Raw genomic sequence first — 56,337 nt, forward strand, 5'->3', positions numbered from 1 at the left:
CTGGTACTCACCAACGTGCTCTGCAAGGAAGAGGGTCTCAACCCGACCGGCTCCTTCAAAGCGCGCGGCCTTTCCGCGGCGATCAGCAAGGCCAGGGAGCTCGGGGTCAAGACGATCTCGATGCCGTCCGCCGGCAACGCGGCGTCCGCGGCCGCGGCCTACTGCGCCCGGGCCCACCTCGAGCTCTATCTCGTGATGCCGGTGGACGTCCCGCACACCAACAAGGCCGAGTGTGTGACGTACGGGGCGCACACCTACCTGATTCACGGGCTCATCACGGACGCCGGCGCGGCGCTGCGGAAGGCCGGGGCAAGCCGCGGCTGGTTCGATATGTCGACGCTCCGCGAGCCGTATCGCGCCGAGGGCAAGAAGACGCTCGGCTATGAATTGGCGGAGCAGCTCGATTGGACGCTGCCCGACGTGATCATCTACCCGACGGGCGGCGGGACCGGGATTGTGGGGATGTGGAAGGCGTTCGCGGAGATGGAGGCGCTCGGCTGGATCGGCTCCAAGCGGCCGCGGATGGTCGTCGTGCAGGCGGCCGGCTGCGCGCCCATGGTGCGGGCCTATCGGGAAGGCAAAGAGCAGGCGGAGCCGTGGCGCGACGCGCAGACGATCGCCGCGGGCCTGCGCGTGCCGCAGGCGATCGGCGACTACCTGATCCTGCGCGCCGTGCGCGAGAGCGGCGGAACCGCCTACAGCGTGACCGACGAATCGATTCTCGGCGATATGCAGGAGCTCGCCCGCGAGGACGGCCTGTTTGCGTGCCCGGAAGGCGCGGCCACCTACGGCGCGCTCAAGGCGATGGTGCGCGACGGACTTGTCCGCAAAGACGAACGGGTCGTGCTCTTCAATACCGGCGCGGGGCTCAAGTACGTCGACCTGATCCGGCCCGAGCTGCCGGAGTTCAAGCCCGCCGAGCCGCCGGCCGCGCTCAGCGCGTAGCGGATGTCTCAGCCGCGATTCCGCCGGAAAACGCGCCGGGCGTCGTCCGCGCGGGAGCGCGCCGCGGGATGGCGGGGACTGGCGCGCGCCGCCGAGTCGCTTGTCGTGCTGCGGGGCGTGCTCGACGATGCGGCGGGTCAGGCCTGGCGGGCCCTGGTCGCGGCGCTGGTCCGGGAGACTCCCGATGCGGAGCGGGCCGCGGCCGCGTACGCCCGGCTGTTCACGCTGCTGGCCGCGGAGACGGAGCTCGGCGCGGCGGCGCTCGTCGGCGACGCATGGCAGACGCATCTCGTCGGGCGGCTTCTCGACGACGACAACCCGTTCAGTCACAAGGCGGAACGCGCGCCGTGGAGCGCGCTCGGCCCCGCGCTGGTGGCGCAGGTGCGGACCGACCTCGCCGCGCTGGCGATCTGTCACCGCGACGGCGGGGCCGCGCTCTTCGAGGCCACATCACGTCTGACGGGACGGCCGGCGGTCGCGTGGGACGGCTTCCGGCCGCTCGACGGGGCCGCGGCGAATCCGGCGCGCCTCAGAATGATGCGCCGGCTGCACGCGGCGCGGGAGTGGCCGCCGCTCGCGCGCGAACTGGCCGCGTACTTCGCCTCGGAGGGCGTGGGGTTGTTCGGCCGGTACCGGGCGTTTCGCTGGGTGCGCGACGGCGGGGCGGGCCGCCTCGAAGGGGTGACCTCACCGGATCCCGTGCGGCTGGCCGATCTTGTCGATTACGAGTTGGAGCGCGAACCGGTCCTCGAGAACACGCGGCAGTTCGTCGCGGGCGGCCCCGCCAACAACGTGCTGCTGTACGGCGACCGGGGTACCGGCAAGTCCTCGACGATCAAGGCGCTGGCCAACGAATACGCGGGATCCGGCCTGCGGCTCGTCGAGGTGGCCAAGGATCACCTCGGCGACTATCCGCGCATCCTCGCGCTGCTGCGCGGCCGCCGCGAGCGGTTCATCCTGTTCGTCGACGATCTGTCGTTCGACGAGCACGAAACGCAGTACAAGGCGCTGAAGGCCGTCCTCGAAGGCGGCCTCGAGGCGCGGCCCGACAACGTCGTCTTGTACGCGACCAGCAACCGCCGGCGCCTCGTCGTGGAGCGGTTCTCCGACCGCCAGACGGACACGCTCGAAGACGAGGTGAATCCGCAGGAGGCCGCGGAGGAAAAACTATCGCTCGCGGACCGCTTCGGCATCCACGCGCCGTTCCTCGTCCCGGATCAGGACCGATACTTGAAAGTCGTGGACGGCTTGGCGGCGCAGTTCGGCCTGGAGGTGCCGCGCGAGGATCTCCACCGGCGCGCGCTCACGTGGGCCCAATGGCACAACGGGCGCTCGTGCCGGGCGGCCCGCCAGTTCGTCGACGCGCTGCGCGGGGAAGCCGTCGTGCGGGGCGCTAGCGAAGCAGGGTCAAGAGAACCGCGACCGGGAGCGGGCTCGCGAGCGTCGTCACGATCACGGCGCCGCTGACGAGCGCCGGCGCGGCCCCGAACTCCGACGCCCAGATCGCGGCCGTCACCGCGGTCGGCAGGCTCGACTGCAGGATGCTGGTCTGCCGCGCGACACCCTCGAGCCCCACCCACGGCGCGGTCACCCACGCCAGGACCGGCGCGGCGCCGAGGCGGATGACCGTCGCCACGGTGATCGCCGGCCACTCGCCGTGGGGACGGACCTGCGCCAGCTGCACGCCGATCAGCAGCAGCATCACCGCGACCGCCCCGTTTGCGAGCAGTTCGGCCGCCTTGGCGACGGGCGCCGGCGGAACGATCCCGAGGACGTCGAGCGCGAGACCGACGGCCACCGCGTAGGTCACCGGCAGCCGCGCGAGCGTCCGGAGCGCGCGCCGCGCGCCGGAATCGGCCTGCGCGGCGAGGTAGGCGGCGAGCATGTTCACGATCACGGCCTGCACGGCGAAAAACGCGAGCGCCGCGGCGAGCCCCCTGGTACCCCAGGCGAACAGCGCGAGGGGCAGGCCCGCGTTGCCGGCGTTGCTGAACAGCGTCGCGAGCATGAGGCCGGTGCGCCGCGTGCGGTCCCAGCCGCACGCCGCCGCCACCGCCGCGGTGATTGCCCCGATCAGCACCAGCTGCAGGATGAGGTAGATGGTCATCCGCGCCAGCACGCTGTGATCGCCGATCCCGGTCGTGACGGCGTAGAAGGAGATCGCCGGCACGAGCACCGCGACGGACACGGCCGTGAGCGGCTGCGCCTCGACGACGCGGGCGCGGCCGAGCGCGTATCCCGCGGCGCCGATCAGCAGCACCGGCCCGATCACGTTGCTGAAGACCGTGAGGAGACCGGTCAGCTCCGGACCACCTGAACGAGCTCGATGAGCGTGGCGCCGTCCCGCGGATCCAGGAATACGCCGAACGCCCCGCCCGGATCGCGGCGCGGGCGGTCTTCGAGCGTGCGCAATCCCGCCGCGGCGAGCTCCGCGACGGCGCCGTTGATGTCGGCGACCTCGAAGGCGACGTGATGAGGGCCTTCCCCGCGGTCGCGCAGCGCCGCGGCCCAGATCGTTCCATCCGTGAGCGGCTGGATGAGGTGCAGGAGGGTATCGCCGGCGCCGAGCAGCGCCACCGTGGCCTCGCCGCGGTAGTCCTCGACGCCGAGCACGTCGAGGCCGAGACCCGCGCGGTACGTCTCCGCGGCCGCCTGGGCGTCGCGGACGATGATGCCGACGTGATGAATACGCAGCGCTTCCGGCACGCCTGCCGCTTCGTGTCCGTGCCGCGGCATCTCCTGCCCCTGCAGGGAGGCCCGCCGCGGGCTGTCGAAATGCTTTGCTCCTCGACGTTCACGCGCGGAGGATCCCATGGCAGAGTACGCGATCGTCGATTCGGAGAAGATCGATTCGGACGTCACCTACGAGCCGCCGCTCGTCATCGCATTCGGTGTGGACAAGCACAGCGTGGGCTCCCGCACGATCACGATGGGGCGGACGCGCATTCCGCCGGGCGGCCGCAACCAGGCACACTACCACACCTGCGAGGCATCGTTCTTCATCCGCAAAGGGCGCCTGCGCATCTTCATGGGCGAGCACCGCAAGGAGTACGTCGTCACGGAAAACCAGTTCGTCTACATTCCGGCCGGGGTCATCCACGGGCTGCAGAACCTGAGCGACACGGAAACGGCCGAGCTGATCTTCACGTACGGCAACTGCCCGAGCAAGGACGACGCCGGCACGTTTTTCGTGGAAAAGCCCTGGACCGCCGCGTCGCCGAACAGCGCGCGGTAGCGCCGGGAACGGGGGACAAGGATGCCGTTTCACAAGTGGGACACGCTGCCCGACGAGGTCATCTCGCCGCATTACTCCACCGCCACCGGCGGCACCGTCACCGGTTCGATCATCGAGGTCGGGCGGTACCGGATGGCCGGCGGAACCGGCGCCGAGCCGCACAAACATCCGAACGAGCAGATCATCTATCTCCTCCGGGGGAAGCTGCGGGCCCGCGTCGGCGATGAGGAACGGACCGTCGAGGCGGGCGAAGTCATCCACGTGCCGCCGAACGTGGTGCACGAGGTCCGCGCGCTCGAAGACAGCGTGTTTCTGAGCAGCAAAAACCTCGTGGACGGCAAGGGCAGCAGCGGCTGGTCGGCCGCTGCGCGCGTGGACGAGCCACGCGCAACCATGTCATCCAAGCGCGTGGACGAGCCGCGCCCGTAGATGAGCGACTCCACGGAACAGCCCTGGCGCATCGACCGGACCGGCGGCATGGTGATCGAATGGGACGCCGGCATTCGGATGGATGACGGCATTGTGCTGCGCGCCGACATCTTTCGCCCGGACGGCGAGGGGCGCCATCCGATCCTGCTCACCTACGGGCCGTATGCCAAAGGGCTGCCCTTCCAGCAGGGCTATCCCGACCAGTGGAACCGGATGGCGGAGCAGCATCCCGACGTGTCGCGCGGCTCGTCATGCCGCTACCAGAGCTGGGAGACGCCCGACCCCGAGAAGTGGGTGCCGGACGGGTATGTCTGCGTGCGGGTCGATTCGCGCGGCGCGGGCCGCTCCCCGGGCTTCCTCGATCCATTCTGCCCGCGCGAGACGCGCGACCTCTACGAGTGCATCGAATGGGCGGGCGCCAGGCCCTGGAGCAACGGCCGGGTCGGGCTCGCCGGTATTTCGTATTACGCGATCAACCAGTGGCACGTCGCCGCGCTGCAGCCGCCCCACCTCGCCGCGATCTGTCCGTGGGAGGGCGCGGCGGATTGGTACCGCGACATGACCCGCCACGGCGGCATCGTCTGCGATTTCTGGGGCAACTGGATGAAGAAGCAGGTCGTCACCGTACAGCACGGTGTGGGCGATCGCGGCCCGGTCAACCCCAACACCGGACAGCCGGTCGCCGGTCCCGAGACGCTGTCCGACGAGACGCTTGCGGCGAACCGCGCCGACCTTCGCGGCGCGGTGCTGGCGCGGCCGCTCGACGGGCCGTATTATCGGGAGCGCTCTCCCGACTGGTCGCGGGTGCGGGTGCCGCTCCTCTCCGCCGCCAACTGGGGCGGCCAGGGGCTGCACCCGCGCGGCAACTTCGAAGGTTTCATGCGCGCCGCGTCCACGGAGAAATGGCTCGAAGTCCACGGCCTCGAACACTGGACGCACTTCTATACCGACTACGGGCGGACGCTGCAGCGGCGCTTCTTCGACCATTACCTCAAGGGCGTCTCGAACGGCTGGGAAGACCAGCCGCGCGTGCTGCTGCAAATTCGCCACCCGGACCGGTTTGAGGAACGGGCGGAAGACGCGTGGCCGCTCCCGCGCACGCAGTGGAGGCGGTGGTACTTGGACGCCGGCCGACCCTGGGCCCACGGCGTGAGCCAAAGCGCTCCGGGCAACCATGAAATTAACGCCGGCACCCTGTCGACGGAGCCCGTCTCGGCCGCGGCGAACGCCGTCTACGAAGCCGCCGGCTCGGGCGCCACCTTTACCACGCCGCCGCTCGCGGACGCGACCGAATTCACCGGCCCCGCGGCGGCGAAGATTTTTCTCTCGTCGAGCACGAGCGATACCGACGTGTTTGCCGTCCTGAGGGCGTTCGATCCCGCGGGCCGCGAGATCGACTTCCAGGGGGCGCTCGATCCGCACACGCCGATCGCGAACGGATGGCTGCGCGCCTCGCACCGCCGGCTCGATCCGGGCCTGTCGACGCCGTGGCGTCCATATCACACGCACGACCATGCCGAGCCGCTGCTCCCCGGCCGGGTCTACGAGCTCGACATCGAGCTCTGGCCGACGTCGATCGTAGTGCCGGCGGGCGGCCGCCTCTCGATCACGATCCTCGGCCGCGACTTCGAACGGCCGGGACCGGCCCAGGAAATCCGATCCTTCGTGACGCCGTTCCGTGGCTCGGGGCCGTTCGTCCACGCCGATCCCGACGACCGGCCGGCGTCGGTGTTCGGCGGCCGGAACACGCTGCACACCGGAGGGGCCCACGGGTCGTTCGTGCTGCTGCCGGTGATCCCGCGCTGATCGCGCCGTCGGCGTGAGGGCGGGCGGCAACTTCGGGGGGTGGGCGATGCGGAGACGCACGTTGCTCGCGTCGGCAATGGGGGCGCTCGGGGCCGGCGCCGTCGAACGCGCTGGGCCGGGACGGTGGGGAGCAGGGGTGGGGCCCGGGTCGGTGGCGCTCGCGCAGGGCACCGGGACGCCGCAGGGCCGATGGGTCGCCCTGGCGCCGTTTCCGGAGCCGACGCCGGAGCTGGCCGGCGGGGCCCTCAACGGCAAGCTGTACGCGATCCAGGGGCAGCGGCCGGGGTTCGTTCCGGCCGGACTCGTCTACGAGTACGATCCGGCCGGCAACGCGTGGGCCAAGAAGAAGCCGATGCCGCGCGCGCTGCACCACGGCGCGATGGTGGCCTTCAACGGCCGGATATTCATTTTCGGCGGGTTTGTGCTGCCGCAGGCCGGGCCGCCCGGATGGGTGGCGGTCAACGATGTGTGGGAATACGATCCGGGCTCGGACGCGTGGCGGGCCCGCGCGCCGATGCCGACCGCGCGCGGCGGGGCCGGCGCCACGCTGGCCAACGGGCGCATTTACGTCGTCGGCGGCGCGGGCGCGCTGCCGAACTCCCGCGACCAGGCGATCCGTCCCGGCAGCCCGCAGCGCTCGCTCGCCGTGGTGGAGGAGTACGATCCGGTAGCCAACCGCTGGCGGGCCCGCGCGCCGATGCCGATCGCCCGCAACCATCTCGCGGTCGAAAGCGTCGGCGGCAGAGTCTACGCCATCGGGGGGCGGCTGGGCGGCGCGTTTATCATCGCGATGCCGGGCAACGTCGATCTTACCCTCGAGTACGATCCCTTGACGGACGTCTGGCTGACCCGGGCCGCCATGCCGACGGCGCGCAGCGGCCTCAACTCCGCCGCCCTCGGCGGGCGCATCTACGTTGCCGGCGGCGAGCTGCAGACGTATCAGTACCTCGCCGCGTACCGGGCGTTCGAGGCCTACGATCCGGCGGCCAACGTCTGGTACCAGTTGCCCTCGCTCTTGATTCCGCGGCACGAGGCCGCGATGGCGGCGGTCGGCAACCAGATCCACATCCTGGGCGGGGACGTGCAGTCCGCGATCGTGCCGCTGCCGGCGGGGCTCAACTTCACGACGGCCGGGCACGAGGCGTTCGAGGTGAGCGCGTAATCGGCCGGGGACCTTGCCGGACGGTGTAGGCGCGGGCGTCGACGTCGGGGTCGACGTCGGGGGCACGTTCACCGACGTGGTCGCGCGGCCGGCCTCCGGCGGGCCGCTGCGCTTCTGCAAGGTGCCGAGCACCGGCGACCCGTCGCGCGCGCTCGGCGAAGGCCTGCGCCGCGTCTGCGCGGAGGGCGAGCGCGTCTCGCGCCTCACCTACGGCACGACCGCGGTCACCAACGCGGTGCTCGAGGGGCGAGGGGCGCGCATCGCGCTCGTGACGACCGAGGGGTTCCGCGACGTCCTCGAGATCGGCCGGCAGCAGCGCGACCATCTTTACCGGCTCGACGTCCCCGGACGGACGCCCCCCGCGGTGCCGCGCGCGCTGCGCTTCGAGGTGGCGGAACGGCTGGATCACCGCGGGCAGGAGCTCGTGCCGCTCGACGAGGCCGGTGTGCTGCGTCTCGCCGGTACCTTGCGGGAGGCGAGCGTGGAGGCCGTCGCGGTCAGCTTTCTCCACGCCTACGCGAACCCGGCGCACGAACGGCGGGCGGGGGCGCTCCTCTCCGGGGTCCTTCCGCACGTGTGTCTCTCCTCCGACGTCAATCCCGAGTTCCGCGAGTACGAGCGCACGCACACGACGTGCGTGAACGCGCAGTTGATTCCGCTGGCGGACCGGTTCCTGGCTGACCTCGAATCCGGTCTCGCCTTGCGCGGGCTGCGCGGCGCGCTGCGCCTGATGCAGTCGAGCGGCGGGATGGCCGCGCCGGGCCAGACGCGCCGCGTTCCGCTCGCGCTGCTGCTCTCCGGTCCGGCGGGCGGAGTGGCGGCGGCCCGCGCCGTCGCCGGCACGGCCGGCATCGGCGACGCGGTCGCGCTCGACATGGGCGGCACCTCGACCGACGTCTGCCTGATTCACGGCGGCCAGGTGGAGACGCTCACCGAGCGCCGTGTGCTGGGCCAGCCCGTGCGCCTCCGGTCGCTCGCGGTGGAAAGCATCGGCGCGGGCGGCGGGTCCGTTGCGTGGGTCGACGAGGGCGGCGCGCTTCGGATCGGACCGCGGAGCGCCGGCGCGGAACCCGGTCCGGCCTGCTACGGGCGGGGCGGCGAGGAACCGACGGTCACGGACGCCTACGCGGTGCTCGGTTATCTCGACCCCGACGCCGGGGTGGGCGGGCTCCGCCTCGACCCGGCCCTGGCCTGGCGCGCGATCGAGCCGCTGGCGCATCGTTTCACCATGTCTGTGCCGGACGCGGCCGCCGGCATCCTCGAGATCGCCAACGCGGCCATGACGCGCGCGCTGCGCATGGTGTCGGTCGAGCGGGGCGCCGACCCGCGCGGCCTCGCCCTGATCGCCTACGGCGGCGCCGGTCCGGTCCACGCCGGCCGGCTCATTCAGATCGCCGGCATGCCGCGGGCGCTCGTGCCGCCGTGCTCGAGCGGGTTCTCGGCGTACGGCTGTCTCGTCGCCGACCTCCGGTACGACGCGGTGCGCACGGTGCGCTTCGATCTCGGCGCCGCGGGGCCCGACACGTGGGAGGCGCCGTTCGCGCGGATGGAGGCGGACCTGCTGGCGCGGCTCGCCGAAGACGGCGTGGAAGCCGGCCGCGTGGTTTTGGAGCGCACAATGGATCTGCGGTACCGCGGTCAGAACTACGAGCTCGAAGTCGGCGTCGCGCCCGGGCTGGACGCCCCCGCGATCCGGCGGCGCTTCACGGAGCGGCACCGGCGGCGGTACGACTACGAGACCGGCGAGCCCGTGGAATGCGTGAACCTCAGGGTGAGCGCGGTGGTGCCGTCGCACAGCGTCGCGCCGCCCGCGGCGGCCGAGGGTCCGTCGCGGGGCGGCCGCGTCGAGCGGCGGGTCTTCTTCTACGGGCACGGATGGGTCTCGACGCCGGTCTATGCGCGGGAGGCGATCGGTCCGGAAGCCCAGGTGGCCGGGCCGGCCGTCCTGCAAGACGCGTGGTCGACGATCGTGGTGCAGCCCGCGCAGGCGCTGCGGTGCGATGCCGCGGGTCTTCTGTGGATCGAGGCGGCCTGATGCGCGGACGGCCGATCGATCCCGTCACGCTCGAGGTCGTGCGGCACGCGGTCTTCTCCGTCGCCGAGGAGATGCGCGCCGTGCTGATGCGCTCGGCCCGGTCCCCGGTTCTCAAGGAGGCGGGCGACCTCTCCTGCGCGCTCACCGATGCCCGGGGGCAGCTCGTGGCCCAGGGCCGCGACATCCCCATCCACCTCGGGGTGATGGCGTTTACCGTGACGGAGTTCCTACGGCGGGTGCCGGCGGCCTCGCTCCGCGAGGGCGACGTGTACTTCACGAACGACCCGGAGGTCGGCGGCAACCACCTGCCGGACGTGAAGGCGATCACGCCCGTCTTCCACGAAGGCCGGGCGGTCGCGTTCGCCGTCAACCTCGCCCACTGGCCGGACGTCGGCGGCGCGCGGCGCGGCAGCTACGTCGCGACGGCGCGAGACCGGTACGCGGAAGGCCTGTGCATTCCGCCCGTGCCGTTGTTCGCCGCCGGCGCGCCCAACGAGGCGATGCTGGAGATGGTGCTGTCGAACGTGCGGGGGCGGGAGGAGCGGCGGGGCGACATCCTCGCCCAATGCGCCGCCAACGCCGTGGCGGCGCAGCATCTGCGGGAGATCTTCGAGCGCTTCGGCGCGGAGACGGTGGACGGGTGCCTCGCGCGCATGCTCGACGAGTCCGAGCACCTGATGCGCCGCGCGATCGCGTCGCTGCCCGCGGGCGAGTATTCGGGCGAGGATTGGCTGGACGGCGACGGCATCGACGAGCGTCCCGTCCGCATCGCCGTGCGCGTCCGGCCCGCCGGCGACCGCCTCGACGTCGACTTCGACGGCACCGCGCCGGAGACGGCGGGCCCGCTCAACGCCACGCGCTTCGTGACGGCGTCGGCGGTGTTCTACGCCGTGCGGGCGCTCTTGGGCCCGGAGATACCCGCGAACGCGGGCTGCTACCGGCCGATTCAGCTGCGCGTTCCCGGCGGCACCGTATTGAACCCGGGGCCCGAGGCGCCCAGGGTGGGCGGCAACCACGAGACATCCCAGCGCGTCGTCGACGCGATCTTCCGCGCGCTTGCGCCGGTGCTGCCGGACCGGATCGTCGCCGGCGGCCCCGGGACCTCCGGCCTCGTGATGTTTGCCGGACGCCACGAGGACGGCCGCCCATTCGTGTTGTACGAGGTGCACGGCGGCGGCGAGGGCGCCGGCCGGAGGCGGGACGGCACGAACGCGGTGCGGGTGCACATGAGCAACGTGATGAACACACCGGTCGAGGTGATCGAAAGCGAATATCCGCTGCGCGTGGAGCGCTGCGCCCTGCGGCCGGACAGCGGCGGGCCGGGCCGCCACCGCGGCGGGCTCGGCCTCTGCCGGTCCTACCGCGTGCTGTGCGGGCAGGCGGAGCTGTCCACGATGATCGAGCGCGCGCGCGTGCGGCCGTGGGGCGTCTTCGGCGGCGGGGACGGCGCGCCGTTTCGCGTCACCTGCGAGCGCGACGGCGAGCGGATCCCCGTGGGCAGCAAGGAGAACCGGGACGTCCGTGCCGGCGACCTGATCGTGCTGGAGAGCTCCGGCGGCGGCGGATACGGTCCCGCGGAGGAGCGCCCCGTGGAGCTGCGGCGGGCGGATCGCGCGAATGGGTACGTGACCAACGGGGAGGGGGACGAGGCGTGAGGCTGCGGGATCGCGTGGCGGTCGTCACCGGCGCGGCGAAGGGCATGGGGGATGCGATCTGCGAGGCGCTCGCGCGCGAGGGCGCGTCCGTCGTGGCCGCCGCGCGAGACGCGGGGCCGCTCGCGGCCCTCGTGGAGCGGCTCGCGCGCGTCGAGGGAGCGGGGCCGCGCCATCTGGCCGTGCCCACCGACGTGACGCGGGAGGACCAGGTGGCCGCGCTCGCGGAGCGGACGCGGAAGGAGTTCGGACGCGCCGACATCCTCGTCAACGCCGCGGGCACGATCGGGCCGATCGAGACGCCGCTGCACAAGATCCCGCCCGAGGAATGGGACCGCGTGCTCGCCGTCAATGTGCGCGGGGTGTTTCTCTGCTGCCGCGCGTTCGTGCCGTCGATGATCGAGCGGAAGTACGGCAAGATCATCAACATCGCCGGCACGTCCGGGCTCCGCGGCTACCGCTACCGCGCCGCGTACTCGTCCTCGAAGTGGGCGGTCCGCGGGCTGACGCGCACGCTGGCCCTGGAGGTCGGCCCCTACAACGTCAACGTGAACGCGATCTTCCCGGGCGTGGTCGAGGGCGACCGCATGCAGACGATCATCGCGGAGAAGGCGCGGGTGCGGGGTACGACGCCGAAGGCCGTCTTCGACGAGTACGTTTCGGAGATGGCGATGCGCCGCTTCACCGCGGAGACCGACATCGCGAACGCCGTGGTGTTTCTCGCCTCGGACGACAGCCGGCAGATCGCCGGCCACGAGATCGTCGTCGACGGCGGCTGGGACGTCTAGGGATGCCCGCGGCCCCGTTTGACTATCACGCGCCCGCGACCGTGGCGGAGGCGCTCGCGACGCTCAACGCGCTCGGCGACGACGCGAAGGTCCTCGCCGGCGGACAGAGCCTCGTGCCGATGCTGACGCTGCGGCTCGTGCGGCCCGCCGCCGTCGTGGACATCCACGGGCTGGACGAGCTGCGCGGCGTCCGCCGCGACGGGGACACGCTCGAGATCGGCGCGCTCGTCCGTCACCGCGCGCTCGAGCTCGGCGAGGGGCCGCTCGGTTCGTGTCCGCTGCTCCAGGAAGCCGCCGGGCTGATCGGCAACGTGCGCGTCCGGGCGATGGGCACGATCGGCGGCAGCCTGGCGCACGCGGATCCCGCGGCGGAATGGCCCGCGGTCGTCCGCGCGCTCGACGGCGTCCTCGTCGCGCGCGGCCCCGGGGGCGAGCGCGCGATTCCGGCGGCGGAGTTCTTCACCGGCCTGCTCTCGACGTCGCTCCGGCCGGGCGAGCTGCTCGCGGCGGTCCGGCTCCCGCTTCCGGCCGGGCGCGCGGGCTACGCGGTGGAAGAGTTCACCCGCCGCGCCGGGGACTTCGCCGTCGTGGCGGCGATGGCCGCGGTCGAACTGGACGGCGGGGGCCGCGCCTCGCGCGTGCGGGTCGCCGTCGCCGGCGCGGGACCCGCGCCGGTCAGACTTGCGGCGGTCGAGAAGGCGCTCGCCGGCGTCGAGCCCTCGGAGCAGGCGTTCCGGCAGGCCGTCGCCGATCACAAACTCGAGATCGAGCCCGACGGCGACGTGCACGCCTCCGCCGACTACCGCCGGCATCTCACCCGCGTGCTGACCGTGCGGGCGTTGGTGCGCGCGGCCGCGCGCGCGGCGAAGGGAGCGCGGGCATGACGGAGTTGACCATCGCGTTCACGCTGAACGGGGAGCGGCGCGAGGTCCGCGTCGCCGCCCACGAGACGCTGCTCGCGCTGCTGCGGGACGGTCTCGGCGCGATCGAGGTCAAGGACGGCTGCGGGGAGGGCGTCTGCGGCACCTGCACGGTGCTGCTCGACGGCGAGCCGGTGAGCAGCTGCCTGCTGCTCGCCGTCCGCGCCGCCGGACGCCAAGTGACCACCGTGCGCGGTCTCGCGCCGGTCGGGAGCCTGAGCCCGCTGCAGGAGGCGTTCGTGGCCCACGGCGCGGCGCAGTGCGGATTCTGCACGCCGGGGATGCTCCTCACCGCGCACGCGTTCTTGCAACAGCATCCGCGGCCGACGCGCGACGACATCCGCCGTGCGATTTCAGGGAACCTCTGCCGGTGCACCGGCTACGCCAAGATCATCGACGCGATCGAAGCCGCGTCGGCGGGCGCGGCGCCGCCGAGTCCGTCCAGCGCGGGGCCGGCCCGCCGTGGCTAAGTCTCCGGCCCGCGGGGGTTCGGTCGCGGTCCGTCCGGCGGAGGAACTCCGGGTCGTCGGCCGCCCGATCGCGCGCCACGACGCGCGCGACAAGGTGCAGGCGGCGACGCTTTACGCGGCCGACTGGCAGATGCCCGGCATGCTGCACGGCGTGGTGCTGCGGTCGGTGTATCCGTCCGCGCGGATCCGGCGCCTCGACACCGCGCGCGCGGCCGCGCTGCCGGGCGTCGCCGCGGTACTGACGGCCCGCGACGTGCCGCACAACACGCTGTGGACGGACGTGCCCGGTCAGACGAGCCAGGTCGGCGCGCTCCGCGCCCGGATCCAGGTGCTCGCCGACCGCATGGTCCGGTACCAGGGCGAGCCGGTGGCGCTCGTCGCGGCCGAGACGCTCGAAGCGGCGCACGCGGCCCTCGAGGCGATCGAGGTCGAGTACGAACCGGCGGCCGGCGTTTTCGATCCGGAGGAGGCCCTCCGCCCCGGCGCCCCGCGCGTGCACGAGGAAGGCAATCTGCTCGCGCGGTGGCACGTGCGGTGCGGCGACGCGGACGCAGCGCTCGAGCGGGCCGACGCCGTCGTCGAGCATACCTACCGCTGTCAGTTCATCGATCACGCCTACCTCGAGCCCGAATGCGGCGTGGCGTGGGTCGACGCCGACGGCGTCGTGACGATCCGGGTCGCCACGCAGGTGATCGAGCACTTCCGCGACGTCGCCGAGGTCCTGGGGCTGCCCCACAACCGGGTGCGCGTCATCGGCACGTACGTCGGCGGCGGCTTCGGCGGCAAGGAGGACGTGACGGTCGAGGTTTTCCTCGGCCTGCTCGCGTCGCGGACGCGGCGGCCGGTTCGCATGATCTGGTCCCGCCAGGAGTCGCTGCTGGCCCGCCCCAAGCGGCATCCGTTCCTGCTCCACTACAGGACGGGAGCGTCGCGCGACGGCACGCTCGTGGCGCAGAAGGTCGAGCTGCTCGCGGATTCGGGCGCCTACGCGTACCTCAGCGCGCTCGTGTTGATGTACGCGACGGTCACCGCGGCGGGCCCGTACCGCATTCCGAACGCGACAATCGACGCGCGCGTCGTCTACACGAACAACCCGCCGACGAGCGCGATGCGGGGCTTCGGCGGCATGCAAATGGTGCTCGGCTACGAGTCGCAGATGGACGGCCTCGCGCGCCGCCTGGAGCTGGATCCCGTCGCGATCCGCGTCCGCAACGCGCTGCGCAAGGGTGACCGGCTGCCGGTCGGCCAGGAGCTCGAGACACACGTCGGGGTGGCGGAGGCCGCGCAGCGCGCGTGGGCCGCGCTCGGACCGCGGCGCGCTCCGTCGGCGCCGGCCCGGCGCGCCGGCCGCGGGCTGGCCTGCAACATCCAGCCCTACGGACGGATCGTCTGGCTCCACGACTGGGCCAGCGCGTGGGTCGGCTTCGAGATGGACGGGACCCTGGTCGTCCGCAGCGGCGTGCCGGATGTCGGCGGCGGCCAGGCGTCGTCGCTGTGCCAGATCGCGGCCGAGGTCCTCGGCGTCGCCGTGGAACGCGTCGCCGTGCACATCGGCGACAGCGCCCTCACGCCGCTCGCCGGCACGACGACGGCGACCCGCCAGCTCTACATGTCCGGGAACGCCGTGCTGCAGGCGGCGGCCGGCCTGCGGGCGCAGGTCCTGCCCGTCGCCGCGCAGATGCTGGAGACGCCGCTCGACCGGGTGACGCTGCGCGACGGCGGAGCCGCCGGCGCGTCGGGCCGCCGCCTCGAGTGGGCCGCGGTGCTGAAAGAATGCGCGCGCCTCGGCGTCTCCCGCAGCTATCTCGGTGTGTATCACGCCCCCGCGGGCGATCCGGTCGACCTCGATCGCGGGGGCGGGCGCATCTTTCCCGACTACACCTTCGGCGCGCACGCCGTGGAGGTGGAAGTCGACACCGAGACCGGGGCCGTCGCCGTCGTGCGGCACGTGGCGTGCCACGACGTCGGACGCGCCATCAATCCGCAGAGCGTAGAGGGCCAGATCCAGGGCGGCGCCGTGATGGGGCTCGGCTACGGCCTCATGGAAGAGGTCGTGCTCGACCGCGGCGTCAACCTGTCCACCAACCTGGCCAGTTACCTGATCCCGACCTCGCTCGACGTCCCGGACGTGGAGCCGCTCCTGCTGGAGTCGCATGAGGGCAAGGGCCCGTTCGGCGCGCGCGGCATCGGCGAACCGCCCATCGGGCCGCCCGCCGCGGCGATCGCAAACGCCGTGGAGGACGCGATCGGCGTCCGTATCACCGAGCTGCCGATCACGCCGGAGCGGGTGGCGCGGGCGCTCGGATTGCTGGGAGCCCCTAGGACCGGGCCTTGACCGAGGACTGAACCGGCGCGCCCTTGCCTGTCGGCTCCACCTCGTATACCACGACCTGGAGGGTCGTGGGCTTGAAGGCGTTGCAGGGGTTGCGTTCTTGGGGACAGTTGGAGATCGCGATCAACAGGTCGATGTCCGCGCGCAGGTCCAGGTAGTCTCCGGGCTTCGACTTGGGCTCCTGGATCCCGGTGCGGCCGTCCTGGGCCACCGGCGTATTCATGAAGACGTTGAACGAGTAGGGGATCTCGGTGAGCGGGATGCCGTAGGGCCGCAGCGCCCGCTCGAAGTTGTTGCGGCAGTTGGGCGTGCCGCGCACGCCGTACCGGAACGAGTTCGTGTACTCGCTGCACGACCCGCTGATGATGTCGTGCACCCCGCAGGTGTCGGCGGTGATCGTCATCAGCTGCGTCGCCTTGGTGGAGTAGAGGTGATGTCCTTTGGTCAGGAAGAGTGTGCCGTTGAGGAGCTGCGTGTTCTCGGGCGAGAGCTTATCGACGTAGTCGTTCAGGTTGAAGCAGATGAAGTCGGCCACCTGCTGGCCTTCGAGGTCCACGATCCGGCAGATTTGGCCGGCCTTGATTGTGAACGCCGTGCCGCCGCGGGGCGGAATGGTCTCTTCCCAGGCCAGCAGGGACGGGCTGATTCCGGGATGCTCCATGGGTCCCACCTCCAAAGACGCGTCGATTCGGCCGTGCGCCGGGGCGCCGCCGGCCCGAAACCGTAGGGCCCCGTTCTGCGTAGACCGGATAGCGCCCGACCCGGACCAATAACCTTCTGGCGGGGAGGATTTGCGACCTGCCTCCGGAGAAGCCGAGGGGCGCGCGGCGCAGTTCGTGCGCCGATCACCGTGGGGAGGGGTGGACGAGCATGCGGAACAGGTTAGCGATCGGCTTGTTGCTCGTGTTCCTGGTGTCCGTCATGGTTCCCGGCGCCGGCGCTCAGACGGGCACGATCAAGATCGGGGTCCCGGTCCCGCTGTCCGGCGGGAACGCCAAGATGGGCACCGACATCGTCCAGGCGGCCACGATGGCCGCGGACGAACAAAACGCGAAGGGCGGCGTCCTCGGGCGCAAGCTCGAGATCGTCTCATTCGACGACGCGTGCGACGCGCAGCAGGCCGTGACCGCCGCGCACAAGCTCGTCGACGCCGGCGTGGTCGCGGTGGCGGGCGGCTACTGCTCGTCGGCCGCGATTCCGGCGAGCGCGGTGTACCACGACTCGGGCGTCGCGTTCGTGGCGGACGCGTCGAGCAACCCCAAGCTGACGGACCAGGGGTTCGAGAACGTGTTCCGGGTCATCGGCCGCGACGACCAGCAGGGCCCCTACGCGGCCAGCTTCATGACCAAGAATCTCCACGCCAAGAAGGTCGCGATCATCCACGACAACACGCTGTATGCCAAGGGGCTGGCCACGGCGACCCAGGATGCCCTCAAGAAGATGATGGGCGTGCAGGTGGTCTTCTTCGACGCGATCACGCCGGGCGAGAAAGACTTCTCGGCGGCGCTGACCAAGGTGAAGAGCCTCAACCCGGACGTGACATACTTCACCGGCTACTACCCGGAGGGCGGTCTCGTCTGCAAGCAGTTCAAGGACCTGGGCGTTTCCGGGAAGCTGATGGCGGGCGACGCCAACAACGACCCGACGTACATCAAGGAGTGCGGTGCGGCCTCCACGGGAGTCTACGTCACGTCGACCCCGCTGCCCCAGGATCAGGCGACCGCCAAGTCGTTCATTACCCGGTACACGGCCCGGTGGAAGCAGGATCCGGGTCCGTACTCCGCTCTCGAGTATGACTCCGTCGGCGTGGTGATCAACGCGATGCAGCGCGCGAAGAGCGCGGACCGGGCGGCGATCATCAAGTCCCTCCATCAGACCGACGCCTTCTCCGGCGCGACCGGCAAGATCACCTTCGATCAGAAGGGCGACCGGAAGCAGGTGCTCTACATCACGTACATGATTAAGGGCGACAAGTTCGTGCCCACCGGAATGTGAGGTCTCCGTAGTGCTGCGGGGCCGCCCCCGACATGGGGCGGCCCCGTTTGCGCTCCGCGGCCCGCGGCAAGCGGGACCACCGTCCTAATCCATGGAGATCGCCCTCCAGCAGCTGGTCAACGGGCTGACGGTCGGGGCGTTCTACGCCCTGATCGCGCTGGGCTACACCATGGTGTACGGCATCATCCGCCTCATCAACTTCGCGCACGGCGACATCTACGCGGTCGGGGCGTTCTTCGGCCTCTCGACGTACGGGCTCCTGGCGCTCCTGCACGTCGACAACACGATCCTGACCACGCTGCTCGCCTTGATCGTGTCGATGGGCTGCACGGGCCTCCTCGGGATGCTGCTCTTCCGCGTGGCCTACCGGCCCCTGCTGCACGCGCGCCTCTCGATCCTCATCTCGGCGATCGGCGCGTCGCTCACGCTGGAGTACGGCCTCCTGCTGATCTACAGCCCGTCGTTTCTGGTCTATCCGCACCTGTTCGGCCGCAACGGGCCGTCGTTCGGCGGCATCAGCATCTCATGGCTGCAGGTCCTGATCTTCGTGTCGAGCATCGTGCTGATGGCCGGGCTGTACACCATGGTGCATCGCACGAAGACCGGGATGGCGATGCGGGCGCTCGCGATCAACCAGGACGCCGCCCGTCTGATGGGGATCAACGTCAACCGGGTCATCGGTTTGACGTTCTTCATGGGGTCCGCGCTGGCGTCGTTCGCCGGGGTCCTGACCGGTCTGTACTACTCCCAGATCTCCTTCCTGATGGGCTTTCTGATCGGGCTCAAAGCCTTTACAGCCGCCGTGCTCGGCGGCATCGGCAACATTCCCGGCGCGGTGCTCGGCGGGTTTCTGCTCGGGATCATGGAAAGTCTGGCCGCCGGCTACTACTCCAGCCGCTGGAAGGACGTCGTCGCCTTCGGCATTTTGATTGTCATCTTGGTGGTGCGTCCCCGGGGACTCCTCGGCGAGCGCGTGGTCGAACGGATGTGAAGACCCGTTCCGTCGCCCTGGCCCGCCCCGCGCAGACGGGGTCCCGGCCGCTGTATCTGGCCGGGCTGACCGCGGCGGCCGTCGTGGCCGCGATCGCGCTGCCCGCGTTCGGCGACGCCTATCTGATCGACGTCGGCACGCTGGTGCTCGTCTACGTCATGCTCGGACTCGGCCTCAACATCGTCGTCGGGTTTGCCGGCCTGCTGGACCTCGGCTACGCGGCGTTCTTCGCGATCGGCGCCTACACGACCGCGTACTTCATGGTCAACACGCACATGTCGTTCTGGCTGACCCTGCCGATCGCCGCCTGCTTCACCGGGGTCTCCGGCGTCATCATCGGCGCGCCCACGCTCAGAATGCGCAGCGACTATCTGGCGATCGTCACCCTCGGCTTCGGGGAGATCGTCCGCATCGCCGCCACGAACTTCACGTTTACCGGCGGGCCGGAGGGCATCTACGGCATCCCCCACGCGGCGCTGGGCGCCCTCGTCATCCGGACGCCCCGGGCGCTGTACTTTCTCGGCATGGCGTTCGCGCTCGTCGTCCTCGTCGGCGGTTACAACCTGTCGACGTCGCGGCTGGGCCGTGCCTGGCTCGCCATCCGGGAAGACGAGTCCGCCGCCCAGGCGACCGGCATCAACACCGTCTACTTCAAGCTGCTGGCCTACGTCCTCGGGGCCGTCTTCGCCGGCGCGGCCGGTTCGTTCTTCGCCGTGAAACTCACGGCGATCAACCCGTCGAGCTTCACGTTCATTCAATCCGTGACGATCCTCATGGCCATCATCCTCGGCGGCCGCGGGAGCCTGCCGGGGGTGATCCTGGGCGCCGCGGTGATCGTCGTGCTGCCGGAAGTGCTGCGCGCGTTCGACCAGGTCCGCATGCTCGCGTTTGGGATCGGGCTCATCGCGATGATGCTGCTGCGGCCCCAGGGACTGTGGCCCAGCCGGTACGGCCGGATCGAGGCGCGCGAAGTCGCGGAGTCGGAGGCGGAGGCCGCGGCCGGCGTCGCCGCCGGCGCCGCGGTCGTGGACTCGGCGGCGCCCGGGGCGTCCTCATGAGCGCGTCCCCGGCGGCCGTCGTGACCGGCGCGATTTTGGCCGTCGACCATCTCACGATGCGGTTCGGCGGCCTGGTCGCCGTCTCGGACGTCTCGTTTGCCGTGAAGCCCCGGGAGATTCTGAGCATCATCGGTCCCAACGGCGCCGGGAAGACGACCGTGTTCAACTGCATCACGGGCTTCCTGCGCCCGACGTCGGGCCGCATCACGTTCGAGGGCAAGGACCTCACCGGGCTGCGCCCCGACCTCGTGGTCAGGCACGGGATCGCCCGCACGTTTCAGATGATCCGCCTGTTCCCCGATCTCGGCGTGGATGAGAACGTGATGATCGGCCTCCACGGCCGCATCCGCGCCGGCACGCTCGACTCGCTGCTGCACACCCCGCTGCACCGTCGGGAGGAGGCGTGGGTGCGCGACGAGACGCGCAAGGGCCTGGCGTTCGTCGCCCTGGAGGCTCACGCGCGCCGGCAGGCGCGCGAGCTGGCCTACGGCAACCAACGCCGTCTCGAGATTGCCCGGGCGCTCGCCACGGGGCCGCGTCTCCTGATCCTGGACGAGCCGGCGAGCGGCATGAACCCCGCGGAAAAGGCCGGGCTCGTCCGGCTCGTCGGGCAGATCCGCGACTCCGGGGTGACCGTGCTGCTGATCGAGCACGACATGAGCGTCGTCATGGGCATCAGCGACCGGATCATCGTGCTGGACCACGGCGTCCAGATCGCGGAGGGCGTCCCGGACGAGATCCAGCGGGACCCGAAGGTGATCGAAGCCTACCTCGGCCGGGAGGACGCGGAGTGAGCCTGCTCGAGGTGCGGGATCTCGTCACCGCGTACGGCAGCATCGAGGCGCTGCACGGGCCGTCCTTCCATGTCGAGGAGGGCGAGATCGTGGCGCTCCTCGGGGCCAACGGCGCGGGTAAGACGACCGCGCTGCGCACGATCTCGGGCCTCTTGCGCCCGCGCTCGGGCGAGGTGCGCTTCGCGGGGCGGCGGATCGACACGCAGCCGGCGCACGAGATCGTGCGAGCGGGCCTGACGCAGGTGCCGGAGGGACGCTGGATCTTCACCCTGATGACCGTCGAAGAGAATTTGCGGCTGGGCGCCTACGTTGAATCCGGCGTCCCGCGGGCCGGTCTCGACCGCGTCTATGCTTTGTTCCCGCGCCTCGCGGAGCGGCGCACCCAGCTCGCCGGTACCTTGTCCGGCGGCGAGCAGCAGATGCTGGCGATGGCGCGCGCGCTCATGACGAGGCCGCGTATGCTCCTGCTGGACGAGCCGTCGATGGGCTTGGCGCCCGTGCTGGTCCATCTCATCTTTCAGAAGATCGGCGAGATCAACCGCGAGGGAACGACGGTCCTCCTCGTGGAGCAGAACGCCAACGCCGCGCTGCGCCTCGCCAAGCGGGCGTACGTGTTGGAAAACGGCCGCGTGGCTCTCGAGGGGCCGGCCGCGGAGCTGGCGCGCAACGAGGCGGTCCGCCGCGCCTACCTTGGCATCGGCAGCCGGCCGACCGCCTGACGGCGGACTGTCCGGCCACCATGAAATTAAAGCGGACCGGCGGCTGATTGCGGAGGTCTTCGATGCCCGAACCCCCAGCACTGTACGATCGCGGTCCCGGTACGCCGCTCGACGTCGACCGGGCCTTCTACGGACGGCTGGCCCAGGAGGTGGGGAGCCGCACCCAGGTCGAGCGGTTCGTTATTCCGATCCGGTCGGGCCGGGCGTGGACCGTGCCGGCGGGCCACCTCTGCCGGATGGTCACCGCCGACGGGCCGCAGGTCGGCGACTTCAACGCCTGGAACCTGCATAACCCCCGCGAGCGCTTCTGGGCGTCGCGCACCCGGCAGCTGTACGGCACGCACGTGACGACGTTCGACCGGCTCTGGTCGTGCCTGCCGTACCTCCGGCCGATGTTGACGATCACCGCGGACACCATCAACTACGGGTTCGACGAGGACGGGGCCGGCTGCCACGACCTGCTGGGCACGCGCTGCGATCCGTACGTGCACAAGATGCTGAACGGCGAGGAGTTCGACCTGACGTGCCACTCGAACCTGACCCGCGCGGTCGCGCCGTACCATCTCACGGAGCTCGACGTGCACGACGTCCTCAACGTATTCATGGTCACCGGCCTGCGGAAGGACGGCCGCTACTTCGCGAAGGCGTGCCCCGCGAAGAAGGGCGACTACTTCGAGTTCTTCGCGGAGATGGATCTTTTGTGCGCGATGTCGACCTGTCCCGGCGGCGACATCTCCAAGCCGATCTTCGGGCCGCATCGCGTCGATCCGCTGTCGGTGTGCCGTCCGCTCACCGTCGAGGTGTCGCGTCCCGCGCCGCAGCTGCTCGAGGGATGGACGCCGCGTCCACCGGCCGACTACCGGGGAGGGCACGGGTTGCGTTCGCCCGAATCGGCTTAAGCATGACCCGTCCCAGGATGCGTTTCGGCATCTGCACGGATCAGAATCTGCCTTGGCCCACGCTCGTCGAGCGGTGGCAGTACTTCGAGCGCCTCGGCTTCGACAGCGTCTGGGACTGCGACCACCTGAACCAGCCGAGCAACCCGACAGGACCATACTATGAGGGATGGACGCTGCTTGCCGCCCTGGCGGCGCGCACGGAGCGGATCCGCCTCGGGGTCCTCGTGAGCTGCAACACGTTCCGCCATCCCGGCGTACTCGCCCAAGAGGCGGTCACGGTTGACCACATCTCGAACGGCCGCCTCGAGCTCGGCTTCGGGGCCGGGTGGTTCGTTGCCGAGCATGAGCGGTTCGGCATACCCTTTCCGTCGGGCGGCGAGCTGGCTGGGCGGTTCCGTGAGGCGGTCCAGGTGCTCGACAGCCTCTTGCGCAACGAGACGACGACCTTCGCCGGCAAATACTATCAGCTTCAGGGAGCTTATGTGCGGCCGCGCCCCGTGCAGACGCCGCGCCCGCCGCTCACGCTGGGGGCCCACGGCCCGCGCATGCTTCGCGTCTGCGCCGAGTACGCCGACGGCTGGAACTCGTTCGGGACGGTGGAGGAGATTCGCGAGCGCAACCGGATTCTGGACGAGCACTGCGCGGCGATCGGACGGGATCCCAAGACGATCTGGCGGTCGCTGTACGGCTGGGCAAGTCACATGGCGAGTCAGGGGCTGCCCGATCCGTGGGCGAGCGTGTCGGCGTTTCGGGACGTCGTCGGCCGGTACAGCGCGGCCGGAATTAACGAGTTCATCATCGACCAGCCGCGCCCGGAGCAGTTCGCGGTCCTTGAGCGGGTCGCGACCGACGTGATTCCCGAGCTGCGCTAGGCGAAGAGCCACAGCGACATCCTCGTCACGTGGCACGCCGCCGCATCCTCGCATGACCGACAACACACGCACGGAGCCACCCGCGGCGGCCGTCCCGCCCCGCGGAGCCGGGGTCGCGCCCGATCTCGCACCGGCGGACCTCGAGCGTCTCTACTACTACATGATGCTCCAGCGGCTCGCCGAAGAGCGGGTCGTGAAGCTCTATCAGACGGGCCAGATCGTCGGCGCCTGCTTCACCGGTTGGGGCCACGAGGCGGTCGCGGTCGGCGCCGCGGCGGCGCTCGGGCCGGACGACGTCGCGGCCACCCTGCACCGGGACCTCGGCGCGCGGCTCGTGCTCGGGATGCCGCTCGGCTACTACTTCGCGAACTTCCTCGGCCGCACAGGCTCGCCGACGCGCGGGCGCGAGGGGAACTTACACATCGGCGGGCTCGGCCCGCGCATCCTCCTGCACACCGACTTCATCGGCGGCAACGTGCCGATCGCGGCGGGCGCCGCGCTCGGCTTTACCGTCCGCAAAGAGCCGCGCGTGGCCCTGGCCAACTTCGGCGAGGGCACGCTCGCGACGGGCGAGTTTCATGAAGCGGTGAACATGGCGGCCGTGCTGCGGCTGCCGCTGGCGCTCGTCTGCTGGAACAACCAGTTCGCGCTGTCCACGCCGCTCGCGCGCGAGGTGGTGGGGCCGCTCGACGTGCGGATGGCCGCGTACGGCATCCACGCGTGTTCGATCGACGGCAACGACGTGCTGGCCGTGTACCGCGCCGCGCGGGAGGCGGTGGACCGCGCCCGGTCCGGGGGCGGGCCCTCCTTCGTCGAGTGCCGGACGATGCGGGTGCGGGGGCATTCCGAGGCGGACGACGCCTCGTACGTGCCGCGCGCGATGATCGAGGAAGGCCGCCGCCGCGATCCGGTGGGGCGGTTTGCGCGGCATCTCGTCGAGGCGGGTGTGGCGACCCCGGCGCGGCTCGAGGAGATGCGCGCGCAGGCGCTCGCGGAAGTGGACGAGGCGCAGGCGTGGGCGGAAGCCAGTCCGCCGCCCGACCCGTCGGAGCTCGAGCACGGCGTGTACTGCGAGGCGACGCCGTGGCCGTAATGACCTACCTCGAGGCGATCGCGGACGGCCTGCGCCACGCGATGCGCGCGGACCCGTCCGTCATCCTCTTTGGCGAGGACGTGGGCGTCTACGGCGGCGCGTTCAAGCTGAGCAAGGGATTCATCGAGGAGTTCGGGGCGTCGCGCGTGATCGACACCCCGATCTGCGAGGCGGCGATCGTGGGGACGGCGGTCGGGGCGGCGCTCGTCGGCCTGCGGCCGGTCGTCGAGATGCAGTTTGCCGACTTCATCTCGAACGCGTTCACGCAGATGGTCAATGTGGCCGCGACGTCATCCTACCGGGCGGGCGGCTGCGTGCCGATGGTGGTGCGCGCGCCGTGCGGCGCCGGCACCCACGGCGGTCCGTTCCACTCCCAGTCGATCGAAGCCTACTTCTTCCATACGCCGGGGCTCAAGATCGTGATGCCGTCGACGCCCGCCGACGCGAAAGGCCTTCTCCTCGGGGCGATCGCGGACCCGAACCCCGTCCTGTACCTGGAGCACAAGGCGCTGTACCGGTCGCAGCGCGGTCCTGTCGAGGACGGTCTGGCCGTCGAGCCGCTCGGCCGCGCCGCGGTGCGGCGGCCCGGACGCGATCTCACGCTGCTGACCTACGGGATGATGGCGCACCGGAGCCTCGAGGCCGCGGAACGCGCGGCGGCAGACGGAATCGAGGCGGAGGTGATCGACCTGCGCACGCTCCTGCCGCTCGATCTCGACGCGGTCGCGAAATCGGTCGCGCGGACCAGCCGCGTTCTCATCGTCCACGAAGACCGCCTGCGGGGCGGGATCGGCGCGGAGATCGCCGCGCATCTCGGCGAGCATCTGTTCACGTCGCTCGACGCCCCGATCTCCCGGATCGGCGCGCCGGACACACCGGTACCCTACGCGCCGCCGCTCGAGACGGCCTATCTCCCGAGCGTGGACCGGATCTACGAGGGAATCAGGCGCCTCGCCCGTTGGTAGCGGTGAACGGTCTACCGGTCTAACGTGTCTCCCGGCTATCCCGCCTATTTGTAGAAGTACGGATCGAGGACGCTCACCTGGATGACGTGATCGACGGGGAGCCCGTTCGCCTGTGCCGCGCGCCGGATGGCGTCCGGATTCGGTCCATCGTAGATGCAGTAGGTCTTGGTCTTGTCTGTGCTCACGTATGAGTGAACCCAGGTGACCCCTTCCGCGCCGTTCTTGCCGACCACGTTCAGGCACGCCTGCGCGCCCTCATCTGTCATCGGGATCTGCAGGCCGCCGGGAAATGTCCGTTCCACCATGTACCGGGGCAATTCTCGCCACCTCCGTTGCCGAAAGTACGCGCAGATTCTCGCTTGGATTCGTGCGGCCCTTCCGATTGCTGAAATGTTTTACAGGAAGATCCGGCCCGGATCGAGGCCGCGCAGCAGCGTCAGCTCATGCTCGGTCGGCGCCTCGAGACGCCGGACCTCCGGGGCGGCCTCCAGCGTGAACCCCGTCTGTTCCTGCACCTGCTCGCGTTCCGCGCCGGGCTGCAGCGCCACGAGCCGCATCCGCCCCGACGTCGGGTCGAAATCCATCAGCGCGAGGTCGGTCACGACCGCGGTCACCCGTCCGAACAGGAGACCCGCCCCGCGCCGGCCGCCTTCGCCGTCGACCTGCCCCGGGCTGGTGACGAAGTCCAGCCGCTCCACGAACCGCCGGCGCTCGTGCCGCGTGACGATCATGATCTCCCGGCACAGACACGCGATGTCGCAGGCGCCGCCGCTGCCGGGGAGGCGCACCTTCGGCCGATCCACCGGTCCGATCACGCTCGTGTTGATGTTGCCGTAGGGATCGATCTGCGCTCCGCCGAGGAAGCCGTAGTCGAAATACCCGCGCTGCGCGTACAGGAAGATCTGGGTAATCGGCGGCAACGCGACGGCCCGCCGCGCGCCGCGCATCTCGTTCGTCGAGATCGGGAGGCGCCCGGGGTCCACTTCCAGGCCGATCGCGCCGCCTTCCACGACGATCGTCAGGCCGGGGGCGTGGGTCACGCGGGCGAGCGCAGACGCGAGCAGCGGGGTGCCGACCCCGGCGAACACGACCTTGCCGTCGGCGAGCAGCCGGCTCGCCGACACCGCCAGCAGCTCGGATGGGGAGTAGCTGACGTTCATTCGCCGGTCAACTCCCGCGCCGTCCGGCGCCGTTCGAGCATCCGCGCGGCGCCGAACTTGTCGAAGTACGCCTCGGCCGTTTCGGGTCGGTAGACGTACTCGTCGAGATAGGCCCGGACCCCGGCGACACCGTCCGTCGCGACGCGCTTGGCGTAGGCGTCGATGTGCTCGAGATCCACATCGTACTGGCCGTACATCTCGTGCGGGTACGCGCCGTAGGGGGCTTCCACGACGGCGTCCACCGCGAAGAACGGAATCACCGTCCGGTCCGCGGCGCGCCGGATCTGGTCCGGCTCGACGATCTCCTCGGCGCTCAGCACGACGGTCTGTGCGGCGGCGGCGATGTCCGCGTCCATGTGCGGGTAGCCGTCGATCTGCCCGTTGCCGAAGCGGTCCGCGCGGTGGACGTGGATCAGCGCGGCGTCCGGAAAAAGCGCGGGCACGAGGCACACCTGCTCCCTTGTGAACGGGCAGGTCATCGTCTTTGCGCCGGTCGTGCGCATGAGATCGGAGCCGAGCATCGAGAGGGTGGGGAGGAACGGCACGCCCATCGCGCCGGCGTGATAGCGCAGGCCGATCGCGAGATGGCTCCACTCCTCGAAGCGGGCCTGCCCTCCCTCGACGAACTCGCGCACGATGCGCGACAGGCCCCACGGCAGCCCGATGCCGACCCAGCTCGTGACGATCTCGCGGCAGGCGCCCGCGGCCAGGAACAGCTCCCCTTCGTAGCACATCAGGCTGCGGGACAGCACGACGTCGCGGCGGCGCTGCCGCAGCACCTCGCGGAGCAGCAGCGTCGGGGTTCTGGAGTACAGGCAGCCGCCGATCGCGATGTGATCGCCGTCGTGCACGAGGGCGGCGGCCTCCGCGATCGGCATCCGCTTGTCGCGCGGCGCGCGCGACTTGGCCTCGAGCCGGCGGCGGGCGTCCACGAAGGTCACGGACGGCCGGCCGGCCGCGGGCGCGCCCGGGTTAGGCATGCACTCGCCTCGCGCCGGGACGCAGCCGGGGCAGGACGTCGTGCGCGATCACCTCGAGCTGCTCCGGCAGGTACTCGCACGGGATGAGGACGATGTGTTCCTCCCCGGCGCCGAGGTGGGCGGCAAGCTGCTCGGCGCACTGCTCCGGCGTGCCCCTGATCGCGCTCTCCGGCGTCGACTCGCTCCACGGCGCGACGTCGAAGTACCGGCCGATGAAGTCTTTGACGCGGCGGTCCGCCTCCTCGTACGAGGCCGCCACGCAGATCGGCAGCTGGCTCACGTTGCGCAGTTCCGCCGGATCGCGTCCCTGCTCCTCGGCGAAGCCGCGGATCTTCGCCCACGTGGCGCGGAACGTCTCGGCCGTGTAGAAATAGGTCAGCCAGCCGTCGCCGTACTTGGCGACGCGCCGCAGCACCCGGTCGACGTAGCCGCCGATGAACAGCGGCGGGTGCGGACGCTGGACGGGCCGGGGCAGCATGACGGCCTGGTTGAACACGTAGCCGTCGACCGCCCCGTTGACGCTGTCCGCGGTCCACAGCCGCCGCATGATCTCGAGGTTCTTGACGAAGATCCGCCCGCGCTCCGCAAACGGGATGCCGCACGCTTGAAACTCGCGCTCGTACCAGCCGGCGGCAAGGCCGAGCACCAGCCGGCCCTTCGAGATCTGGTCCAGACTCGCCAGCTCCTTCGCCAGGATGACGGGGTTACGCAGCGGCAGGACGAGGACGCCGATACCGAGCCGAAGCCGCTGCGTTCTCGCCGCGATCGCGGTGAGGGTCGCGAGCGACTCGAGAAACGGAAATGCCCGCCGGGTGCCGAGCAGGATATGGTCCCACGCCCACGCGGAGACGAAACCGAGCGATTCCGCCGTCGCCGCGTAGGCGAGGATCTTGTCGATGCCCGGCTCGCTGGTCGCGGGCGTGAAGTTCTCCAGCGCGACCCCGAACTGCGGTTCCGGCATCAGCGTTTCCCTCCCTCGTCCGCGGGAGAACCTTCGGCCGCCTTTGGGCCTCCTGCCGCGGCATCGAGCGCGCGGACGATCCGCTCCGGAGTCATCGGCAGCTCCGTGAGCCGCACGCCGGCGGCGTTCTGGATCGCGCTCGCGATCGCGGCCGGCGGCGGGCCGGTGGGCGGCTCGCCGATCCCGCGCGCCTGGAACGGGCCTTTGCCTTCGCCGGACTCGACGATCACGGCCTGCACGTCCGGCAGGTCGAGGGACGTCGGGATCAGGTAGCCGGCGAACAACGTGCTGAGGTTGTTGCCGTTCTCGACGACGACCTCCTCCGTCAGCGCCTGGCCGATCCCCATCGCGGCGCCGCCCTGGATCTGGCCCTCGACGCTCTGCGGATTGATCGCCTGACCGACGTCGTGGCACGCCGCGTACTTGAGCAGGCGGACCGCGCCGGTCTCGGTGTCCACCTCGACTTCCGCGGCGTGGCAGCCGTACGTGAAATCCGGGAAGGTGCGTCCCTGGCCGGTCTTGAGGTCCACCGGCGGCGCCTGCTCCGCGTGAAAGGTGGCGAGGTGCGCCGCGGGGACGCCGCGGCGGCCGCACTCCACGACCATCCGGGCGAGTGAAATCCGCCGCTCCGGGCTGCCCGTGACCCCGACGTGATCATCGGCGAAGTCCAGGTCGGGCTCCGCGGCCTCGAGCAGTGAGGCGGCGACGGGCGCCACCTGCTCGCGCAATTCGCGCGCCCCGCGGAGCACCGCGTTGCCGGACATGTACAACTGGCGCGTCGCGAACGTGCCGCCGGAGAGCGGCGTGAGCGCGCTGTCGCCGAAGTGGACCGTGATCCGGTCGAGCGAGACGCCGAGCACCTCGGAGGCGATTTGCGCGAGGGAGGCCGACTGCCCACCGCCGAGGTCGGGCACGCCGGAGCGGATCACGAGCGAACCGTCCGCTTCGAAGCCGAGCCACGCGCTGGCGCGGTCGCGAAACCAGACCGTTCGCCCGTACGGCTGGATGTTGCAGGCGAACCCGCGGCCGACCAGGCCCGACGGACCTGACGGCCGGCTGCGCTCGCCGAGCGCGGCGGTGGCGCGCCGCACGAGCTCGGGCAGCGCGACGTGGGTCTCGACGGCCTCGCCGGTCGGGAGGCGGTCGCCCTTCGCCAGGAAGTTGCGCGCCCGGATCTCCTCCGGCGCGAGGCCGAGCCGCTCCGCGAGCGCGTCCATCTGCGATTCGTAGGCGAACGTGACCTGCATCGCGCCGAACCCACGCATCGCGCTCGACGGCACGTTGTTGGTGAAGGCCGCCCGGGCGTCGATCGCGACGTTCGGCACTTTGTACGGGCCGCTGCCGGTGACGAGCGCCGCGAACAGCACCCGCGGGCTGAGCAGGGGGTAGGGGCCGGCGTCGGCGACGAGCGAGATCTCCTGCGCGACGAGGCGGCCGTCGCGTGCGGCGCCCGTCTTGTAGCGCATCGTGAAGGGATGCCGCTTCGGCCGGGCGAGCAGCGAGTCGTACCGGCTCCAGACCATGCGCACCGGCTGCCCCGTCTTCCAGGCCAGCAGCGCGAGGTACGGCTCGACGGTCATGTCCTCTTTGCCGCCGAACCCGCCGCCGAGAAACGGCGTGACGACGCGCACGCGGTTGTGGGGTACGCCGAGCATCTCCGCGATCTCGCGGAAGTGCTCGATCACCTGCGTCGACGCGCGGATGTTGATGACGCCCTGGGCGTCGGTCCAGGCGACGCCCGCCTCCGGTTCCAGGTAGGCGTGGTCCACGCGCTGCGTGCGGTACGTCTCTTCGACGACGGCGTGCGCGGCCCGGAAGCCCTCGGCGACGTCACCGCGCCGCAGCGTCCAGTGCACGAGCACGTTGTCCCGGTCGTCGTGGACGCGCGGCGCGCCGGGCCGGACCGCCTCTTCGGCGTCGAACAGCCCGGGCAGCGGCTCGTACTCGATCTCGATCGCTTCGAGCGCCGCCTGCGCCCGCGCCGCGGAATCGGCCGCGACGAGCGCCACCGGCTCGCCCTGGAAGCAGACCCGGCCCGCGGCGAGGACCGGCGTGGCGAAGCGGATGAGGCCGATGCCGGTGGGATCTTCCTCGACCGCGTTGTGGGGGACGTCGTCCGCGGTCAGCACCACCGCGACGCCCGGGAGGGCCCGGGCGCGCGCCGCGTCGAGCCGGCGGATCCGCGCCGACGCGTGAAGCGAGCGAAGGACGGCGCCCGCGAGCATGCCGGGCAGCTCCCAGTCCGCCGCGTAGCGGGTAGTCCCGCGGATTTTGTCGACCGCGTCGAAGCGGGGCTGCGGCCTGCCGACGACCCGGTACGCTATGCGCCGGCGATCCACGTTCCGAGAGCCGCGACCTCGACGCCCGCCTGTTCGAGCATGCCTCGGAGGGTGCGCACCGCCGCGCGTGAGGGCGCGTGATCGCCGTGCAGGCAGATCGTGTCCACCTGCACGTCGACGGTCGTGCCGTCCACGGTGGGGATGCGTCCGTCCCGCACCGCGGCGACGGCCCGGCGGCACATCGCCTCCGGGTCCATCAGCATCGCGTCGGGACGGCGCCGGCTGGCCAGCGTGCCGTCCGGCATGTAGGCCCGGTCCAGGAAGAACTCGCGCGCCACCCGAAGGCCGGCGGCCCGGACCTCGGCGGCGAGCCGCGAATGCGGCGTCGCCACGACGGCGAGGTGCGGATCGATGCGCTTGACCGCTGCGGCGATGGCCTTGGCCGTTCCTTCGTCCACCTCGGCCACATTATAGAGCGCGCCGTGGGGCTTCACGTGCTGGAGCCGTCCCCCGAAGGCCTCGACCATGCCACGCACCGCGGCGACCTGGTAGAGGACGAGATCGTCCACCTCCTGCGGCGTGAGGTCCATCTTGTGCCGGCCAAACCCGATGAGATCCTGGTAGCCGGGATGCGCGCCGATCGCCACGCGGTGGCGCCGCAGCAGTTCGACCGTCTTGCGGATCGTCGCCGGGTCGCTCGCGTGAAAGCCGCACGCGATATGGGCCGACGTGAGGTACGGCGCGATCTCCTCATCCTGGCCCATGGGCCAGCGGCCGAGGGATTCACCCATGTCCGCGGAGATGTCGACGCGCCGCGACGCCGCTGCCATCGGCGGGCCTCCTTCGATCGAAGATCTGCGGAAGTGCGCAATACGGAACCGACGGGGCCGTTAGTTCGGCTCCGCGATCGATCAGCCCTCTCCGCGGCCCGGCAAGGCGCGTGCGCGCGCGGCGGAGAACCGTGGTGGGTCGAATGGGGCCGGGGCCGCGGCAGACGGCCCGGCATGGGAGGAGTTTGACGGCATGGATTGGGAACGGCGGCGGCGTCCGGTCGACAGCGTGCTCGACACGGCGGGACTGACCCCGCTCGTCAGGCTTCAGCGGGTCACCCGCGCGGCGTCCCCGGCTGCGCGGCCCAGCGGCCCCGCGCAGTCGGGGGATGGCACGGCCGCGGCCGTGTTTGCCAAGCTCGAGTTTTTCGGGCCGAGCGGAAGCGTCAAAGATCGCATCCTACCGTACATCGTCGCGGAGGCGGAGCGGCGGGGCGATCTCCGGCCCGGCATGATCGTGATCGAAGGCACGACCGGCAACACCGGCATCGCCACCGCGATGGTCGGCGCGGCCAAGGGCTACCGGGTGATCATCGTGATGCCCGCGGGCATGAGCCGGGAGCGGCAGGACGTGATCCGCGCGTATGGGGCGGAGTTGGTGCTGACTCCAGGCGGCGAGAGCGATGTGGATCTCGTCCTCGACAAGGTCCGCGCGCTCAAGGCCGAGCACGGAACGAACATCTGGGAGGTCGGGCAGTTCACGAACGCCGACAACGTGCGCGCGCACACGCAGACGACGGGTCCGGAGATTTGGGAGCAGACGGAGGGGCGGGTCGACGCTTTCGTCGCGGCGCAGGGGACCGGCGGCACCCTCACCGGCGTGAGCGCCTATCTCAAAGCGAAGCGTCCGGACGTGCTGTCCTTCGCGGTCGAACCGGCCGAGTGCGCGATCCTCGCGGGACGCGGCTGGGGGCCGCACCGGATCGAAGGGATCGGGGACGGGTTCATCCCCGAGGTGCTGGACTTGAAGTGGGTGGACGGCGTCGTGACGGTGTCATCGGACGACGCGATCGCGATGGCCCGCCGGCTCGCGCGCGAGGAAGGCATCTTCTGCGGCATCTCGTCGGGCTGCAACGTCGCGGCGTGCCTGAAGCTGAGCCGGCGCTACCCAGAGCTCAAGACGATCGTCACGATGATCAACGACAACGGGCTGCGCTACCTGACGACGGAGCTGTGCGGCGCAGTGCCCGACCTCGCCGTGCCGGAGCGCGAGCACGCGCCGCGGCCGGACGACGCCCGCCGGCTCGCGGCGAAGCCGCTCACGGTCGTCGAGTAGCCGTCGGGCGCGGCGGTCGGCTGCCGGCCGAGGCTACCGGTTCCGCTCGGCTTCGTGCACGATGTTGAGCGCGGTCTGCGCTTCGCCCTCGACGATCGCCCAGTCGCCGGCCGAGGCAAAGTCGTGATTGGCGTGCTGCGTCACTTCGTAGATGCGCGCCAAGGCGGACTTGACGCGTTCCACCTCCTCCGCCGCGAGGCGCAGCGCCGAGGCGCCGTCGCCCGCGGCCCCGGCCGCGCCGAGCGCCCGGAGGGCGTCCCGGTAAGCGCGTCGCGCCGCGAGCTCGGAGTCGGCCGCGGGCGTGCCGCGCCGCCGCGTGCCGCGCCGCGGCTTGGCCGCGGCGGCCTTCCGCGCGGCCGCGATTCGCGCGCTGCTGCGGTCGATCCGCTTCTGGAGATACAGTCGCACCGCGTCCACCCCGCCGGATCCGCTCTTCATCGCCGCCTCCTCTGAGATCGCGTCTCGCTCCCCGCCGGACCTGCGTTCATGCGTTCACGCGCTCCGCGAGCTCTGCGAGATCGCGCACGATCACGTCCGGCGCGAACCCCAGCCGCTCCGGTGGGGCGCCGGCCCTGTTGACCCAGGCGACCGGCAGGCCGAAGGCCTTCGCCCCCGCGGCGTCCCACGCGTTCGACGAGACGAAGAGGATCGCCGAGCGCGTGAGCCCGAGCCGGCGTTCGGCGAGGGCGTACACGTCGGGGACCGGTTTGTAAGTCTTGACGGCGTCGACGCTGAGGACGTGCGCAAACAATTGACGAAGCTCCGCGGACCGCAGCGCGCTCTCCACCATCGACGGGCTGCCGTTGGACAGCACGGCGAGCGTCTTCGGCGCCATGCGCGCGAGGGCGGCGGGGACCTCGGGGTAGGCGCGCAGCGCCAGCCACCCGTCCAGCATCCGCCGCCGCGCCTCGGGCGCGACGGAGAGGCCGAGCCGCTCGAGCGTGTAGTCGAGGGCCTCAACGGTGACCGTCCAGAAATCTTCGTACCGGCCCATCGCGGCCCGGAGCCACGTGTACTCGAGCTGCTTCTGCCGCCACGCCGGGACGACGGCCTCGGATCCCGCCGCTTCGACGCAGAGGCGGTCGAGGGAGCGGACGTCGAGGAGGGTGCCGTAGAGGTCGAAGGCCAGCGCGTCGACGGTCATCCGGTGTCCCCCCGCGGGCGGCGGCCCCGCCTCGGAGCTAGATCTCGTGCCGGCCGGTCTGCTCGGCCTGTCCGAGGCCCAGCATCTCGACGAGCTTGCCGAAGCCGTCGGCAAGCGCCATGAACGCTCCCAACTCGATCAACTCTTCCTCGGTGAACTGCGTCTTCCAGCGCCGCAGGTGCTCGTCGCCGATCGCCCGGTAGTCCTCGGTGAACAGCGTCGCCATCTCCAGCGCCGCCCGCTCGCGTGGCGTGAACACGGGATTCTCCGGATCGGACGTGGCATCGAGTTTCGCCTCGCCGAGGCCCATTTGCTCCGCCACGGCGGAGCGGACGTTGCTTCAATAACTGCAGGTGCGCAGGCGCGCCATCCGCACGCGCATCAGTTCCTTGAGCGGATGCTCGACGATGCCGCCGTAGAACGCATCCTGCCATCCCGAGTAGAACGCGCGCAGCGCCAGCGGGTGCCTCGCGAGAATGCGCAGGAGCGTGGGGTTCGGCGCCCCGCGCTTCGCCGCGTCGGCGAAGGCCCGCCGGACGTCGTCAGTCAGCGCGGTCTCGGCAACCGGCCCGATGCGAACCGTCATAGCCGTCCTCCTCGTCCTGCGCTTGTTTATGCCACCGTGACGCCGCGCACGCCGTGCTTCTCGATCAGGCGGGCCACGAGTCCCGAGCCCTTCGCCTCGTCGACGAACGCTCCCAGGAATTCCGCTCCGGCGCCCGCACGCCCGCCCGGCGTACCGATCGACTGCTGCACCCCGGTCACGCGGCCGTCCAGCACGCGCGACCCCGGCAGCGCGGCGGCAGCGGCGATGAGGCGCGGCGTAAGACAGGCCAGCGCCTCGAGCTTTTCCTCTTCGAACAATGCGACCGACGCTTCGATGCCTTCGGCGCGCACGAGCGCCGCGCGTTTGAGGGTGCGGCTGAGGAAGAGGTCATACGCGCTCTTGCCGGAGACCGCGATGCGGACGCCGTCCCGGTCCACGTCCGCGAGCGTCCGGATCGTCGAGCCGGCAGGCACGAGATACGTGACGGGAATCTCGAGATAGGCGGGGCTGAACGCGATCTCCGCGGCCCGCTGCGGCTCGTTGCCGAGGAAGGCGATGTCCCAGCGGTTGTCTCTGGCGCCGTCGGCCAGCGGCCCGGCCTGGGGAAACCGCACGAATTCCAGCGGCACGCCGAGGCGGCGGCCGATTTCCCGCGCGAGATCGGGCGCGATGCCGCGCGGCTCGCCGGCCGGCCCGTCGGGCAGCACGAGCAGGAAATTCCCGTCGTTCAGGCCGGTGCGCAGGGTGCCCGACGGCGCGAGCGCCGCGCGGACCTCAGGAATGCCCAATGTAGTCCATCCGGCCGCCGTCGACGGTGAGGATCTGCGCCGTCACAAACCCTGACTCGGGCGACGCCAGAAACGCGACCGCGTGCGCAACGTCGTCGGGCGCGCCGACCCGGCCGACCATTGCGCGGTCGCTGAGCCGTTTGACCGTGTCGCGCAGCTCCTGCTCACTGCGCTCGGCTTTCACCATGTCGGTGATGATGAACCCGGGGGCCACGGCGTTCACGGTGATGCCGTGCGGCCCGAGCTCCATGGCGAACCGGCGCGTCAGGGTGGATACCGCGGCCTTGGTGGCGGCGTAAAAGGTGGCACCGGGGAGCGTCGTCCCGTTGGCGGCGGCCGAACTGATGTTGATGATGCGGCCGTACCGCCGCTCCTTCATCGCCGGGACGACCGCGCGCGTGACGTGGATTACCCCGTCTACGTTGGTGCGCCGCATCTGCTCGAACCGGCCCGGATCGAAGTCGTCGAGCGTCGCGCGGACGGACACGCCCGCGTTGTTGACCAGCACGGAGATCGGTCCCAGATCGGCGGCGGTTCGGTCGACCATCGCCGCGACCTGCCCGGGGTCGCCCACGTCCGCCCGCACCGTGATCGCGCGTCCACCCACGGCGCGGATTTCGTCCACGACGGCCCGCGCCTCATCGGCGCGGCCGCGGTAATTGACGCACACCGCGGCGCCGTGACGCGCCAGCCGGACGGCGATCGCCCGGCCGAGACCGCGGGATGCTCCGGTGACGAGTGCGATCTGCCCAGTCCAACTCATGGGGCTCAAGATATTCTGCTGCGCGCGGGAATCGCCTGCACCGCGGCGTGGATCAGGGTGCGGCTTCGTGGTCTAGCCGCTTTCGTATGTGCGCCTTCCAGCTGTCTGGCAGCCCCGGCGCCTGTTCCGCGCGGATCAGCAGGTCCCGGCCGACCGTTTCGTCCGCATACAATCGGGTAATGTCCGCCACCGTGACGCCGTGCCGGTCCTGCTCGATCAATTCGATCTCGTCGCCCGCCTCCACCGTTCCCTCGCGCACGACGGCGAGATAGAAGCCGGTGCGGCCGCTGGCGAGGAAACGCCGCACCATGTCGCGCCGTCCGAATTTGACGCCGAGCTTGTAGCACGGCAGGCGGGGCTGTGTGATCATTATCTCCGCCGAGCCCACGCGATACCGGTCACCGATGTTGACCGCGTCCTCCCGCGCCCACGAGGCGGTGAGGTTCTCACCGAACATCCCCCACGGCAGCGCCATCTCCGGAAATTCGTCCCGCCAGAACGCGTAGTGCTCCACAGGGTACACGTACACGGCCTTGTCCGGCCCCCCATGAACCGTCAGGTCGGCCTGCCGGTCTCCGTCCAGGTTGAGCGTGCCCAGCCGCACCGGACCGTCGACCGGTTCTTTGAAGATTCCCGTCGTGATGCGGCGGTCGTTGATGGTGACCTCGCGCGGCAGCGACACGTTGACGGACACGATGTGCATGGCACGGCTCCCGGTGCGGCGGCGGACTCCAGACTATTTCTCTACTTAGTCTTCGCTGCGGCGCCCGCGTTACGTCTGTAACAAAACCGGCCGTCGCGAGACCAATCTAGCAGACAGAATCGAGTGTAGAGAGATCGGGACCGGACAAATCGAGAATGGAGGAGTGACAAATGAAGTCGTTCCGCAAGGCGTTCGGGTTCGTTCTGGCAGCGGCACTGGTGGCAGGGGGGGCGGGGTTCGCGGCCAAGCCCGCGATGCTTCCCGTCGAGCACGACCGCAGCACGGCGCTCATCGTCGAACACGACCACAACAACGCGCTGATCGTCGAGCACGACCGCAGCATGGCGCTGATCGTCGAGCACGACCACAACAACGCCTGATCATCCTGAGGCCCGCGACGGCCCTCCCAGTCTCCCCCTCCCCCGGGAGGGCCGTCGGCGCCTCGGGCCTGCCGCGGCCGCGCCGCGGCGTTCCGGACCTCTCGGCCGGAGGAATCTCTCCCGCGGTTTTGGAACGAGCCTGGCGTGCGTGATGGATATGCGGGGCCCGGGTCCGCCCTGCGGCCGTCCGATGCGGACGCGGGGATGGTCGCGCGCCTCCGCGCCGGGGACGAGGCGGCGTTTCTGAGCCTCGTCGAACGCCACGGGCCGGCGATGCTGCGGTTGGCCTCGATGCATCTCTCCCGGGCGGTGGCGGAGGAGGTCGTGCAGGATGCTTGGGTCGGCGTGCTGCAGGGCATCGGCCGGTTCGAGCAGCGCAGCGCGCTCAAGACCTGGATTTTCACGATCCTGATGAACCGCGTGCGGACGCAGGCGCAGCGGGAAGGGCGCAGTCTTCCATTCTCCGCCCTCGACGGCGCGGAGGGCGGCGCCGAGTCCGCGGTGCCGGCCGATCGGTTTCTTCCGGCGGATCATCCGCAGTGGCCGCATCACTGGGCCGCGCCGCCGAAGGACTGGGGCGGTTCTCCCGAAGATCGGCTGCTGTCGGCGGAGGTCCGGACGGAGATTCAGCGCGCCATCGACGCGTTGCCGCCGGGCCAGCGCGAAGTGATTACGCTGTGTGACGTCGAGGAGTGGTCCGCGGAGGAGGCGTCCGAATTGCTTGGGATCACGCCAGGCAACCAACGCGTGCTGCTCCACCGCGCCAGGTCGAAAGTCCGGCGCGCGCTCGAGCGATATTTCGAGGAGGTCGAGTGATGGCGGCTTCAAACGAGATGAGCTGCCAGGAACTGGTCGAGCTGGTCACCGACTATCTGGAGGCCGCGCTGCCGGCGGGGGACCGCCGACGATTTGAGGAGCATCTCACGGAGTGCCCGCCCTGCCGGGCGTATCTGGAGCAGATGCGCCACACGATCGGCGCGCTCGGCAGACTGCCGCGCGAATCGATCTCCGACGACGCCAAACGCGGCCTGCTCGACGTGTTTCGCGACTGGAAGAAGCGCACGCCGACGTAGCCCGCTCCGTAGAGGACCGGGCCCGCGCGGCTGCGAACACCCGATCCTGCCCATGCCCAAGCCGCGCATTTATCTCACCCAGCCGATTCCCGACGGGGCGCTGGCGCGTCTCCGGGGCCTGGGGCCGGTCGACATGTACGACGACCCGCTCACGATCGCGCCCCGCGACCGGCTGCTGGCGGGCGTGCGCGAGGCCGACATCCTCTTCTGTCTCCTCCACGATCGCATCGACGCCGAGATCATGGACGCCGGTGGGCGGTTGCGCCTCGTCGCCTGTATGGCGATCATTCCCGCAAACATCGATCTGGCGGCGGCGACCGCGCGCGGGATCCCGGTCACCGTGATTCCGCCGCTCGTGACCGAGGCGACCGCCGACGTCAACATGGCGCTGCTCCTCGCCGTGGCGAGGCGGATCGTCGAGGGTGACCGGCTGCTGCGGGCGGGCGTCTTTCCCGGCTCGCAGTCGATGCATCTCGTCGGCGGCACGGTACACGGCAAGACGCTCGGCATCGTGGGGCTCGGCGCGATCGGACGCGAGGTGGCGAAGCGCGCGCGGGGCTTCGGGATGCGGGTGCTGTACTTGAAGCGCCGGCGGCTGCCGGAGGCGGAGGAGCGCGCACTCGGCATCGAGTGGGCGCCGCTCGACGACCTGCTGCGAGAGGCGGATTTCGTATCGGTGAACGCGCTCTTCACGCCGGAGACGCGGCACCTCATCGGCGAGCGCGAACTCGGCCTCATGAAGCCGACGGCGTACATCGTCAATACCTCGCGTGGCCCGCTTATCGATGAAGCGGCCCTCGCGCGCGCCCTGCGGGAGCGCCGAATCGCCGGCGCCGGCCTCGACGTGTACGAGGACGAGCCGCGGGTCACCCCGGAATTGATCGACCTGCCGAACGTGGTGCTGACGCCCCACGTCGGCAGCGCCGACCGCGAGACCCGCGAGCGGATCGCCGGCGTCGTCGTCGACAACATCGAGGTGTGGCTGCGCGGGGACCGCCCGCCGAACGTCGCCAACCCCGAGGTCTACGCGCGGTGAGCGCGCGCCGGCGGCCGCGCGAGGTGGGCGCATGCTGACGGTCAGAGAGGCGCTGGAGCTCGACGTGCTGCGCGACGTGAAGATCGTCGCCGGTCGTGAGGGCCTCGGCCGGCGGATCCGCTGGTGCCACATCATCGACAATCCCGAGATCGTCCGCTGGATCCAGGGGGGCGAGCTCCTGCTCACGACCGGCTACGGCTGGCCGGAGACGGAGCAGACGAGCCGCCGGACCATCCGGGCGCTCAACGGCAAGGGGCTGGCGGCGATTCTCTTCGATCCCGGGCCGTTCCTGGGAGAGATTCCGGTCAACGTCGTCGACGAGGCGGGGCGCCTCGAGCTGCCGGTGCTTGTCGCGCCGCGGAAGCTGCGGTTCGCCGACGTGACCGAGGCGGTCGGCCGCGAGCTGAGCCGGCGGCAGTACGCGATCATCGAGCGCGCCGACCGGTATCACCGCCAGATCACCGCCGCGGCCGTGGAGGCGCGCGACCTCAACGACATCGCCCGCACGGTCTGCGGCCTGACGCGCCGGTCCGTGACCATTGAAGACGCGGAGTTCCGGCCGCTCGCGCGGGCGGACCCGCCGGGGGCGGACTCGCCCGCAACGATGAAATTGCAGCGGGCGGACCCCCCGTCCCCGCGCGACGGGGCGGAGGCGCGGGCGCTGCGCGAACGGCTCCGGGAGGCCGACGGCGCCGTGCGCCAGGACGGCCGCGTAGCGTGCGCGATCAGGGCGGGCACCGAGCTGCTCGGCTACCTGTGGATCCTCGAAGGCGACGCGCCCCTCGGCGATCTCGAGCTGCGCGTGGCCGAGCACGGCTCGATGGTCGCGGCGCTGCACATCCTGCGCCAGCGTTCGCAGGCCGCGGTCGAAGCGAGAATCGGCCACACCGTCGTCGACGCGCTGATTCGCGGCGACGTTCCGGAGGAGGACCTGATCGAGCGGGCGCGTCTGCTCGGGTTCGACCCGGACGGCGATTACGTGGTCATGATGGTGTCGCTCATGGACCGCGCCGCCCGGGGCCGCAAGTGGCCGCTGACCAGCCGCGACGAGTATTATCGGCGCGAGCACGCCGCGCAGGTGCTGCGCCGGCTGCTGGCACAGGACCGGCTTCCGATTCTGTGCACGTACTCGCTCAACCGGATCGTCTGTCTCCTGTCGGTGAATCGGATGCCGGATGCGCCCGAGTGGCCGCGCCAGTTCGCGCGACGGCTGCACGAGCATCTGGCCGGCGCGGACGGCCTCCCGCCGGTGCTCGTCACCTTCGGCACCGCGCACGCCGGGCTGTCGGGCGTGTCCAAGGGGTATTGGGAGGCCGACCGGGCGCTCGCCCTCGCCAAGGACTCGGACCGCGTCCTGTTCTTTGAGGACCTGACACTCGCCCATCTGCTCGCCCAGATCTCGGACACGGACTCGCTGCAGGCGATGTACGCGCGGACGCTCGGGCCGGTGCTCGCCGGCCCGGGGGGCCGCGTGCTCCGAGAGACGCTGTGGGCGCTCGTCGACGCCGGGTTCAACAAGGAGACCGCGGCGGCGGCGCTCGGCATCCACCGCAACACGATGCGCGGACGGCTGGAGCGGGTGCAGGCGCTGCTCTGCCGGCCGCTCGGCGACCCCGACGTTCGCCGCGACCTCGCGGTCATCAAGGAGATCGAACATCTCCTGGTCCCCGAACCGCGCCTGACGATCTGAGCGCGCCGCCCGGCGGCTGTGCGCCACGCACATTCTCCGCCCGCAGATGGTGCACTAAGCACCTTGAATCTCCCATCTTGCCCTGGCATGCTCAACAACACATCCCGTCCGCGGTCGGTGACATGGTGCGAAGCGCCCGGCAGCTCGTCGCGAGGTTCGAGCCGGTGGGGCATCTCGCGTTGCCCGGTGGGGGACAGATCGTGGTCGACGGCGCCTACGCGTATGTCGGCCATATGGCGCCGCCCCACGGCACCTCGATCCTTGACGTGGCGGACCCGGCGAATCCCCGCGTGCTCGCGCGGCTGACGGTTCCGGACGATATTCACTCGCACAAGGTGCGCGTCGCGGGCGATGTCATGCTGGTGAACTACGAGCGGTACCCCGAGGGCGATCTCAGCCGCACGCCCGACGTGGGCCTCAAGATTTTCGACATCGCGGACCGCCGCCGGCCCCGTGAGATCGCGTTCTTCCGCACCGCCGGCCGCGGCGTCCATCGTTTCGATCTCCAAGGGACGCACGCGTTTCTTTCCACCGAGTGGCCGGGGTTCCGGTCCAACATCCTGCTGATCCTGGACGTGGCGGATCCCGCGCGGCCCGCCGTCGCCGGCCGGTGGTCGTTCGCCGGCCAGGAGGCCTCGGCGTCCCCGGAACCGCTGCCGGTCGACCATTGGGTCCATCTCGCGCTGGCGCGCGGGAACCGCGCGTATGCCGCGTGCGGCCACGCGGGCGTCATGATCGTGGACATCTCCGACGTGAGCAGACCGCGCACGGTGAGCGCCGTGGCGTGGGATCCGCCGTACGTGAACCCGACGCACACGTTTCTGCCCGTGCCGCACCTCATCCGGGGCCGCCGCTTCGCCGTCGTGACCGACGAGGACGTCACCGACGACGTGCTCGAGGACCCGCCGGCGTTCATGTGGGTGCTCGACATCACGGAGGAGACCCGGTCGGTGCCGGTGGCCACGTATCAGGTGGAGCCGGACGGGCTCGTGGTGCCGGGGCAGCGCTTCGGCGCGCATCAGCCCTGGGAGCACATCCGCGAGGACAACATCGTGTTCCTCGCGTGGTTCAGCGGCGGCGTCCGCGCGGTGGACATCTCCGATCCGTACCGCCCGCGCGAAGCGGCGGCCTACGTGCCGCCCGCGGGGGCGGGCCGGCCGGCCGCGCAGACCAACGACATCTTCGTCGACCGGCGCGGGTTCGTCTACGCGATCGACCGGTACGAGGGCCTGAGCGTGCTCGAGTTTCGACGCAGCGACTAGGAGGGCGGCGGGGAGAGCGACCGGCAAGGGACTTGCATCCAACGCGTGATGAGGAGGGGGACCTGATGATGCGTTGCGGCCGTCTCGTGGCTGGAGTGATCGCAGTACTGGCGATGTGCCTTGGAGCGGGAATGCCCCGCGGGGCCGGGGTGCCGGCGGCGACCGCCGCGGCCGGCGGGTGGGTGCTGCCGGCCGGGCCGGTAACGCTCAACGAATGGGACGGCGGCGACGGCACCAAGTCGGCGCTGCTGCGTCAGCTGATCGCGGACTACGAGAAGCTACACACGAACGTCAAAGTCAACTTCGAGACCGACGTCAAGTCCCTGAAGGTCGCCGCGGCGATCGCCTCGGGCACGGCGCCGGAGATCTTCGAAGCCTCCGACGCGAACCTCCAGAAGTACATCGTGGCCAAGGCGGTGGAGCCGCTGCCGCCCGCCGCGTGGGGCCAGCCGAACGTGGACGGCGTGCTGGCGCTGTATTTGCCGCACGTGCTGGATGCCGTCACCGCCGGCCACAGCCTCTACGCGGTGCCGGACCAGCTGAACGCCCACAGCCTCTACATTAACAACCGGATGTTCCGCGCCGCGGGCCTCGATCCGGTGAAGGACGCGCCGAAGACCTGGGACGACGTCGCGCGCCTCGACAAGGTCCTGACCAAGAAGCAGGGCGACCGGATCACCCAGAAGGGGTTCGAGTTCCGCTACATCTGCGACGACGGCCACTGGCAGGCGCACATCTTCCACATCCTGACGTACCAGGCCGGCGGCGACGTGATCAAGGACGGCAAGCCGGTCTTCAACAGCGAGGCCGGCCTCACGGCGCTCCGGGTCTGGAAGAGCCTCGTCGTCGCGCCGGGCGTCACGCAGAACACGTGCTCGTCTCCGTATCAGGACTTCGCGGTGGAGCAGGACGCGATGACGTTCGCCGGCCCGCACGTCGGCAAGATCGTCGAGCAGATCAACCCGGCGATGAAGGGCAACTACACGGTCGTGCCGCTGCCGCAGCTGCACCCCGACCACCCGGTCACCCTCATCTACTCGTTCAACTGGAGCGTGAACGCGCGCGCCTCCTCCGATCAGAAGCGCGTCGCCTGGGACCTGATCCACTTCATGAGCGCCCGGCCGGAGTTGTGGTGGTCCCGGATCCAGTTCCTGCAGGGGACCAAGGGCTGGCTCGGCATGCCGGTGGCCCGGAACACGCCGTTCATGTCGGCGTATACCCACGACCTCTCGGTCGGCCGGCCGCTCGGCCGCACCACGTACTATGCGGACTTGCAGACCATCATCGCGCGCATGGTCGACAAGGTCGTGCTGAAGGACGTGGATCCGAAGTCGGCGCTCGCCGAGGCGTCGGACGAGTTCATCCGCGCGTCGGCCAAGTAGGCCATGGAATCGCAACAAGCGAGCTCGGCGGCATCGCCGCGCGCGCGCGGGTCCGCGATCCCAAGAGGATGACGCCGCGAACGATCGACACGCACTTTCACGTCGTCCCGCCGGAGTTCTACGAGGCGGTGCGGCGCGGGGCGTTCCGCCAGTCGGTGGAGATCGAACGGCGGGGCGGCGCGGAGCACATGGTGTACCACGCGCCGCCCGGCGTGGTGCTGGAGCCGGGCAATGAGATCGACACGCGGTGCTCCGACGTCCGCCTGATGCTCGAGGGGCTCGACCGGCGGGGACTGGACGCCGCGGCGATCGGGCCGTCGCCGGGCCAGTTCTACTACTGGGCCGATCCCGAGCTCGCGGAACAGGTCGCCCGCGTGATCAACGACGGCATCGCCGCGCTGGCCCGGGCGCACCCGGACCGGATGTTCCCGATGGGCTCGCTGCCGATGCAGGACGGCGAGCGGGCCGCGCGCGAGCTGGAGCGCGCGGTCACGCGGCTCGGCATGCGGGCGTTTGAAATCTGCACGCACATTAACGGCGCGGACCTCGACGATCCGCGCTTTGCGCCGGTGTTCGCCGCCGCGGCGCGGCACGGGACGCCGATCTTTCTGCATCCGCAGAACTGGGGCGAGATGCGGCGCCTGAAGGAATACCATCTCTGGAACCTGGTGGGCTTCCCGTACGAAACCGGCCTGGCCGCCGCGCGCCTCGTCGCCGGCGGCGTCTTCGAGCGGAATCCGGAGCTCAAGATCATCCTCGCGCACGGCGGCGGCTATTTCCCGTACCAGATCGGCCGCCTCGACCACGGGTACAAGGTGCGCGGAGAGCTGCACGACCGGCTGCCGAATCCGCCGAGCGCGTATCTCGGCGGCATCTACTGCGACACCTTGACCCACAACACCACGGCGCTGCGGTTCCTCGTGGAGCGGATGGGGGACGACCACGTGGTGATCGGCACCGACTACCCGTTCGACATGGGCGACGAGACGCCGGTCGAAAGCGTACGGGCGTGCCGGCTGGGCGCGGAGCGCGAGGCCAACGTCCTCGGCCGCAACATGCTGCGTCTGTTGGGGGCCGCCTAGCCGATGCGGGCCCTGGACGCGGGGACGACACCGGCCGGCATGCCGGCCCGGACGGGTTCCCGCGTAATCAAAGCCCCCCGCCGGCCGCTGGCGCGGTGGCTGCGTTCCGCGGAGGCGCGGCACCAGGCCTGGGGCTATTTGTTCCTCGCGCCGATGTTTCTGCTGCTCGTCGTCTTCAAGTTCATCCCGATGTTCCAGGCGCTGTATCTCAGCCTCACCAACTACGATTTGCTGAGCCCGCCGAAATTCGTGGGCCTCAAGAACTACGGGACGCTGCTCCGGGATCCGCTGTTCCATCAATCGGTCGGCGTCACCCTGTACTACGTCTTCGGCACGTGCGTGTTCATCTGGTTTCTTTCGCTGGCCATGGCGCTCGTGTTCAACGCGCCGCTGCCCGGCAAGAACCTGCTGCGGACGGTCTATTTTCTGCCGGCGATCGTCCCGGTCGTCGTGTACGCCGTCATCTGGCAGTTCCTCTTCCATCCGTACGGCCTGCTGAACGTCGCGCTTCACGCGTTCGGCGTCCGGCCGATCATGTGGCTCACGGACAGCCGCGCGGTGATGCCGGGGTTCATTCTCGCGGGGCTGTGGCGGTTCGTGCCGTACTTCATGATCGTCTACCTGGCCGGGCTGCAGAACATCCCGCACGAGTACTACGAGGCCGCGGCGATCGACGGGGCGGCGGGGGGACAGGCGTTCCGGTACGTGACGCTGCCGCTGCTGCGGCCGACGGTGCTGCTCGTGGTGGTGATCTCGCTGATCTTGATGTCGAAGGTCTTCACGAACGTCCTGATCATCACCGGCGGCGGGCCGGACGGGGCGACGCGCGTGCTGTCGCTGTTCATCTACCAGACCGGCTTTCAGTTCTTCAAGATGGGTCTCGCCAGCGCGGCGTCGATGTTTCTGCTGCTCGGGACGATGATGTTCACGCTCCTGCAGCTGCGGTTCTTCCGGGAGGACGCGCGTGGATAGACGCGCGGGCGCCGTCTACTGGATCGGCGTGCTGCTGGTCGCGGCCTGGGGGCTCGTCCAGATGGCGCCGATTCTCTGGATGATTTCGACGTCGCTGAAACCGCTGCGCGACGTCTTCGCGCTGCCCATTCAGTGGATCCCGCGCCCGCCGCAGTGGGCCAACTATCCCGCCGCCTGGGACGAGTTTCCGTTCGCGCGGTACTTCGCCAACAGCTTCATCGTCTCGCTGTCGGTCACGGTGCTGAACGTGGTGCTCGCCGGCATGGCGGGGTACAGCCTGGCGAAGTACCGGTACTTCGGCCAGCGCGCCCTCTTTCTCGCGGTGCTGAGCACGCTGATGCTGCCGATCGAAGTGCTGATGGTGCCGACCTTCCTCATCGTGAAGAACCTCGGCTGGCTCAACACCTATCAGGGGATGATCGTCCCGGTCGTCGCGGACGCGTTCGGGGTCTTCCTGATGCGGCAGTTCATGCTGAGCCTGCCGGACTCGCTGGTCGAGGCCGCCCGCATCGACGGCGCGGGCGAGCTCGCCACCTACTTCCGGATCGTCGTGCCGCTGACGTGGCCGGCCGTGCTGACGCTCGCGATCTTCACCTGGCGGGAGACGTGGGACGCCTTCGTCTGGCCGTACCTCATCATCACCTCAGACGCCCTCCGCACGATCCCGATCGGGCTGCAGCGGTTTCAGGAGCAGTACGTCACGACCTACAACTCGGTCATGGCCATCTCGACGATCGCGATGGTGCCGATGGTGCTGTTGTTCTTCTTCTTCCAGCGCGCCTTCATCCGCGGTATTGCGCTATCCGGCCTCAAGGATTGACGTCTCGCGAGGCCGAGGTGCCGGCGATGCGACCGACCGATCTTCCGAGCGCGACCCAGAGCCCGCGCTTCTCGGGCATCCGCACGTTCATGCGGCTGCCGTGGACCGCTGATCTGAAGCAGGCCGGCGCGCAGGTCGCCATCATGGGCATCCCGTTCGACACCGCGGCGAGCTTCCGGACCGGCGCGCGCTTCGGGCCGTCGGCGATCCGCGACATCTCCGTGCTGCTGCGGCCGTCCAACCAGTACCACCGGATCAACGCGCTCGAGGCGCTGCGCGTCGTCGACCGCGGCGACGTCGCCGTCGTGCCCGGCGATATCGCGCGGACCTACGCGAACATCGAGGCGGAATGGGCCGAGTGCGCCGCGGCGGGGGCGATCCCGATCGGCCTCGGTGGAGACCACTCCGTCACGCTGGGGGAATTGCGCGCGATGGCCCGGCGCCACGGGCCGCTCGCGCTCGTCCAGTTCGACTCGCACACCGACACCTGGGACAACTACTGGGGGGTGCGCTACACGCACGGCACGGGGTTCCGGCGGGCGTGCGAGGAGGGGCTCCTCGACACCGCCCGCTCGATCCAGGTCGGGCTGCGCGGCAGCGAGTACGCGCCGGGCGATCTCGACGAGAACCGGCGGCTCGGCTTCGAGGTGCTGCTGGCGCCGGACCTGCTGACGATGTCGCCGGCCGATGTCGCGGCGGCGATCCGGCGGCGGGTGGGGGCGGGGCCCGCGTTTCTCAGCTTTGACATCGACTTTTTCGATCCGGCGTTCGCGCCCGGCACCGGCACGCCGGAAGCCGGCGGGCCCACGAGCGCTTTCGGGCTGCAGGTCCTGCGCCACCTGACCGGGGTGCCGTTCGTCGGCTACGACGTGGTGGAGGTGCTGCCCGCCCACGACTCCGCCGCCATCACGGCGCTGCTCGCGGCCACCGTCGTCTTCGAGTTTCTGGCACTGATCGCGCTCTCAAAGCCGGCTGCGCTCTCGGGTGCGGCCGCGCAGCAGCCGATCGGCACGGCGGGGGGCGACGGGAATGCGTAATCAGGCCGCGGACGAGTACGCCGCGGCGTACAGGTAGGGACGTGGAGCTCCGCGCGCGGGGCGGATCATCCGTCCTGACCGGACCGCCGGAACGCCGCCGCCGGGCCGACCGCGGCGGCCGCGAGCCCGATCGGCAGCGCCAGCAGGAACGGCGCCGTGAGGCTGGCGCGCGCGACCGTTGCGCCCAAAAGGGGCCCGGCGAACAGGCCCAGGTCGATGGCGCTGTTGAACACGCTCATCGCCGCTGTGTACCGATCGGGCGGAACGCCCCGCGTCACGAGCATGGCGAACATGACGGGCATGATGCCCCAGGCCGTTCCGTAGACGGCCCCCGCCGCCAGCAGGAGCGGCACCGTGTGCACGAGCGGGACGGCGAGGACGGTGCCGGCGGTCCCGGCGATCGCGGCGAGCATCAGCCACCGGCCGTGGCCCCGGGCGACGAGCCGGCCGGTGGGGACCTGCATCACGGCGTACATGCCGCCCTGGATCGCGAAGATCCAACCGATGAACAGAACGGAGGCGCCCTGCCGGGACGCGTACAGGGGCAGGAACGTGGTCCAGATGCCGGCCACGCTGTAGCAGAGCAGGATGGCGACGCCGAGGCGCGCGACCGATGCGGTTGACAGATACACGATGAAGTCGCGAAAGGACGCGCGCGCCGGGGCGCGCCCGGGCATCGGCCGGCCGGCCAGGAGCGGGATCGCGGCCAAGCTGAAGAGCGCGGCGGCCACGAAGGGCGCGCGCTCGCCGATGCGAGATGCCGCGAACCCGCCGAGCGCGGGCCCGGCGAGGGCGGCGAACGACGTGCACAGCCAGAAGGTGCCGAAGGCCCGTCCGTGGTCCTCCGGCGTCGCCGAATCGGCGACGGTGGCGTGCAGCGGGGGAATGAGCACGCCCCGCGCGGCGCCGACCGCCGTGAGGGCGACGGCAACGAGCGCGCGGGCCTCGCCGGCCGCGGCGGCGCCGAGGCAGAGCGCGTTCGCGACGAGGGCGCCCAGCAGCTGGCGGCGGCGCCCGATCGCGGCGGCGATCACGCCGGCCTGCAGCTCGACGAGGCCCATGCTCAGGCTGAATGTGCCGACCACGACCCCGATCTCGGCGATGCCGAAGCCGATGTGCGCAAGGTGGAGGGAGAGGATGGGGACCACGACCTGCCAGGACATGCTCGCGCAGAATCCGGCGGCGCTCAGCGTGAGGCTCGGCGCCCAACGCCGAGAGGCCGTGCTCATCCTGACGTGTCGAGTTCACCCGGCCCGCGACCGTTTCCTCGGTTGCCGCGGCCCGACGGGCGCCCGGTCGCATGCCGCCGTAAAGGCCAATTCCAGCGTGGAGGTGTGTTCGTGAGACCGACCGTCTTCGTCAGCCAGCCCATTCCCGAGCCGGGCCTCGAGATTCTGCGCGAGGTCGCGGAGGTCAAAGTGTTCCCGCGCACCGACCGCAACATGACCGAGGAGGAATGGATCGTTGCCGCCTCGCGCTCCGACTACCTCTTCGTCATGGGCGGGAACATCATCAGCGGCGACGTCATCAAGGCGAACCCCAAACTGAAGGGCATTTTCATCGTGCACCGCCGGCTGCCCCAGAACCCCGCGATCGACCTCGATACCGCGCGCGCGCTCGGCGTGCCGGTCGTGTTTCAGGCGCCGTGGGAACCGATCTACGACCACATCGCGGACGCCACCGCCGATCTCACCATCGCGATGCTGCTCGGCCTCGCCTACCGGATGGTCGATGCCGACCGCTACACCCGCTCCGGCCGCTCGCTCCAGGAGCACACGATGGCGCTCATGGGCCCGGGCGTCGTCGGGAAGACCGTCGGACTGTTCGGCCTCGGCATCGTCGCGAAGAAGATGGCGCCCCGGCTCCGTCCGTTCCGCGTGGAGCTCCTCTATACGAAACGGACGCGCCTCGCGCCCGATCAGGAGCGCGAGATGGGGCTCGCCTGGGTCGCGGACAAGGACGAACTGCTCCGGCGCAGCGACTTCTTCTGCCTCGAAGTCGACTACAATCCGAACAACCACAAGATCATCGGCGAGCGGGAATTCGCGCTCATGAAGCCGACGGCGTACTTCATCAACACCGCGCGCGGCCGCCTCGTCGACGAGCCGGCGCTGGTGCGGGCGCTGCAGAACCGCACGATCGCCGGCGCCGGATTGGACGTGTTCTGGCACGAGCCGCCGGGGTCGCCGGAGATGGCCCCGAGCCCGGAGTTCTTCACGATGGAGAACGTCATCCTCGCGCCGCACAACGGCGGCGCCACCTGGCTCGCCCGCGGCGAGCTGGCGAAGGGGACGGCGCGGCAGATCGTCGCGATGATCGAGGGCAAACGTCCGGAAGGCCTGGTGCTGGATTAGCGCCGTGCACTCGATCGACGTCCACTTTCACGTCGTGCCGCCGGGGTTCGTCGACGCCGTGCGGCGCGGGACGTTCGCGGACACCGTCGAGCTCACACGCGACGGCGGCACCGACCGCATGGTGTACCATGCCCCGCCGGACGTCGCGCTCGAGCCCGGCACGACGCTGCCGCGGCACCTGTACGACGAGCGCCTGATTCTGGAGGCGCTGGACCGGCGCGGGCTGGACGCGGCCGCGCTCGGCCCGTCGCCCGAGGAATTCTACTACTGGGCGCCGCCGGCCGTCGGCGCCCGCATCGCGGCGATTCAAAACGACGGCATGGCCGAACTGGTGCGCTCGCATCCGGATCGCTTCGCCGGCCTGGCCACGCTGCCGATGCAGGATCCCGATCGGGCCGCCGCCGAGTTGGACCGCGCGGTCACGGAGCTAGGACTGCGCGGCGCGGAGATCTGCACCCACATCAACGGCCGCGATCTCGACCATCCCAGCCTGCGGCCGGTGTACGCGGCGGCGGAGCGGCTCGGCGTGCCGCTGTTTCTGCATCCGCAAAACTGGGGGGACATGCGGCGGTTTCACGATTACGCGCTGTGGAACCTCGCCGGCTTCCCGCTCGAGACCGCGCTCGCGGCGTCCCACCTCATCATGGGCGGCGTCTTCGAGCAGTTTCCGGGGCTCCGCGTCATCCTGGCGCACGGCGGCGGGTACCTGCCGTACCAGGTCGGCCGGCTCGACCACGGCTATGCCGCGCGGCGCGAGGTGCACGAACGGCTGCCCCGCCGTCCCAGCGAGTACCTCGGGAATTTGTACTGCGACAGCCTGACGCACAGCGCGCTGTCCCTGCGGTTTCTGCTCGACCGCATGGGCGACGACCACATCGTGATCGGCAGCGACTACCCGTTCAACATGGGGGACGAGCGGCCCGTGGACACCGTGCGGGCCCTGCGCCTCTCACCGGACGTCGAAGCGAAGGTGCTGGTGAAGAATCTCGCGGGACTGCTCGGCCTATGACAACAGCCCTGGGGGTGTCGGCATGTTAAGATCGTGGCTCGTACGGGTCGCCGTTCTGGTGGCGCTTGCGCTTCCCGCCTCGCTGCTGGCGGGCGGCGGGATCGCCGCGAACTCCGCTCCGTCCGGATTCCCGGCGGGGAACATTACCCTGACGATGTTCGGCAGCGACGAGGCGCCGGGGTTCCACATCGAAGAAGGCCTGATTGCCGAGTGGCAGAAACAACATCCGAGCGTCACCGTGCAGGCGGCGCAAACGCCGCTCGGCCCGGGGTTCCAGAAACTTTCGACGCAGCTCCCAACCGGCGGCGGTCCGAGCCTGTTCGCCGTCTTCGAGCCCTGGATTGAGGGGTTTATCCCGTACATGGCGCCCGCGATCCCGGCGGCGTTCGGCGTGGCCAGCATGCGACAGATTAGCGATCTGTACCTGCCGCACGCGCTCGAGGCCCAGAGCCGCGGCGGCGCGATCTACTGCCTGCCGGTCTCCGCTCCGTCCTGGAGTCTGCTCGTCAACCGGCCGAAGTTCCAGGCGGCCGGGCTCAAGATCCCGCAGGACGTCCCCCACACGTGGGCTCAGGTCGCGGCCCTGCAGAAGAAACTGACCAAGTATGATGCCAACGGCCAGCTCGCGCAGCGCGGCTTCGGCGTCCGGTACACCGCCGGCCCGCAGTGGTACGCGATGCTGTTCGTGGCGTCGGTCGAGTCACAGGGCGCGCGCGTGCTCGACCGGGACGGCAGCCCGCTCCTGACCTCGGCGGCCGCCGCCAACGCGATGCAGATCTTTAAGGATACCGCCGTCGCCCCGACGATCACCAAAGACGTGCAGACGTCGCCCTATCAGGACTTCGCCGACGGGCTCGACGTGATGTCGTACGGCGGAGCGAACGCCCTGAGTTTCGCGATCCGGCTCAATCCGGATCTGAAGGGCAACATCTACGTCTCGCAGCTGCCGAGCATCTCGGGACAGCCGGGCGGGTCGCCGAAGTACTCGTTCGACTTCTGCGTCAACAAGCACGCGTCCGCGGCCGAGCAATTCGCGGCGTGGAGCCTGATCGACTACATTACGAGCCGCGGCGTGGTCCGCTTTGTGAACACCGGCAGCCTGACGCCGCGCAAGGTGGTCTTCGAGGCGCCCGAGGTCAAGGCCACGCCGTTCATCGACGTGTTCAAGACCGAACTGACCTACGCCCGGCCGCTGCCGCAGACCAGCCACTGGGGCCAGCTGCAGGGCGCGATTCAGAACGGCGTGCAGAAGGTCGTGTTCAAGAACGTGGCCATTCCGCAGGCGCTCCAGGAAATGCAGCAAGAATACCTTCAGGCGATCGGCAAGTAGCGGCGACGATCGCGCGCCGGGGGGAGGAGCAGGGTCGCCCCGGCTCAGGGAGGCACCCCTGAGCCGGGGTCGATCCGCGGTACCGTGAGTAGCGAGCACACGGCGCCTGTCGCCGTCAACCGCGCCTGGCCGGCGGAGCCTCTTCTGAACAGAATGCGCCGGCGGTGGTTCGGTCCCACCCAGCCGTGGTGGGGCTTCGCCTTCACCGTGCCGATCCTCGTCCTGCTCGTGTGCTTCAAGTTCTGGCCGATGGCCTACGCCGCGGGACTGAGCCTCACCAACGCGAGCCTCACGGAACGGACCTGGCGCTTCGTCGGCGTCGCCAACTACGCGCGGCTGGCTCGAGACACCGCGTTCGCCGGGGCGCTCGCGACGACCGGGCGCTACGTCGGCGCGACGATCGCGCTGTCGATGGTCCTCGGACTCGGCCTCGCGGTGCTGCTGAACCAGAAGGTCCCGGCCCGGGGACTCTTTCGCACGCTGATGTTCCTTCCGGCCGTCGTGCCGATCATCGTCGCACCGATCCTGTGGCAGTTTCTTTTCCACCCGTACGGCCTGGTCAACAACGCGCTTAAGGCGGTCGGGTTGCAGCCCGTGAATTGGCTGCTCTCACCTCAGGGCGCGGTGGCAGCCCTCGTGGTGGCGACGGCCTGGCGGCTGACCCCGCTGTGCATGGTCATCTACCTGGCCGGACTGCAGTCGATCCCGGGCGAGCTGTACGAGGCCGCGAAGGTCGACGGCGCCGGCGCCCCGCGGCGATTTCGGTCGATCACGCTGCCCATGCTCAAGCCGACGTTTCTGGTCGTGCTCGTGTTCGCGATCACGCTGACCGTCCAAAACTTCGTGCTCGCCCTCGTCATGACGGGCGGGGGGCCCGACAACGCGAGCACCACGCTGTCGCTGTTCGTGTACCAGACCGGCTTCCTGGGCTTCCAAATGGGCTACGCGTCCGCGGCCGCGCTGGTGATGCTGCTGATCATCGTCGTCTTTACGATGCTGAGCCTCCGCGCGCTCCGGAGCGAGGAGGGATGAGCCGATGAGCCTCGCGCCCGCGGCCGTCCGCCCTTCGCGGCGAGGGGCCGCCCGGGTCCGGGCACACGCGGCGACGATCGGGCTGCTGCTGCTGCTCAGCGGCGTGACCGTCCTCTTTCTGATGCCGATTTTTTGGATGGTCTCGACGTCGCTGAAAAGCAACCGGCACGTGTTCGACCTGCCGATCCAGTGGTTTCCGCACCCGGCGCTGTGGCGCAACTACCCGGCGGCGTACTCGACCGTCCGCTTCACGCGCTATTTCGTCAACAGCGCCATCGTCACGGGCAGCGTCACCGTGCTCAACGTGCTGCTCTCGGCCCTCGCGGGCTACGGCCTCGCGAAGTACCGCTTCCTCGGCCGCCACATCCTGCTGGTCCTCATTCTCGCCACGTTGATGCTGCCGCTCGAGGTGGTCATGGTGCCGCTCTATCTCACCGTGCAGCGCCTGGGCTGGCTCAACAGCTACCAGGGCATGATCGTCCCCGTGGCCGCGAACGCCCTCGGCGTCCTGATGATGCGGCAGTACTTCCTGTCGCTGCCCGACGACCTGATCGCCGCGGCGCGCATCGACGGCGCGGGCCACGTCAGCACGTTTCTCCGCATCGCCGTCCCGCTGGCCTGGCCGGCGCTGCTCACGGTCGCGATCCTGATCTTCCAGTCGACGTGGGACGACTTCGTCTGGCCGTTCCTCATCATCAGCAACACGTCGAAGGCGACCGTCCCGCTCGCCGTACAGACGTTTCAGTCCGCCGAGACGTCGGAGTTCCCCATGCTGATGGCCGTGTCGGCGATCGCCTCGGTGCCGCTGACGGCGCTCTTCTTCGTGTTCCAGCGGCAGATCATCACCGGGGTCGCGACGACCGGGATGCGCCACTGATGCTCCCGCACCCATGCTGAGGCACACGGCGCTCTTTCTCCACCGGGACACGATCAGCGAGGACCAGAAACTCGCGATGCGGCGCGGCCTCGCGTTCCTCCGCATGGAGTGCGCCGGGGTGCGCGCCGGCGACTACGGCGAGGACCTCTTCGGCGGCTCGGCCCCGCTGCTCGCGGTGCCGCCGTGGAAGCGCACGCCGCGCTGGCGCGCGCGCCGGGAGGGGCCCACGGGCAACTACGACATCGCGCTCCACCTCGACTTCGACGACGAGGCGGCGCTCGCACGGTACCTTGCCGACGACCGCCGGCGCGCCGTCGCGCGCCGGAACGCCGCGGTCAACGTCCCGGACCTCACCGCGCGCATCGACTGGCGGTACGACGGGCCCCCGCTGATTCGCCGCGGATTCGTCCGCCACACGGCGATGTTCGTCTGGGCCGGCGAGGCCGGCGCCGCCGCGCGCTCGCGCGCCCTCTCCGCGGCCCGGAGCCTGGCCGACGCCCCGGGCGTCGTGTCCGCGGTCGCGGGCTTGAATTACATGGTTGCCGGGAGCGCAGCGGACGGCGAGAATGCGGTAGGCCCCGCGGCCAACTTCGATTGGATCCTCGACGTGCAGATGCCGGACCCGGCGGCGGCGCGCGCCCTCGTCGAGGGGCCCGAGTACGCCGGCGCGATGGAGATCATCGCGTCCGTGACCAAGCACGAATGGACCGCGCGGGTCACGCACGTGATGCGGGGGTACTAGGCGGATGACGATCTCACCCCACTTGCGTGGGAGTAGCCCGCGGGATGCGCAGGCGTCGCCGGTCCTGCGGCGCGTCGTTCTCTGGCGCTGGAACGATCGCGCGACGCCGGAGCAGCGGCTCCGGGCGAAGGAAGGCCTCGCCTACATCAGCTACGCAAGTCCCGTGCACGCCGTCGACTTCGGCGAAGACATCGGCTTGACAGACGGCAACTACGATCTCGTGCTTCTCCGGGACCACGGGAACAAAGCGTCCTGGGACGAGTACAGCGGCGACCCGCACCACGCCCGGGTCGGGGGCTTCATCGACACGATCACGCACGAAGAAATCACGGCCAGGGCCGACTACCTCTACAAGGGCCCGGCGTCGGTCCAAGGCCGGGTGCGCCACCTGGCGCTCTACGTTTGGCGTGAGGGAATCGACGAGCGCAGGAAGCGCGACGCGCGGCGGGCGCTCGCCGCCCTGCGCGCCGAATGCGACGCCATCTACGCGCTCGAGGTCGCCGGCGATTTGGGATGGGCGAAGATGGGGCGAGCCGATCTGGTGCTCGAGGCGCACTTCGCGGACGAAAGCGGCGCCGCGGCCTTCTTGGAGCACCCCGCGTACCGCGAGGCCGCCGAACTGCTCGCCGGGCTGACGCGCGTGGAGCGAACCGCCCTCATCCAGCACCGGATGAAGACCGGGTGAGCCGGGTGCTACGGGCCGCGCATCACGTGCGACAGACGTGCCGTCCACTCGTACTTCGTCGCAGCGGCGACCGCGTCCATTGCGCGGGCAAAGTGCGGGCCTGCCAGCAGCCGCTCCGCCGCGGCGCGATCGGGCGTTTGCACGTCCATGATCCAGTCGTAGTCGCTGACCAACTGGCCGACATTGTGACCCAGCGCGACCGCCTCCACGTCCGGGGCGGCGCCGAGGGCCCGGACGGCGTCGAGGGCCCGCTGCTTGGCCTGCTCCGAGACACCGTCGGCCCAGACGAACATCGCCACGTGCGTGACGTGTCCCCGCCGGGTCGGCGTCTCGCCGTCGAAGTACCAGTCCACCCGCGCCGTGAGCTCGTCCCACGATACCGCGCCGTTGAAGACCGAGCCGGCCTTGTGGGCGGGATGCGGGCTGTACTGCCGGTACGCGTCCCAGTCGTCGAAATCGAGGTGGAGCGCCACGTCGTAGTTGGCGGGAGGGCCGTCCGCTCCGCGGTGCCAGACGGGCGATGCCTCGAAGGGCGGCGGGTCGTCGAACCGCCGGGAGCCGCCGAAGAGATCGTCGCCGTAATCGCCCGACCGTACCATCGGGCACTCCATGCGGAGGTACGCCAGGCCTTCCAGCATCTCCGTTTGCAGCGCCGGTGTCGTGGTGTCGCGCAGCCGCCAGATCACAGAGTGACGCAACATGACCGTGGTATTTCTCGCCGCCGGGCGGCGCGGCCTGCGCGGGTAGGAGAGCGGTAGTTATCGAAGGGGAAATCGCACGATACCCCAAGGGGAGGGGAGCCACGTGTCACTCGGATGGGGCATCATCGGGACCGGCGGCTTCGCCGGCAGCGCCACCGCGCCGGCGATCAAGGCTCTGGGTGAGCGGGGCACGCTGGTCGCCGCGGTCAGCCGCGACCGGGGGCGCGCCGACGCCTTCGCGGCGCAGCACGGTGCCAAGCGGGCGTATACGGACTACGCGGA

The 56,337-nt window shown here is 70.4% G+C and carries 59 protein-coding genes (1 of these 59 only partly in view); 41 read left to right on the top strand and 18 right to left on the bottom strand.

What is annotated here, in order from left to right; translation table 11 throughout:
• A partial coding sequence (locus tag VKT83_14065; protein HLY23585.1) for a threonine synthase occupies positions 1–945 on the top strand: 945 nt, incomplete at its 5' end.
• A 3-nt stretch (positions 946–948) separates the two neighbouring features.
• On the top strand, positions 949–2,412 hold the full coding sequence (locus VKT83_14070; GenBank protein ID HLY23586.1) for an ATP-binding protein: 1,464 nt from the start codon (positions 949–951) through the stop codon (positions 2,410–2,412).
• Here VKT83_14070 and VKT83_14075 read toward each other — a convergent pair.
• Complete coding sequence (locus VKT83_14075; GenBank protein ID HLY23587.1) at positions 2,339–3,217, bottom strand: AEC family transporter; 879 nt, start codon at positions 3,215–3,217, stop codon at positions 2,339–2,341. The genes VKT83_14070 and VKT83_14075 overlap by 74 nt on opposite strands.
• Before the next feature lie 26 nt (positions 3,218–3,243).
• A complete protein-coding gene (locus tag VKT83_14080) occupies positions 3,244–3,681 on the bottom strand; it encodes a VOC family protein (GenBank protein HLY23588.1) in 438 nt (145 codons plus the stop codon).
• 76 nt (positions 3,682–3,757) lie between these two features.
• On the opposite strand from VKT83_14080, the gene VKT83_14085 reads away from it, so the two are divergent.
• Genes VKT83_14085 through VKT83_14130 form a run of 10 tightly spaced genes read left to right on the top strand, consistent with a single transcriptional unit; the run spans position 3,758 to position 15,777 of the window.
• On the top strand, positions 3,758–4,180 hold the full coding sequence (locus VKT83_14085; protein ID HLY23589.1) for a cupin domain-containing protein: 423 nt from the start codon (positions 3,758–3,760) through the stop codon (positions 4,178–4,180).
• A 21-nt stretch (positions 4,181–4,201) separates the two neighbouring features.
• Positions 4,202–4,609, top strand: coding sequence for a cupin domain-containing protein (locus VKT83_14090; GenBank protein ID HLY23590.1), 408 nt, complete (start codon positions 4,202–4,204; stop codon positions 4,607–4,609).
• The gene (locus VKT83_14095; GenBank protein HLY23591.1) at positions 4,610–6,415 is read left to right on the top strand and encodes a CocE/NonD family hydrolase; all 1,806 of its coding nucleotides are present in this window, start codon (positions 4,610–4,612) and stop codon (positions 6,413–6,415) included.
• A 46-nt stretch (positions 6,416–6,461) separates the two neighbouring features.
• Entirely contained in the window at positions 6,462–7,577 is a 1,116-nt protein-coding gene (locus VKT83_14100) for a kelch repeat-containing protein (GenBank protein ID HLY23592.1), read from the top strand.
• 13 nt (positions 7,578–7,590) lie between these two features.
• Positions 7,591–9,612 carry a hydantoinase/oxoprolinase family protein gene (locus VKT83_14105; protein HLY23593.1) on the top strand — a complete coding sequence of 674 codons (2,022 nt, stop codon included), beginning with the start codon at positions 7,591–7,593 and terminating at the stop codon, positions 9,610–9,612.
• Positions 9,612–11,267, top strand: a complete 1,656-nt coding sequence (locus tag VKT83_14110) for a hydantoinase B/oxoprolinase family protein (protein HLY23594.1) — start codon at positions 9,612–9,614, stop codon at positions 11,265–11,267. Before VKT83_14105 ends, VKT83_14110 begins: the two co-directional genes overlap by 1 nt.
• Positions 11,264–12,052, top strand: a complete 789-nt coding sequence (locus VKT83_14115) for an SDR family oxidoreductase (GenBank protein HLY23595.1) — start codon at positions 11,264–11,266, stop codon at positions 12,050–12,052. The genes VKT83_14110 and VKT83_14115 overlap by 4 nt, the downstream gene beginning before the upstream one ends.
• A gap of 2 nt (positions 12,053–12,054) precedes the next feature.
• Positions 12,055–12,936 (top strand): xanthine dehydrogenase family protein subunit M, encoded by an 882-nt coding sequence (locus VKT83_14120; protein ID HLY23596.1) that lies wholly within the window; start codon positions 12,055–12,057, stop codon positions 12,934–12,936.
• On the top strand, positions 12,933–13,442 hold the full coding sequence (locus VKT83_14125; GenBank protein HLY23597.1) for a (2Fe-2S)-binding protein: 510 nt from the start codon (positions 12,933–12,935) through the stop codon (positions 13,440–13,442). Before VKT83_14120 ends, VKT83_14125 begins: the two co-directional genes overlap by 4 nt.
• Positions 13,435–15,777: a xanthine dehydrogenase family protein molybdopterin-binding subunit gene (locus VKT83_14130; protein ID HLY23598.1), complete on the top strand. Its 2,343-nt coding sequence runs from the start codon at positions 13,435–13,437 to the stop codon at positions 15,775–15,777. The genes VKT83_14125 and VKT83_14130 overlap by 8 nt, the downstream gene beginning before the upstream one ends.
• Here the strand turns inward: VKT83_14130 and VKT83_14135 are convergent.
• Positions 15,761–16,435 (bottom strand): urea carboxylase-associated family protein, encoded by a 675-nt coding sequence (locus VKT83_14135; GenBank protein ID HLY23599.1) that lies wholly within the window; start codon positions 16,433–16,435, stop codon positions 15,761–15,763. The genes VKT83_14130 and VKT83_14135 overlap by 17 nt on opposite strands.
• A gap of 209 nt (positions 16,436–16,644) precedes the next feature.
• Between VKT83_14135 and VKT83_14140 the strand changes: the two genes are divergently transcribed.
• The 9 genes from VKT83_14140 (at position 16,645) to VKT83_14180 (ending at position 25,160) form a co-directional block, all read left to right on the top strand.
• Positions 16,645–17,769 carry a branched-chain amino acid ABC transporter substrate-binding protein gene (locus VKT83_14140; GenBank protein HLY23600.1) on the top strand — a complete coding sequence of 375 codons (1,125 nt, stop codon included), beginning with the start codon at positions 16,645–16,647 and terminating at the stop codon, positions 17,767–17,769.
• A gap of 91 nt (positions 17,770–17,860) precedes the next feature.
• The gene (locus tag VKT83_14145) at positions 17,861–18,760 is read left to right on the top strand and encodes a branched-chain amino acid ABC transporter permease (protein HLY23601.1); all 900 of its coding nucleotides are present in this window, start codon (positions 17,861–17,863) and stop codon (positions 18,758–18,760) included.
• Positions 18,757–19,818 (top strand): branched-chain amino acid ABC transporter permease, encoded by a 1,062-nt coding sequence (locus tag VKT83_14150; GenBank protein ID HLY23602.1) that lies wholly within the window; start codon positions 18,757–18,759, stop codon positions 19,816–19,818. The genes VKT83_14145 and VKT83_14150 overlap by 4 nt, the downstream gene beginning before the upstream one ends.
• Positions 19,815–20,612, top strand: coding sequence for an ABC transporter ATP-binding protein (locus VKT83_14155; protein HLY23603.1), 798 nt, complete (start codon positions 19,815–19,817; stop codon positions 20,610–20,612). The genes VKT83_14150 and VKT83_14155 overlap by 4 nt, the downstream gene beginning before the upstream one ends.
• Entirely contained in the window at positions 20,609–21,331 is a 723-nt protein-coding gene (locus tag VKT83_14160; protein ID HLY23604.1) for an ABC transporter ATP-binding protein, read from the top strand. Before VKT83_14155 ends, VKT83_14160 begins: the two co-directional genes overlap by 4 nt.
• A gap of 62 nt (positions 21,332–21,393) precedes the next feature.
• Positions 21,394–22,230, top strand: coding sequence for an urea carboxylase-associated family protein (locus VKT83_14165; GenBank protein ID HLY23605.1), 837 nt, complete (start codon positions 21,394–21,396; stop codon positions 22,228–22,230).
• A 2-nt stretch (positions 22,231–22,232) separates the two neighbouring features.
• Entirely contained in the window at positions 22,233–23,102 is an 870-nt protein-coding gene (locus VKT83_14170; protein HLY23606.1) for an LLM class flavin-dependent oxidoreductase, read from the top strand.
• Positions 23,103–23,154: 52 nt separating this feature from the next.
• Entirely contained in the window at positions 23,155–24,195 is a 1,041-nt protein-coding gene (locus tag VKT83_14175; GenBank protein HLY23607.1) for a thiamine pyrophosphate-dependent dehydrogenase E1 component subunit alpha, read from the top strand.
• A complete protein-coding gene (locus VKT83_14180; GenBank protein ID HLY23608.1) occupies positions 24,195–25,160 on the top strand; it encodes an alpha-ketoacid dehydrogenase subunit beta in 966 nt (321 codons plus the stop codon). Before VKT83_14175 ends, VKT83_14180 begins: the two co-directional genes overlap by 1 nt.
• Before the next feature lie 44 nt (positions 25,161–25,204).
• On the opposite strand, the gene VKT83_14185 is transcribed toward VKT83_14180, so the two are convergent.
• The 6 genes from VKT83_14185 to VKT83_14210 all read right to left on the bottom strand — a co-directional run bounded on the left by VKT83_14185 (position 25,205) and on the right by VKT83_14210 (position 31,370).
• On the bottom strand, positions 25,205–25,477 hold the full coding sequence (locus VKT83_14185) for a DUF4242 domain-containing protein (GenBank protein HLY23609.1): 273 nt from the start codon (positions 25,475–25,477) through the stop codon (positions 25,205–25,207).
• A gap of 78 nt (positions 25,478–25,555) precedes the next feature.
• Positions 25,556–26,320: a CoA-transferase gene (locus tag VKT83_14190; protein ID HLY23610.1), complete on the bottom strand. Its 765-nt coding sequence runs from the start codon at positions 26,318–26,320 to the stop codon at positions 25,556–25,558.
• Entirely contained in the window at positions 26,317–27,300 is a 984-nt protein-coding gene (locus tag VKT83_14195; protein ID HLY23611.1) for a CoA-transferase, read from the bottom strand. Before VKT83_14195 ends, VKT83_14190 begins: the two co-directional genes overlap by 4 nt.
• Positions 27,293–28,261, bottom strand: a complete 969-nt coding sequence (locus tag VKT83_14200; GenBank protein HLY23612.1) for a TIGR03619 family F420-dependent LLM class oxidoreductase — start codon at positions 28,259–28,261, stop codon at positions 27,293–27,295. Before VKT83_14200 ends, VKT83_14195 begins: the two co-directional genes overlap by 8 nt.
• A complete protein-coding gene (locus tag VKT83_14205) occupies positions 28,261–30,600 on the bottom strand; it encodes a xanthine dehydrogenase family protein molybdopterin-binding subunit (GenBank protein ID HLY23613.1) in 2,340 nt (779 codons plus the stop codon). Before VKT83_14205 ends, VKT83_14200 begins: the two co-directional genes overlap by 1 nt.
• Entirely contained in the window at positions 30,582–31,370 is a 789-nt protein-coding gene (locus VKT83_14210) for a 5-oxoprolinase subunit PxpA (GenBank protein ID HLY23614.1), read from the bottom strand. Before VKT83_14210 ends, VKT83_14205 begins: the two co-directional genes overlap by 19 nt.
• Positions 31,371–31,563: 193 nt before the next feature.
• On the opposite strand from VKT83_14210, the gene VKT83_14215 reads away from it, so the two are divergent.
• The gene (locus VKT83_14215; GenBank protein HLY23615.1) at positions 31,564–32,646 is read left to right on the top strand and encodes a cysteine synthase family protein; all 1,083 of its coding nucleotides are present in this window, start codon (positions 31,564–31,566) and stop codon (positions 32,644–32,646) included.
• Positions 32,647–32,679: 33 nt separating this feature from the next.
• On the opposite strand, the gene VKT83_14220 is transcribed toward VKT83_14215, so the two are convergent.
• From VKT83_14220 to VKT83_14250, 7 genes are read right to left on the bottom strand one after another with little or no spacing between them, the layout of a single operon-like run.
• Positions 32,680–33,084, bottom strand: coding sequence for a hypothetical protein (locus tag VKT83_14220; protein HLY23616.1), 405 nt, complete (start codon positions 33,082–33,084; stop codon positions 32,680–32,682).
• A gap of 46 nt (positions 33,085–33,130) precedes the next feature.
• Positions 33,131–33,790 (bottom strand): haloacid dehalogenase type II, encoded by a 660-nt coding sequence (locus VKT83_14225; GenBank protein HLY23617.1) that lies wholly within the window; start codon positions 33,788–33,790, stop codon positions 33,131–33,133.
• Positions 33,791–33,827: 37 nt separating this feature from the next.
• Positions 33,828–34,100, bottom strand: coding sequence for a hypothetical protein (locus VKT83_14230; GenBank protein ID HLY23618.1), 273 nt, complete (start codon positions 34,098–34,100; stop codon positions 33,828–33,830).
• Positions 34,101–34,130: 30 nt separating this feature from the next.
• Complete coding sequence (locus VKT83_14235) at positions 34,131–34,376, bottom strand: hypothetical protein (GenBank protein ID HLY23619.1); 246 nt, start codon at positions 34,374–34,376, stop codon at positions 34,131–34,133.
• Positions 34,377–34,402: 26 nt separating this feature from the next.
• Positions 34,403–35,125 carry a transporter substrate-binding domain-containing protein gene (locus tag VKT83_14240; protein ID HLY23620.1) on the bottom strand — a complete coding sequence of 241 codons (723 nt, stop codon included), beginning with the start codon at positions 35,123–35,125 and terminating at the stop codon, positions 34,403–34,405.
• The gene (locus VKT83_14245; GenBank protein ID HLY23621.1) at positions 35,112–35,888 is read right to left on the bottom strand and encodes a 3-oxoacyl-ACP reductase family protein; all 777 of its coding nucleotides are present in this window, start codon (positions 35,886–35,888) and stop codon (positions 35,112–35,114) included. The genes VKT83_14240 and VKT83_14245 overlap by 14 nt, the downstream gene beginning before the upstream one ends.
• A 52-nt stretch (positions 35,889–35,940) precedes the next feature.
• Entirely contained in the window at positions 35,941–36,591 is a 651-nt protein-coding gene (locus tag VKT83_14250) for an MOSC domain-containing protein (protein HLY23622.1), read from the bottom strand.
• Between the two features lie 170 nt (positions 36,592–36,761).
• Between VKT83_14250 and VKT83_14255 the strand changes: the two genes are divergently transcribed.
• The 11 genes from VKT83_14255 (at position 36,762) to speB (ending at position 47,325) form a co-directional block, all read left to right on the top strand.
• On the top strand, positions 36,762–36,971 hold the full coding sequence (locus tag VKT83_14255) for a hypothetical protein (protein HLY23623.1): 210 nt from the start codon (positions 36,762–36,764) through the stop codon (positions 36,969–36,971).
• Between the two features lie 204 nt (positions 36,972–37,175).
• Positions 37,176–37,787 (top strand): sigma-70 family RNA polymerase sigma factor, encoded by a 612-nt coding sequence (locus VKT83_14260; GenBank protein ID HLY23624.1) that lies wholly within the window; start codon positions 37,176–37,178, stop codon positions 37,785–37,787.
• Positions 37,787–38,044 carry a zf-HC2 domain-containing protein gene (locus VKT83_14265; protein ID HLY23625.1) on the top strand — a complete coding sequence of 86 codons (258 nt, stop codon included), beginning with the start codon at positions 37,787–37,789 and terminating at the stop codon, positions 38,042–38,044. The genes VKT83_14260 and VKT83_14265 overlap by 1 nt, the downstream gene beginning before the upstream one ends.
• 52 nt (positions 38,045–38,096) lie before the next feature.
• The gene (locus tag VKT83_14270; GenBank protein ID HLY23626.1) at positions 38,097–39,080 is read left to right on the top strand and encodes a D-glycerate dehydrogenase; all 984 of its coding nucleotides are present in this window, start codon (positions 38,097–38,099) and stop codon (positions 39,078–39,080) included.
• A 31-nt stretch (positions 39,081–39,111) separates the two neighbouring features.
• The gene (locus VKT83_14275) at positions 39,112–40,770 is read left to right on the top strand and encodes a PucR family transcriptional regulator ligand-binding domain-containing protein (GenBank protein HLY23627.1); all 1,659 of its coding nucleotides are present in this window, start codon (positions 39,112–39,114) and stop codon (positions 40,768–40,770) included.
• 122 nt (positions 40,771–40,892) lie between these two features.
• Positions 40,893–42,032, top strand: a complete 1,140-nt coding sequence (locus tag VKT83_14280) for a hypothetical protein (GenBank protein HLY23628.1) — start codon at positions 40,893–40,895, stop codon at positions 42,030–42,032.
• 65 nt (positions 42,033–42,097) lie between these two features.
• On the top strand, positions 42,098–43,414 hold the full coding sequence (locus tag VKT83_14285) for an extracellular solute-binding protein (protein ID HLY23629.1): 1,317 nt from the start codon (positions 42,098–42,100) through the stop codon (positions 43,412–43,414).
• Positions 43,415–43,482: 68 nt separating this feature from the next.
• On the top strand, positions 43,483–44,496 hold the full coding sequence (locus tag VKT83_14290) for an amidohydrolase family protein (protein HLY23630.1): 1,014 nt from the start codon (positions 43,483–43,485) through the stop codon (positions 44,494–44,496).
• Between the two features lie 3 nt (positions 44,497–44,499).
• Positions 44,500–45,468 (top strand): sugar ABC transporter permease, encoded by a 969-nt coding sequence (locus VKT83_14295; GenBank protein HLY23631.1) that lies wholly within the window; start codon positions 44,500–44,502, stop codon positions 45,466–45,468.
• On the top strand, positions 45,461–46,288 hold the full coding sequence (locus VKT83_14300) for a carbohydrate ABC transporter permease (protein HLY23632.1): 828 nt from the start codon (positions 45,461–45,463) through the stop codon (positions 46,286–46,288). Before VKT83_14295 ends, VKT83_14300 begins: the two co-directional genes overlap by 8 nt.
• Before the next feature lie 26 nt (positions 46,289–46,314).
• The gene (gene speB, locus VKT83_14305; GenBank protein HLY23633.1) at positions 46,315–47,325 is read left to right on the top strand and encodes an agmatinase; all 1,011 of its coding nucleotides are present in this window, start codon (positions 46,315–46,317) and stop codon (positions 47,323–47,325) included.
• A 65-nt stretch (positions 47,326–47,390) separates the two neighbouring features.
• Here speB and VKT83_14310 read toward each other — a convergent pair whose 3' ends face one another.
• Entirely contained in the window at positions 47,391–48,554 is a 1,164-nt protein-coding gene (locus VKT83_14310) for an MFS transporter (GenBank protein ID HLY23634.1), read from the bottom strand.
• Between the two features lie 111 nt (positions 48,555–48,665).
• Here VKT83_14310 and VKT83_14315 point away from each other — a divergent pair, with 111 nt between their 5' ends.
• From VKT83_14315 to VKT83_14345, 7 genes are all read left to right on the top strand, one after another.
• Positions 48,666–49,679, top strand: a complete 1,014-nt coding sequence (locus VKT83_14315; GenBank protein ID HLY23635.1) for an NAD(P)-dependent oxidoreductase — start codon at positions 48,666–48,668, stop codon at positions 49,677–49,679.
• A 4-nt stretch (positions 49,680–49,683) separates the two neighbouring features.
• Positions 49,684–50,688 carry an amidohydrolase family protein gene (locus VKT83_14320; GenBank protein ID HLY23636.1) on the top strand — a complete coding sequence of 335 codons (1,005 nt, stop codon included), beginning with the start codon at positions 49,684–49,686 and terminating at the stop codon, positions 50,686–50,688.
• 22 nt (positions 50,689–50,710) lie between these two features.
• Complete coding sequence (locus tag VKT83_14325; protein ID HLY23637.1) at positions 50,711–52,018, top strand: extracellular solute-binding protein; 1,308 nt, start codon at positions 50,711–50,713, stop codon at positions 52,016–52,018.
• 153 nt (positions 52,019–52,171) lie between these two features.
• On the top strand, positions 52,172–53,050 hold the full coding sequence (locus VKT83_14330) for a sugar ABC transporter permease (protein HLY23638.1): 879 nt from the start codon (positions 52,172–52,174) through the stop codon (positions 53,048–53,050).
• A gap of 4 nt (positions 53,051–53,054) precedes the next feature.
• Positions 53,055–53,927 (top strand): carbohydrate ABC transporter permease, encoded by an 873-nt coding sequence (locus VKT83_14335; protein HLY23639.1) that lies wholly within the window; start codon positions 53,055–53,057, stop codon positions 53,925–53,927.
• 13 nt (positions 53,928–53,940) lie between these two features.
• Positions 53,941–54,669, top strand: a complete 729-nt coding sequence (locus tag VKT83_14340; protein HLY23640.1) for a hypothetical protein — start codon at positions 53,941–53,943, stop codon at positions 54,667–54,669.
• Between the two features lie 4 nt (positions 54,670–54,673).
• Positions 54,674–55,354, top strand: coding sequence for a Dabb family protein (locus VKT83_14345; GenBank protein ID HLY23641.1), 681 nt, complete (start codon positions 54,674–54,676; stop codon positions 55,352–55,354).
• An 8-nt stretch (positions 55,355–55,362) separates the two neighbouring features.
• Here the strand turns inward: VKT83_14345 and VKT83_14350 are convergent, their stop codons facing one another.
• Entirely contained in the window at positions 55,363–56,055 is a 693-nt protein-coding gene (locus VKT83_14350) for a hypothetical protein (GenBank protein HLY23642.1), read from the bottom strand.
• 103 nt (positions 56,056–56,158) lie between these two features.
• Here VKT83_14350 and VKT83_14355 point away from each other — a divergent pair, with 103 nt between their 5' ends.
• A protein-coding gene (locus VKT83_14355; protein HLY23643.1) for a Gfo/Idh/MocA family oxidoreductase crosses the window boundary here: on the top strand, positions 56,159–56,337 show its beginning. The gene runs 817 nt beyond the window's last position; the window shows 179 of its 996 coding nt (coding positions 1–179); the start codon lies at positions 56,159–56,161; its stop codon lies off the right edge, out of view.

The organism is bacterium, assembly GCA_035308905.1.
GTDB lineage: Bacteria > Sysuimicrobiota > Sysuimicrobiia > Sysuimicrobiales > Segetimicrobiaceae > DASSJF01.

Coding starts and splice junctions, on each gene's coding strand:
- VKT83_14070 (HLY23586.1), top strand. CDS start 949: ATGTCTCAGCCGCGATTCCGCCGGAAAACGCGCCGGGCGTCGTCCGCG.
- VKT83_14080 (HLY23588.1), bottom strand. CDS start 3,681: ATGCCGCGGCACGGACACGAAGCGGCAGGCGTGCCGGAAGCGCTGCGT.
- VKT83_14085 (HLY23589.1), top strand. CDS start 3,758: ATGGCAGAGTACGCGATCGTCGATTCGGAGAAGATCGATTCGGACGTC.
- VKT83_14090 (HLY23590.1), top strand. CDS start 4,202: ATGCCGTTTCACAAGTGGGACACGCTGCCCGACGAGGTCATCTCGCCG.
- VKT83_14095 (HLY23591.1), top strand. CDS start 4,610: ATGAGCGACTCCACGGAACAGCCCTGGCGCATCGACCGGACCGGCGGC.
- VKT83_14100 (HLY23592.1), top strand. CDS start 6,462: ATGCGGAGACGCACGTTGCTCGCGTCGGCAATGGGGGCGCTCGGGGCC.
- VKT83_14110 (HLY23594.1), top strand. CDS start 9,612: ATGCGCGGACGGCCGATCGATCCCGTCACGCTCGAGGTCGTGCGGCAC.
- VKT83_14120 (HLY23596.1), top strand. CDS start 12,055: ATGCCCGCGGCCCCGTTTGACTATCACGCGCCCGCGACCGTGGCGGAG.
- VKT83_14125 (HLY23597.1), top strand. CDS start 12,933: ATGACGGAGTTGACCATCGCGTTCACGCTGAACGGGGAGCGGCGCGAG.
- VKT83_14135 (HLY23599.1), bottom strand. CDS start 16,435: ATGGAGCATCCCGGAATCAGCCCGTCCCTGCTGGCCTGGGAAGAGACC.
- VKT83_14140 (HLY23600.1), top strand. CDS start 16,645: ATGCGGAACAGGTTAGCGATCGGCTTGTTGCTCGTGTTCCTGGTGTCC.
- VKT83_14145 (HLY23601.1), top strand. CDS start 17,861: ATGGAGATCGCCCTCCAGCAGCTGGTCAACGGGCTGACGGTCGGGGCG.
- VKT83_14155 (HLY23603.1), top strand. CDS start 19,815: ATGAGCGCGTCCCCGGCGGCCGTCGTGACCGGCGCGATTTTGGCCGTC.
- VKT83_14165 (HLY23605.1), top strand. CDS start 21,394: ATGCCCGAACCCCCAGCACTGTACGATCGCGGTCCCGGTACGCCGCTC.
- VKT83_14170 (HLY23606.1), top strand. CDS start 22,233: ATGACCCGTCCCAGGATGCGTTTCGGCATCTGCACGGATCAGAATCTG.
- VKT83_14175 (HLY23607.1), top strand. CDS start 23,155: ATGACCGACAACACACGCACGGAGCCACCCGCGGCGGCCGTCCCGCCC.
- VKT83_14180 (HLY23608.1), top strand. CDS start 24,195: ATGACCTACCTCGAGGCGATCGCGGACGGCCTGCGCCACGCGATGCGC.
- VKT83_14190 (HLY23610.1), bottom strand. CDS start 26,320: ATGAACGTCAGCTACTCCCCATCCGAGCTGCTGGCGGTGTCGGCGAGC.
- VKT83_14195 (HLY23611.1), bottom strand. CDS start 27,300: ATGCCTAACCCGGGCGCGCCCGCGGCCGGCCGGCCGTCCGTGACCTTC.
- VKT83_14200 (HLY23612.1), bottom strand. CDS start 28,261: ATGCCGGAACCGCAGTTCGGGGTCGCGCTGGAGAACTTCACGCCCGCG.
- VKT83_14210 (HLY23614.1), bottom strand. CDS start 31,370: ATGGCAGCGGCGTCGCGGCGCGTCGACATCTCCGCGGACATGGGTGAA.
- VKT83_14215 (HLY23615.1), top strand. CDS start 31,564: ATGGATTGGGAACGGCGGCGGCGTCCGGTCGACAGCGTGCTCGACACG.
- VKT83_14220 (HLY23616.1), bottom strand. CDS start 33,084: ATGAAGAGCGGATCCGGCGGGGTGGACGCGGTGCGACTGTATCTCCAG.
- VKT83_14225 (HLY23617.1), bottom strand. CDS start 33,790: ATGACCGTCGACGCGCTGGCCTTCGACCTCTACGGCACCCTCCTCGAC.
- VKT83_14230 (HLY23618.1), bottom strand. CDS start 34,100: ATGGGCCTCGGCGAGGCGAAACTCGATGCCACGTCCGATCCGGAGAAT.
- VKT83_14235 (HLY23619.1), bottom strand. CDS start 34,376: ATGACGGTTCGCATCGGGCCGGTTGCCGAGACCGCGCTGACTGACGAC.
- VKT83_14245 (HLY23621.1), bottom strand. CDS start 35,888: ATGAGTTGGACTGGGCAGATCGCACTCGTCACCGGAGCATCCCGCGGT.
- VKT83_14250 (HLY23622.1), bottom strand. CDS start 36,591: ATGCACATCGTGTCCGTCAACGTGTCGCTGCCGCGCGAGGTCACCATC.
- VKT83_14255 (HLY23623.1), top strand. CDS start 36,762: ATGAAGTCGTTCCGCAAGGCGTTCGGGTTCGTTCTGGCAGCGGCACTG.
- VKT83_14260 (HLY23624.1), top strand. CDS start 37,176: ATGGTCGCGCGCCTCCGCGCCGGGGACGAGGCGGCGTTTCTGAGCCTC.
- VKT83_14265 (HLY23625.1), top strand. CDS start 37,787: ATGGCGGCTTCAAACGAGATGAGCTGCCAGGAACTGGTCGAGCTGGTC.
- VKT83_14270 (HLY23626.1), top strand. CDS start 38,097: ATGCCCAAGCCGCGCATTTATCTCACCCAGCCGATTCCCGACGGGGCG.
- VKT83_14275 (HLY23627.1), top strand. CDS start 39,112: ATGCTGACGGTCAGAGAGGCGCTGGAGCTCGACGTGCTGCGCGACGTG.
- VKT83_14280 (HLY23628.1), top strand. CDS start 40,893: ATGGTGCGAAGCGCCCGGCAGCTCGTCGCGAGGTTCGAGCCGGTGGGG.
- VKT83_14285 (HLY23629.1), top strand. CDS start 42,098: ATGATGCGTTGCGGCCGTCTCGTGGCTGGAGTGATCGCAGTACTGGCG.
- VKT83_14290 (HLY23630.1), top strand. CDS start 43,483: ATGACGCCGCGAACGATCGACACGCACTTTCACGTCGTCCCGCCGGAG.
- VKT83_14295 (HLY23631.1), top strand. CDS start 44,500: ATGCGGGCCCTGGACGCGGGGACGACACCGGCCGGCATGCCGGCCCGG.
- speB (HLY23633.1), top strand. CDS start 46,315: ATGCGACCGACCGATCTTCCGAGCGCGACCCAGAGCCCGCGCTTCTCG.
- VKT83_14310 (HLY23634.1), bottom strand. CDS start 48,554: ATGAGCACGGCCTCTCGGCGTTGGGCGCCGAGCCTCACGCTGAGCGCC.
- VKT83_14325 (HLY23637.1), top strand. CDS start 50,711: ATGTTAAGATCGTGGCTCGTACGGGTCGCCGTTCTGGTGGCGCTTGCG.
- VKT83_14330 (HLY23638.1), top strand. CDS start 52,172: ATGCGCCGGCGGTGGTTCGGTCCCACCCAGCCGTGGTGGGGCTTCGCC.
- VKT83_14335 (HLY23639.1), top strand. CDS start 53,055: ATGAGCCTCGCGCCCGCGGCCGTCCGCCCTTCGCGGCGAGGGGCCGCC.
- VKT83_14340 (HLY23640.1), top strand. CDS start 53,941: ATGCTGAGGCACACGGCGCTCTTTCTCCACCGGGACACGATCAGCGAG.
- VKT83_14345 (HLY23641.1), top strand. CDS start 54,674: ATGACGATCTCACCCCACTTGCGTGGGAGTAGCCCGCGGGATGCGCAG.
- VKT83_14350 (HLY23642.1), bottom strand. CDS start 56,055: ATGTTGCGTCACTCTGTGATCTGGCGGCTGCGCGACACCACGACACCG.